Source organism: Janthinobacterium sp. ROICE36 (assembly GCF_002869965.1).
In the GTDB taxonomy this organism is placed as follows: Bacteria; Pseudomonadota; Gammaproteobacteria; order Burkholderiales; family Burkholderiaceae_D; genus Janthinobacterium.
Genome location: NZ_PEBS01000010.1, coordinates 56,923 through 107,763, shown reverse-complemented (window position 1 = coordinate 107,763; position 50,841 = coordinate 56,923). Strand labels below are relative to the sequence as shown.

47 protein-coding genes, 1 tRNA gene and 3 pseudogenes (1 of these 51 only partly in view) are annotated in these 50,841 nt (G+C 62.0%); 23 read left to right on the top strand and 28 right to left on the bottom strand.

The features are described 5' to 3' along the window. A pseudogene (locus tag CSZ94_RS28510) lies at nt 1-148 on the bottom strand (IS5/IS1182 family transposase); the annotation flags it as partial. A gap of 164 nt (nt 149-312) precedes the next feature. On the opposite strand from CSZ94_RS28510, the gene CSZ94_RS06540 reads away from it, so the two are divergent. The 5 genes from CSZ94_RS06540 (at nt 313) to CSZ94_RS06520 (ending at nt 3,671) form a co-directional block, all read left to right on the top strand. Then, nucleotides 313-1,344 carry a helix-turn-helix transcriptional regulator gene (locus CSZ94_RS06540; protein ID WP_146009751.1) on the top strand — a complete coding sequence of 344 codons (1,032 nt, stop codon included), beginning with the start codon at nt 313-315 and terminating at the stop codon, nt 1,342-1,344. A gap of 111 nt (nt 1,345-1,455) precedes the next feature. Continuing rightward, on the top strand, nt 1,456-1,932 hold the full coding sequence (locus tag CSZ94_RS06535) for a GNAT family N-acetyltransferase (protein ID WP_102120765.1): 477 nt from the start codon (nt 1,456-1,458) through the stop codon (nt 1,930-1,932). Between the two features lie 88 nt (nt 1,933-2,020). Continuing rightward, nucleotides 2,021-2,308 (top strand): putative quinol monooxygenase, encoded by a 288-nt coding sequence (locus CSZ94_RS06530; RefSeq protein WP_102120764.1) that lies wholly within the window; start codon nt 2,021-2,023, stop codon nt 2,306-2,308. A gap of 65 nt (nt 2,309-2,373) precedes the next feature. After that, nucleotides 2,374-2,940 (top strand): hypothetical protein, encoded by a 567-nt coding sequence (locus CSZ94_RS06525; protein WP_102120774.1) that lies wholly within the window; start codon nt 2,374-2,376, stop codon nt 2,938-2,940. Continuing rightward, entirely contained in the window at nt 2,937-3,671 is a 735-nt protein-coding gene (locus tag CSZ94_RS06520; RefSeq protein ID WP_146009750.1) for a hypothetical protein, read from the top strand. Before CSZ94_RS06525 ends, CSZ94_RS06520 begins: the two co-directional genes overlap by 4 nt. A gap of 27 nt (nt 3,672-3,698) precedes the next feature. On the opposite strand, the gene CSZ94_RS06515 is transcribed toward CSZ94_RS06520, so the two are convergent. From CSZ94_RS06515 to alkB, 7 genes and pseudogenes are all read right to left on the bottom strand, one after another. Beyond that, nucleotides 3,699-5,240, bottom strand: coding sequence for a cryptochrome/photolyase family protein (locus tag CSZ94_RS06515; protein ID WP_102120762.1), 1,542 nt, complete (start codon nt 5,238-5,240; stop codon nt 3,699-3,701). Between the two features lie 43 nt (nt 5,241-5,283). Continuing rightward, nucleotides 5,284-7,755 (bottom strand): penicillin-binding protein 1A, encoded by a 2,472-nt coding sequence (locus tag CSZ94_RS06510; protein WP_102120761.1) that lies wholly within the window; start codon nt 7,753-7,755, stop codon nt 5,284-5,286. A gap of 74 nt (nt 7,756-7,829) precedes the next feature. Beyond that, nucleotides 7,830-8,225, bottom strand: coding sequence for a hypothetical protein (locus tag CSZ94_RS06505; protein ID WP_102120760.1), 396 nt, complete (start codon nt 8,223-8,225; stop codon nt 7,830-7,832). Continuing rightward, nucleotides 8,222-9,040, bottom strand: a complete 819-nt coding sequence (gene blaOXA, locus CSZ94_RS06500; protein WP_102120759.1) for a class D beta-lactamase — start codon at nt 9,038-9,040, stop codon at nt 8,222-8,224. The genes CSZ94_RS06505 and blaOXA overlap by 4 nt, the downstream gene beginning before the upstream one ends. 125 nt (nt 9,041-9,165) lie before the next feature. Then, complete coding sequence (locus tag CSZ94_RS27945) at nt 9,166-9,333, bottom strand: hypothetical protein (RefSeq protein ID WP_180977381.1); 168 nt, start codon at nt 9,331-9,333, stop codon at nt 9,166-9,168. Nucleotides 9,334-9,366: 33 nt separating this feature from the next. Continuing rightward, a pseudogene (locus CSZ94_RS06495) lies at nt 9,367-9,540 on the bottom strand (GTP cyclohydrolase, FolE2/MptA family); the annotation flags it as partial. Nucleotides 9,541-9,769: 229 nt separating this feature from the next. After that, the gene (alkB, locus tag CSZ94_RS06490) at nt 9,770-10,432 is read right to left on the bottom strand and encodes a DNA oxidative demethylase AlkB (protein WP_102120758.1); all 663 of its coding nucleotides are present in this window, start codon (nt 10,430-10,432) and stop codon (nt 9,770-9,772) included. A gap of 94 nt (nt 10,433-10,526) precedes the next feature. Between alkB and CSZ94_RS06485 the strand changes: the two genes are divergently transcribed. Next, entirely contained in the window at nt 10,527-10,997 is a 471-nt protein-coding gene (locus CSZ94_RS06485) for a heme-degrading domain-containing protein (protein ID WP_102120757.1), read from the top strand. Nucleotides 10,998-11,052: 55 nt separating this feature from the next. On the opposite strand, the pseudogene CSZ94_RS06480 reads toward CSZ94_RS06485, so the two are convergent. From CSZ94_RS06480 to CSZ94_RS06470, 3 genes and pseudogenes are all read right to left on the bottom strand, one after another. Next, nucleotides 11,053-11,283: pseudogene (locus tag CSZ94_RS06480) on the bottom strand (aspartate racemase); the annotation flags it as partial. Between the two features lie 5 nt (nt 11,284-11,288). Continuing rightward, nucleotides 11,289-12,026: an SDR family NAD(P)-dependent oxidoreductase gene (locus CSZ94_RS06475; RefSeq protein WP_102120756.1), complete on the bottom strand. Its 738-nt coding sequence runs from the start codon at nt 12,024-12,026 to the stop codon at nt 11,289-11,291. After that, nucleotides 12,019-12,735, bottom strand: coding sequence for a GntR family transcriptional regulator (locus CSZ94_RS06470; protein ID WP_102120755.1), 717 nt, complete (start codon nt 12,733-12,735; stop codon nt 12,019-12,021). Before CSZ94_RS06470 ends, CSZ94_RS06475 begins: the two co-directional genes overlap by 8 nt. A gap of 135 nt (nt 12,736-12,870) precedes the next feature. On the opposite strand from CSZ94_RS06470, the gene CSZ94_RS06465 reads away from it, so the two are divergent. Beyond that, the gene (locus CSZ94_RS06465) at nt 12,871-13,323 is read left to right on the top strand and encodes an acyl-CoA thioesterase (RefSeq protein ID WP_219725977.1); all 453 of its coding nucleotides are present in this window, start codon (nt 12,871-12,873) and stop codon (nt 13,321-13,323) included. Here CSZ94_RS06465 and CSZ94_RS06460 read toward each other — a convergent pair. Then, nucleotides 13,320-13,643 carry a DUF1275 family protein gene (locus CSZ94_RS06460; RefSeq protein WP_374703562.1) on the bottom strand — a complete coding sequence of 108 codons (324 nt, stop codon included), beginning with the start codon at nt 13,641-13,643 and terminating at the stop codon, nt 13,320-13,322. The two genes, CSZ94_RS06465 and CSZ94_RS06460, sit on opposite strands and share 4 nt — an antisense overlap. Nucleotides 13,644-13,805: 162 nt before the next feature. Between CSZ94_RS06460 and CSZ94_RS06455 the strand changes: the two genes are divergently transcribed. Next, nucleotides 13,806-15,164: an amino acid permease gene (locus tag CSZ94_RS06455; protein ID WP_102120753.1), complete on the top strand. Its 1,359-nt coding sequence runs from the start codon at nt 13,806-13,808 to the stop codon at nt 15,162-15,164. An 82-nt stretch (nt 15,165-15,246) separates the two neighbouring features. On the opposite strand, the gene CSZ94_RS06450 is transcribed toward CSZ94_RS06455, so the two are convergent. Further along, entirely contained in the window at nt 15,247-16,854 is a 1,608-nt protein-coding gene (locus CSZ94_RS06450) for a hypothetical protein (RefSeq protein WP_146009749.1), read from the bottom strand. Between the two features lie 423 nt (nt 16,855-17,277). On the opposite strand from CSZ94_RS06450, the gene CSZ94_RS06445 reads away from it, so the two are divergent. The 6 genes from CSZ94_RS06445 (at nt 17,278) to CSZ94_RS06420 (ending at nt 23,224) form a co-directional block, all read left to right on the top strand. Then, the gene (locus CSZ94_RS06445; RefSeq protein ID WP_180977380.1) at nt 17,278-18,987 is read left to right on the top strand and encodes a methyl-accepting chemotaxis protein; all 1,710 of its coding nucleotides are present in this window, start codon (nt 17,278-17,280) and stop codon (nt 18,985-18,987) included. Nucleotides 18,988-19,008: 21 nt separating this feature from the next. After that, nucleotides 19,009-19,638, top strand: coding sequence for an adenylyl-sulfate kinase (gene cysC / locus CSZ94_RS06440; protein ID WP_102120751.1), 630 nt, complete (start codon nt 19,009-19,011; stop codon nt 19,636-19,638). 33 nt (nt 19,639-19,671) lie between these two features. Continuing rightward, a complete protein-coding gene (locus tag CSZ94_RS06435) occupies nt 19,672-20,790 on the top strand; it encodes a sulfotransferase family protein (RefSeq protein ID WP_102120750.1) in 1,119 nt (372 codons plus the stop codon). A 196-nt stretch (nt 20,791-20,986) separates the two neighbouring features. Beyond that, on the top strand, nt 20,987-22,327 hold the full coding sequence (locus CSZ94_RS06430) for a sensor domain-containing protein (protein WP_102120749.1): 1,341 nt from the start codon (nt 20,987-20,989) through the stop codon (nt 22,325-22,327). Nucleotides 22,328-22,375: 48 nt separating this feature from the next. Continuing rightward, on the top strand, nt 22,376-22,723 hold the full coding sequence (locus CSZ94_RS06425) for a hypothetical protein (RefSeq protein WP_146009748.1): 348 nt from the start codon (nt 22,376-22,378) through the stop codon (nt 22,721-22,723). A 57-nt stretch (nt 22,724-22,780) separates the two neighbouring features. Continuing rightward, nucleotides 22,781-23,224, top strand: a complete 444-nt coding sequence (locus CSZ94_RS06420) for a DUF411 domain-containing protein (protein WP_102120747.1) — start codon at nt 22,781-22,783, stop codon at nt 23,222-23,224. Nucleotides 23,225-23,315: 91 nt separating this feature from the next. On the opposite strand, the gene CSZ94_RS06415 is transcribed toward CSZ94_RS06420, so the two are convergent. The 7 genes from CSZ94_RS06415 to CSZ94_RS06385 all read right to left on the bottom strand — a co-directional run bounded on the left by CSZ94_RS06415 (nt 23,316) and on the right by CSZ94_RS06385 (nt 28,940). Continuing rightward, nucleotides 23,316-25,547: an NADP-dependent isocitrate dehydrogenase gene (locus CSZ94_RS06415; RefSeq protein ID WP_102120771.1), complete on the bottom strand. Its 2,232-nt coding sequence runs from the start codon at nt 25,545-25,547 to the stop codon at nt 23,316-23,318. 2 nt (nt 25,548-25,549) lie between these two features. Continuing rightward, complete coding sequence (locus CSZ94_RS06410; protein WP_102120746.1) at nt 25,550-25,762, bottom strand: hypothetical protein; 213 nt, start codon at nt 25,760-25,762, stop codon at nt 25,550-25,552. A 92-nt stretch (nt 25,763-25,854) separates the two neighbouring features. Next, nucleotides 25,855-26,055 (bottom strand): hypothetical protein, encoded by a 201-nt coding sequence (locus tag CSZ94_RS06405; protein WP_102120745.1) that lies wholly within the window; start codon nt 26,053-26,055, stop codon nt 25,855-25,857. A gap of 717 nt (nt 26,056-26,772) precedes the next feature. Further along, a tRNA-Val gene (locus CSZ94_RS06400) sits at nt 26,773-26,847 on the bottom strand. A gap of 82 nt (nt 26,848-26,929) precedes the next feature. Beyond that, nucleotides 26,930-27,646 carry a DNA polymerase III subunit epsilon gene (gene dnaQ / locus CSZ94_RS06395; protein ID WP_102120744.1) on the bottom strand — a complete coding sequence of 239 codons (717 nt, stop codon included), beginning with the start codon at nt 27,644-27,646 and terminating at the stop codon, nt 26,930-26,932. Nucleotides 27,647-27,733: 87 nt separating this feature from the next. Next, nucleotides 27,734-28,171, bottom strand: coding sequence for a ribonuclease HI (gene rnhA / locus CSZ94_RS06390; RefSeq protein WP_102120743.1), 438 nt, complete (start codon nt 28,169-28,171; stop codon nt 27,734-27,736). After that, nucleotides 28,164-28,940 (bottom strand): class I SAM-dependent methyltransferase, encoded by a 777-nt coding sequence (locus tag CSZ94_RS06385; protein ID WP_102120742.1) that lies wholly within the window; start codon nt 28,938-28,940, stop codon nt 28,164-28,166. The genes rnhA and CSZ94_RS06385 overlap by 8 nt, the downstream gene beginning before the upstream one ends. A gap of 19 nt (nt 28,941-28,959) precedes the next feature. Between CSZ94_RS06385 and gloB the strand changes: the two genes are divergently transcribed. Beyond that, complete coding sequence (gloB, locus tag CSZ94_RS06380; RefSeq protein ID WP_102120741.1) at nt 28,960-29,769, top strand: hydroxyacylglutathione hydrolase; 810 nt, start codon at nt 28,960-28,962, stop codon at nt 29,767-29,769. A gap of 198 nt (nt 29,770-29,967) precedes the next feature. On the opposite strand, the gene aceB is transcribed toward gloB, so the two are convergent. Next, nucleotides 29,968-31,566, bottom strand: a complete 1,599-nt coding sequence (gene aceB / locus CSZ94_RS06375; protein ID WP_102120770.1) for a malate synthase A — start codon at nt 31,564-31,566, stop codon at nt 29,968-29,970. 216 nt (nt 31,567-31,782) lie between these two features. Between aceB and CSZ94_RS06370 the strand changes: the two genes are divergently transcribed. Continuing rightward, on the top strand, nt 31,783-32,694 hold the full coding sequence (locus tag CSZ94_RS06370; protein ID WP_102120740.1) for a LysR family transcriptional regulator: 912 nt from the start codon (nt 31,783-31,785) through the stop codon (nt 32,692-32,694). A gap of 175 nt (nt 32,695-32,869) precedes the next feature. On the opposite strand, the gene CSZ94_RS06365 is transcribed toward CSZ94_RS06370, so the two are convergent. The 4 genes from CSZ94_RS06365 to CSZ94_RS06350 form a co-directional block, all read right to left on the bottom strand. Further along, nucleotides 32,870-33,073, bottom strand: a complete 204-nt coding sequence (locus CSZ94_RS06365; protein ID WP_010398811.1) for a cold-shock protein — start codon at nt 33,071-33,073, stop codon at nt 32,870-32,872. Between the two features lie 298 nt (nt 33,074-33,371). Then, the gene (locus tag CSZ94_RS06360) at nt 33,372-33,734 is read right to left on the bottom strand and encodes an Hpt domain-containing protein (protein ID WP_102120769.1); all 363 of its coding nucleotides are present in this window, start codon (nt 33,732-33,734) and stop codon (nt 33,372-33,374) included. A 22-nt stretch (nt 33,735-33,756) separates the two neighbouring features. Beyond that, nucleotides 33,757-34,407, bottom strand: coding sequence for a uracil phosphoribosyltransferase (upp, locus tag CSZ94_RS06355; protein WP_102120739.1), 651 nt, complete (start codon nt 34,405-34,407; stop codon nt 33,757-33,759). 145 nt (nt 34,408-34,552) lie between these two features. Continuing rightward, nucleotides 34,553-36,235, bottom strand: a complete 1,683-nt coding sequence (locus tag CSZ94_RS06350; protein WP_102120738.1) for an isovaleryl-CoA dehydrogenase — start codon at nt 36,233-36,235, stop codon at nt 34,553-34,555. 395 nt (nt 36,236-36,630) lie between these two features. Here CSZ94_RS06350 and CSZ94_RS06345 point away from each other — a divergent pair, with 395 nt between their 5' ends. Both CSZ94_RS06345 and CSZ94_RS06340 read left to right on the top strand, forming a co-directional pair. Beyond that, a complete protein-coding gene (locus CSZ94_RS06345) occupies nt 36,631-38,370 on the top strand; it encodes a putative bifunctional diguanylate cyclase/phosphodiesterase (RefSeq protein WP_102120737.1) in 1,740 nt (579 codons plus the stop codon). Then, entirely contained in the window at nt 38,367-39,863 is a 1,497-nt protein-coding gene (locus tag CSZ94_RS06340) for an HDOD domain-containing protein (protein ID WP_102120736.1), read from the top strand. The genes CSZ94_RS06345 and CSZ94_RS06340 overlap by 4 nt, the downstream gene beginning before the upstream one ends. A 208-nt stretch (nt 39,864-40,071) precedes the next feature. Here the strand turns inward: CSZ94_RS06340 and aroC are convergent, their stop codons facing one another. Beyond that, nucleotides 40,072-41,166, bottom strand: coding sequence for a chorismate synthase (gene aroC / locus CSZ94_RS06335; RefSeq protein ID WP_102120735.1), 1,095 nt, complete (start codon nt 41,164-41,166; stop codon nt 40,072-40,074). Nucleotides 41,167-41,594: 428 nt separating this feature from the next. Here aroC and CSZ94_RS06330 point away from each other — a divergent pair, with 428 nt between their 5' ends. Then, on the top strand, nt 41,595-43,856 hold the full coding sequence (locus tag CSZ94_RS06330) for a putative bifunctional diguanylate cyclase/phosphodiesterase (RefSeq protein ID WP_102120734.1): 2,262 nt from the start codon (nt 41,595-41,597) through the stop codon (nt 43,854-43,856). A 70-nt stretch (nt 43,857-43,926) separates the two neighbouring features. On the opposite strand, the gene CSZ94_RS06325 is transcribed toward CSZ94_RS06330, so the two are convergent. Both CSZ94_RS06325 and CSZ94_RS06320 read right to left on the bottom strand, forming a co-directional pair. Next, nucleotides 43,927-44,373 (bottom strand): CBS domain-containing protein, encoded by a 447-nt coding sequence (locus CSZ94_RS06325; RefSeq protein WP_010398828.1) that lies wholly within the window; start codon nt 44,371-44,373, stop codon nt 43,927-43,929. A 129-nt stretch (nt 44,374-44,502) separates the two neighbouring features. Next, entirely contained in the window at nt 44,503-45,126 is a 624-nt protein-coding gene (locus tag CSZ94_RS06320) for a 2OG-Fe(II) oxygenase (RefSeq protein ID WP_102120733.1), read from the bottom strand. A 281-nt stretch (nt 45,127-45,407) separates the two neighbouring features. Here CSZ94_RS06320 and CSZ94_RS06315 point away from each other — a divergent pair, with 281 nt between their 5' ends. The 4 genes in view from CSZ94_RS06315 to CSZ94_RS06300 are tightly spaced (at most 34 nt apart) and all read left to right on the top strand, a layout consistent with a single transcriptional unit that may run on beyond the window. Next, nucleotides 45,408-46,718, top strand: coding sequence for an O-acetylhomoserine aminocarboxypropyltransferase (locus CSZ94_RS06315; RefSeq protein WP_102120732.1), 1,311 nt, complete (start codon nt 45,408-45,410; stop codon nt 46,716-46,718). Nucleotide 46,719: 1 nt separating this feature from the next. Further along, complete coding sequence (locus CSZ94_RS06310) at nt 46,720-47,532, top strand: alpha/beta fold hydrolase (protein ID WP_102120731.1); 813 nt, start codon at nt 46,720-46,722, stop codon at nt 47,530-47,532. A gap of 34 nt (nt 47,533-47,566) precedes the next feature. After that, entirely contained in the window at nt 47,567-48,973 is a 1,407-nt protein-coding gene (locus CSZ94_RS06305) for a PoNe immunity protein domain-containing protein (protein WP_102120730.1), read from the top strand. A 29-nt stretch (nt 48,974-49,002) separates the two neighbouring features. Further along, a protein-coding gene (locus tag CSZ94_RS06300; protein WP_102120729.1) for a DUF6630 family protein crosses the window boundary here: on the top strand, nt 49,003-50,841 show its 5' portion. 150 nt of this gene lie beyond the right edge of the window; 1,839 of the gene's 1,989 nt are visible here — the first part of the coding sequence; it begins with the start codon at nt 49,003-49,005; its stop codon lies beyond the right edge, outside the window.

Below are 50,841 nucleotides of genomic sequence, written 5' to 3'. Positions count from 1 at the left end.
AATACAGCGCCTGGAAATCATCGTTCATGTTGGCCAGGATGGCATCGACCAGTACTCGCAATTTGCGCAAGGGATGCGCATCCGGGATGCGTTCCTCCAACGAGCGGTAACTGTACAGAGAGTGCTGGGTGACGTCGGTCTTGCGCATGATGGCGGTGGGAAAGTGGGGCTGATGAAACAACGTTTACCGGCCCGTGATGGTTGACGGGCACGGCGATTAATTCGACACCCTGTTAAACGGCATGACAAGCAATAATCTCCTACAAAGTGCTAATATTTGTGAAAAATTACTACAACGAGCAGGAGACACCCTTGCACAAACCCGATACGCGCACGGTTTCTAACCGCATCGCGCAGCAATGCGCGCACGCCATGCAGGCCGATGGCCACGACCCGGCCGACTTCTTCCGCCACACGGGCATCACACCGGCGCAACTCACGGAACCTGGAGGGCGCATCAACGCCGAGCGGCACCGCCGCATGACGGTCTACGCCCAGCAACTGCCGCAGCACCGCAGCCTGCTTGATCTCGACGTGACGCACTGGTTCGCGCATTACTCCGGCATTGCCCACGTCTGCTTCAACCGCCCCACCCTGCGCAGCGCGCTGCACGAGCTGCTGCACTTGCGGGGCCTGATCGGCGAATTCGACTTCATGCTGATGAGCGAGAATGGCACGCGCATCGAAATCGAATACCTGTCCGAGTTCTGCCCATTAGGCGGCGCCATGCAGGCGCTGGCCAATTTCCGCATGTTGTCGCTGGTCGCGCGCGCCTATGATGATGGCGCGGCCACCGCCTTCCACGCCAGTTTCCAGGGCAAGGCGCCGTGGTTCGCGCCCGCCATTGCCGAGTGCTTCGGCGCCGCAGCCACCTTTGGCCAGTCGCGCAACACGCTGACGTTCGACGCGCCGGCGCTGGACCGGCCCTTTGCCCAGTTCAACGCCATGCTGGCGCCGCACGCGCTGCGGCACGCGCAGGGACAATTGCAGCAGTTGCAGGGCGCGCAGCTGTTTTCGGCACGCGTGGAGCAAGCCATCATCGATTTGCTGGGCCAACAGGCCGACGCCGACGGCGCCTCGCTGCTGCCGGCCCTGTGCGACGGCCTGGCGATGAACCGCTGGACCTTGCAGCGCCAGTTGCAGCAGGAACAGACCTCGTTCCGCGCGCTGGAATTGCGCGCCAAGAGCCGCGAATCGCGCCGTTTACTGCGCGAAACGCGCATGAGCGTGGCGGACATCAGCGAGCGCCTGGGCTTTTCCTCGCAAAGCGCATTCACCCGCTTCTTCAAGACCCAGTTCGCGTTGCCGCCGGCGCGCTACCGACAGGATGCGGTCGGACTCTAGACAGGCATATGCATCATGCGGCGGCGGAAGGCGGGGGGGGGCGGAACAGCGTTGACTATTGAATAATTTTTACGCATACTGCCAGGCCCGACCTTTTCATTGCCTTCCACTATGTCTATCAGCCTGCGCCCCGTCACCGTCGACAATTTTGACATCATCAGCGACTTGCCCTTGCTGCCCCAGCAGCGCGACTATCTGGCCAGCAACGACTATTCCATCGCGCAGGCCAGCTTTTACCCCGCCACCATGCATACGCGCGCCGTGTATTGCGCTGAGGAAGTCATTGGTTTCCTGATGTTCGTCTCGCCCGATGCCGAAGACCCGCCCGGCCACTACCAGATCTGGCGTTTCATGATCGATCACCGGCGCCAGGGGCACGGACATGGCCGCGCCGCCCTCGCCCTGGCGCTGGCGGAGATCCGCGCCCGCCCGGACGCGCGCAGCATCGAAATTTGCTACAAGCCCGGAAATGCCAATGCGAAAAATTTCTATGCCAGCATGGGATTCGTGGAAAAAGACATGGATGCCGATGGCAATGACATGCTGGCCGTGATCAAGCTCGTAGCGCAGACCAGCAATGCACTGTGATGCCGGTACGGCAAAGACGCGCAAGATACGATAAGCTGATGCCGCTTACACGGCTAACGCCGCTCACTTATTTCAAACAAGGACCACCATGACCCTGATCGTCGTCGCCACCATCGATGCCCAAGCTGACCATATCGACGCCGTGCGCGCCGCCCTGGAAGCCGTCGTAGCGCCCAGCCGCGCAGAAAGCGCCTGCCTGCGCTACGAGCTGCACCTCGACAACAAGATTCCCACCCGCTTCATCATGCTGGAAGAATGGACCGACCAGGTCGCGCTGACGGCGCATTACGCGACGCCCCACTTCAAGGCGCTGGTGGCCGCCGTGGGCGACAAGACCGTCAAGATCGACGTGGCGGAACTGAGCAAGCTGATGTAAGGTAAAACGCGTGGCCATCTTTGAAAGTTGCCATCTATAATAGGGCAACTTTTTTTATGGCCATCATGACAGCATTTTCCAAGATACGCGGTGCCGTAGCGGTAGCCGCCCTGACACTCTGCGCCGGCGCCGCCGCGCAAGCGCCCAAGCCCAAGCTCGTGGGCGAATACAACTTGCTCTCGTCGACAACCGTGCCGCCCAGCACCTGGGGCTATTCCAAGGCCCGTGTGTCAATCAAGCAACTCGATGACCATCACCTGCTGATCCTGCTCGCCTGCGAATGGAAGCGCGAACCGAAGGCCGTCTGCGGCGACTATTTCTATGCCCAGTGGCGCGACGATGGCCTGTATCTGCAGGATATGAACACGTTTGCCATGCGCCTGTACTTCGATCCCGCCACGCGCAAGCTCACCATCATTTCGCGCGGCGCGGACCCCAAGCAGAGCGTGCGCCACGAAGTCTTCGACACGACGACGGCGCCACTGGTCGACACCGCCCTCGTGCGGCGCATGAAGCGCGAGCAATCGAATGCCGACAGCAAGGAAAACCGGCGCGTGTTCGGCCCCTACACCAAGTGGGACTACCGGGAAAACCGCATCGAATTCCAGCGTCAAGACTTGACGGCACCATGATGTCGCACCTGATCCACCCCATGCGGCGCCAGTTGCTGCGCCTGGCAGGCGCGCTGCTGTGCTCGCCCGTGCTCGCGCGCGCGGCCGACGGCGGCCTGCCCCGCGCCGTGCACCAGCGCATCCTGGCCACCCTCGACGCGCCGCTGCCCAAGGTGCTCAATGTGCAGCACCTGGCGCTGATACGGCGTTTCAACATCGGCTGGTCGCCCGTGGAAAGCGGCGCGCCCATGCTCAATCCGGCCTACCCGCTGGGCAAGGGCGATACCCTGGCACTGGCCATGCAAGCCATCGCCAGCAAGGATGCGGCACTGGCCGCGCAGCGCCTGATGGAAGCGTCGTTGCTGCTGCCCCACTTCGTGCAGATGGCCGACCTGAAACCGGACAGCTATGACAATGGCAAGGCGCCGTTCACCTTGACTGCCCGGCATCTGACCCTGCTGCGGCAACAATCGTGGATGACGCTGGAAATGCTGGGCATGGGTGCGGAAGACTACCTGGCCGAAGGCTACTGGCCCACGCCGTCCGTCGACGGCAAGCGCCCGTATGGCGACTTCACGAATTACCCGGTGGAAATGGCGCAAGCGCTGGGCCTGCCCGTGCGCCAGCAAGCGGACGGCAGCCTGGCCATCACGCCCGCGCTGAGAACGGAACTGAAAGCGCTACACCAGCAAACCATGCCAGCGCTGCAAGTGTTCGTGCGGGAAGCGGGCTTGCGGCGCAATACCCTCTAAGCGCGTGCCGGGCGAGATTACCCTGTGTTACAGGGAGTCGAGCCGGGACAGCATCGTGGCTGCCTGCTGCCGGAAATCCGCGATCGCCGCCGCGTCCATCTTCTCCAGCTGGCGGTACGCCATGCCGATGCGGGGATTGCGTTCCAGTGTGTCCGCGTTGCGATGGAAAAAATCCCAATACAGGGCATTGAAGGGGCAGGCGCGCTCGCCGATGCGCGCCTTCTTGTCGTAATGGCAGCCTTTGCAATAATCGCCCATGCGGTCGATATACGCGGCGCTGGACACATACGGCTTGGTGGCCAGCAGCCCGCCATCGGCGAACTGGCTCATGCCGACGGTATTGGGCAACTCCACCCATTCGAAAGCATCGATATAAATACCCAGGTACCAGCCATGCACCCTGGCAGGATCCAGGCCGGCAAGCAGCGCGAAATTGCCGATCACCATCAGGCGCTGGATATGATGCGCGTGCGCCTGCTCCAGTGACTGGGTGATCGCCTGCGACAGGCAATGCATCTTCGTTTTGCCATCCCAAAACCATGAAGGCAGCGGGCGCGTGTGGCCAAAAAAGTTTTTCTCCGCATAACCGGGCATCTGCGCCCAATAAACACCGCGCACATATTCGCGCCAGCCCAGTATCTGGCGGATGAATCCCTCGACCGCGGCCAGGGGAGCATGGCCGGCGTGATAAGCCGCTTGCGCCCTGGCGACGACTTCGCGCGGATTGAGCATTTTCACATTCAGCGCAAACGACAGCAGGGAATGAAACAAGCGCCATGCCTTGCTGCTCATCGCATCCTGGAAATCGCCAAAATGCGGCAAGGCCCGCTCGATGAAGGCGTCGAGCTGCTGCAGCGCCTCATCCCGGTTCAGCGCCCATGCCAGCCGGTCGGCATGCGGCGCGCCGAAGCTTTTCACGCCGGCAGCGACGATGGATTGCCATAATTGCCCATGATTGTGCAGCGTGCGCGGGTCTTGCGGCTCGACGGGCGTACCGCGCCAGGGCTTGCGGTTATCGTGATCGAAGTTCCATTGGCCGCCAACGGGCTTTTTCGCGTCCTCCATCAGCACCTGATGCTTGCTGCGCATCTGGCGGTAGAAAAACTCCATCAGCCATTGCTTTCGTCCGGCGAAAATATCGGCAGCCTCATGGCGAGCCGTATAGAAATGCTCGCTGTCGACCATCCGCCAGGGGATGGCCGAGCGTCGCCCGGCCTGGTAAAGCTGCTGGTCGAGGCGCCACTCGTCGGGTGCCTGGTATTCGAAGGCGCAAGCGTCATAGTGGCGAATCAGCGCTTCGATATTGTCAGGTATCGAGCGCGTGCTTTCCACGTCGTCGATGGCGATGTAATGCACGCTGTGGCCGATCAGGCGCAGCTGGCGCGCCAGTTCACGCATGGCAGCGAAGATCGCCAGGATTTTCTGCGCATGGTGTAGCACATAATCGGTTTCTTGCCGCACTTCCATCAAGACATAGATGGTGGCGTCATCGACTTCGGTGAACCAGCGATGCTGCGCATTGAGCTGGTCGCCGAGTATCAGGCGCAGTGTGGGCTTGCGTAAGGTCATGATTATTCATTTGTAATGATTGAATTCGCCATGGCGGCGGCGCTTATCCTTGAGGCAACGGTTGCGACGCCGGTTGCGGCAGCGGCTGCGACACAGGTGCTGGCGCCGCCTCCGGCACCGCCTTGCCATGCGTTTCCTGCCCGTCCTCGCCTTCGGCCGGCATGGCCAGCGGCGCAGGCGGCGCGCCTTCCTGCAGCAAGTCGCCCGGCTCTTCCACCGGTTCGTCCTGTGGCGCCTCGACCGGTTCCACGTGGCGCAGCGGTGGTGGCGGCTTGCCACCGGGGAAGATGGCGTCGCGCGACAGCTTGCCCGTGTCCAGCGCCGTCTTGAAGAAGTCGCCCACCAGCAGCACGGCGTTGTGGCCACCCTGGCCCCAGTAATTGCTGCGCATGGTGACGCGCGCGTCATTAAAACCGACCCAGGCGCCGCCCACCAGTTCCGGGTGCATCAAAATAAACCAGCCGTCCGCATTGTTTTGCGTGGTGCCGCTCTTGCCGGCCACGTCGGAGCGGATGCCGAAGCGGCTGCGGATGGCCGTGCCCGTGCCGCGGTCGATCACGCCACGCATCATGTCGGTCAGGGTAGCCGCCGATTCTTCTTTCATGGCGCGCTGGGGCTTGTCTTCGCCGAAACGGGCGATGACCTTGCCTTCGCGGTCGGTGATGTGCGTGACGACGAATGGCAGGCGCGCTGCGCCCTGGGCCGCGATGCTGGCGTAGGCGTTGACCATTTCCAGCAGGGTAACGGGACTGGTGCCCAGCGCCAGCGACGGCACTTTTTCCAGCTTGCTGTCGCGGATGCCCAGTGCGCGCGCCAGCTTGATGATCGGAGGCAAGCCCACGTCCTGCATCACTTGCGCCGTGATGGTGTTTTTCGAGTACACGAGGCCGTCGCGCATGGTCATGTCGCGGCCCGTGGTGCCGCTCATGTCCGTCGGGCGCCATATGGTGCCGTCGGCCGCCTTGATATCCATCACGGCATCGCGATACACATGCTCGGGACTGAGTCCCTTTTCCAGCGCCGCGCCATACACGATGGGCTTGAAGGTGGAGCCAGGCTGGCGCGCCGCCTGTGACACGTGGTCAAATTGCTCGCGCGCAAAATCGCGGCTGCCCACCCAGGCGCGCACGGCGCCCGTGGCCGGGTCCATGGCCGCAAAGCCCGCTTCCAGCCGCGTCTTCGACTTGCGCAGGGCGGCCATGAAGGCACGGTCGCCCTTCAATTTTTCCAGTGCCTCGTCGGGCGTGCTGCCGGCGGCCGTCAGCTTGCGGTAGTCGCGCGACTCGCGCACGAAAGCATCGAGCAAGCCCGGATGCGATTTCCAGAAGTATTCGAACGCCGCGCTGCCTGCCTGCATGCCCGCGTACACGCCCGTCGAGGTGGACGACGGCACGCCCGCGCGGCTCCATTCCACATCGGCGATCACTTGCAGGGCATTCGCCTGGCGTTCGACGGCGCGCTCGGCCGCCTGCTGCAGATCGTGGTCGAGCGTGGTATGCACCACCAGGCCATCGCGCTCCAGGTTGTAGTCATTTTCGTCGGCCCAGTCGATCAGCCATTTGCGCACATAGGCGGTGAAATGACTGTCTGACTGCGCCCGTTCACTCTGGCGCTCGAAATGCAGGCGTAGCGGACGCTTGATTAACTGTTTGTAGCGCGCCTCGTCGATGACGTCATGCTTGCGCATCTGGCCCAGCACCACGTTGCGCCGCTGCAGCGAGCGTTCCGGGTTGCCGACGGGGTTGTAGTAATTTGTGCCCTTGAGCATGCCGACCAGGGTGGCGCTTTCCAGGATGTCGAGGCGCGACGCAGGCTTGTCGAAGTAGGTGCGGGCCGCCATTTCGATGCCGTAGGTGTTGTACAGGAAGGGTACGGTGTTCAGGTAGGCTTCCAGGATTTCCGTCTTGCTGTAAGTAGCCTCGATCTTCAGGGCCGTGATCAGCTCCTTCAGCTTGCGGTTCAGGTTGCGCGAGCGGCCTATTTCCTCTGGGAACATATTGCGCGCCAGCTGCTGCGTGATGGTGGAACCGCCCTGGGGATTGCCCCCGACCGTGTGCAAGATGGCGCCAGCCGTGCGCGTGAAGTCGATGCCGTGGTGTTCGTAGAAACGGTGGTCTTCCGTCGAGATCAAGGCGCTGATCACGTTCGGCGAAATCTGTGTCAAGGTGACCCGTTCCTGCAAGCCCTGGTCGAAGCGCACCAGTTCCTTGCCATCGGCGCTGACCATGGTGCTCGGCGCGGCGGCGCGCGCCTGGCGCAAGTCGTGGATGCTGGGCGTCAAGGGTATCAGCAGCAGCATGTATAACACCACCAGCGCCAGCAAGGCCAGGAAAGACCACAGGCCCAGCACCAGCGTGCGCCGCACGGGCGGCAAGGTCATCAAGTGCGCATGGCCGCGCCGGTACAGGGCCACCGCCTTGACCGACGCCAGCCCCGCTACACGAACGACCTGCGCGCGCGCCTGTATCAACGCCTGCCGTGCTTTTACCTGAAACTGCTCCATGCCTGATGCCATGCTTGTAACCTTGTCTGATGCCGGATGATCCGTTTCAGCAAGTATATAGGGCGGGCAACAAAGCGGGCTGGATTTTACGCCAGGCAAGCATCGAGCCGCGCCAGCGTGACGCCGACATACGCCCCCACGCAGCGCGCATCGCGCGTGTGGAACGCGTCTTCCACTTGCAGCAGGCCACAGTCGCAGATGACAGGGTCAACCTGGGTCACGACGCCCAGCGCCAGATAGCGCCAGCCTTCGAGCCGCAGCAGGCGCTTTTCGCGGCCAGGATTGGCGCTGAAAATGGCATCCCAGTCATCGATCTCGCTGGCCACAGGCCACAGTTCCGCCTGGAACTGCGTGCCGGCGGCCAGTTGCGCGCCACCAAACTCGTCCATCACGTGCAGGCGCTGGCCGCCCACCTCGATGACGGCTTCCAGGTACTCTCCCTCGGAAGCGATGAAGGTGGCCGCGACGATGCTGGCCGTCACTTCTGCGTCTGCTCCAGCAGGGCCGGCAATTCTTTCAGCATGGCCTCACGCGTGCGCAGGCCCGCCGATGGCAGGCCTTTCTGCTCGTCCTGCACCAGGCGCGCAAACACGATGCTGCGCTCACCCTTGCTGGCCCAGCCCACGAACCAGCCATAGCCATGCGCTTCGTCAAAGCTGCCGTCGGCCTTGCGCGGGAAGGCTGCGCCCGTCTTGCCATGCACTTGCCAGCCATCCACGTCCGCCAGGCGCGTCAGGCGCTGCGTTTCCTGCATCGCCTGTTTCGTCACGGGCAGCTGATAATTGACCAGTTTGCGCAAGAAGCCCAGCTGTTCCAACGGTGAAATTTTCAGCGAAGAACTGATCCACGAGCGCTCCAGGCTGTTGTCCTTGCCCGGGTCGCCCGAGACGTCCGCATTGCCATAGCGCAAAGCCTTGGCGTATTTCTGGAAGCGATCGGCACCCAGCGCCTGCGTGATCTGCTGCGAATACCAGACCACGGAATACTGCATCCAGCACGACGGGTCCGTCTCCTGGCGCCAGGCGTCGCCGCCCCAGTCCACATAACCATGGCGGTACGGCAGGCTCGGCGTGTGCTCATCCTTGAGGAAACCGGCGTCGTAGCCCATCAGGCTGAGCGCAATCTTGAAGGTGGATGCGGGGGTGACTCTGTCGAAGCAATTACCCTCTTGCAACAAGACGGCGCCCGTTTTGGCGTCGGCCATGGCAGTGCAGATGGTGGCGGAATGGGCTTGCGAGGCGCCCAGAGTGGCGCCTGTCAGGCAGAGGATGAACGGGAAGAATGCACGATATTTCATGGGCCTCCGGGGCTGGGGGAGAAGGACAAAGCGAAATTGTACCGGGCAGCGCGGCACGATGCCAGCGCTGATATATGACATTGAATCGGCACATTGACTCGGCACATTGACTCAGCGCCTTGACGTTAGTGGCGTGCCGGCATGCCCGGCTGGCGATCCCGCTTCAAGCGCTCTTCTTCCAGCTCGTCCATGCCCAGCTTTTCCTCGTCGATCAGCGCATGTTCGCGCCGTTCGCGCTCCAGTTCCTCTTCCAGGCTGCCTTCGCCAGGCTCCTGCGCGATTTTCTCCGGCATGCTGTCTTCCTCCAGGGTCGATGACTGAAAAACTCAGGCAAGCTGGCCTGCCTGCGCCACGGCATCGTGCGGATGCAGGCTTTCCATATGCAGTACGCTAACACGCGCCTGCGCATAATGTGACGCCAGTGGCGCCAGCGCCGCCTGCACGCGACGGGCCGCGCCTTCCACATCCATCAGATTAGCACCATTGAGGCGTGCACTTGCTGCGCCTGCCCTCCCTCTTCCAGTCACTAGGGCAAGGCGATGCCCTGGATGCCGACCCAGTCCAGCGGCATGGGGCTGCCCAGATGGGGGGCTGGCCGCCACGTCGGGCAGCGGTGTGGAAAGGGCATCGCGCTTCCTGGTCAAGGCTCCATATGCAAACAAGTTGCATATCATGTGGAAAACACGTAGATTTGCAAGTGCCTTGCATTAATGAACGGGTATCGACAGATCAGCTGGCCTTGCGAAACGTCAGATTCATGCGCTGGCTGCCCAGCACTGCGTGTTCGCCCTCTTTCAGGGGCGCCACGCCATGGAAGCGCAGGCGATCAGCGCCGCCCCACACCACCACGTCGCCATGCAACAAGGTGATGCGCGCCGCCCTGTCGGCCCGCTCGGACCCGCCGAACAGGAAGATGGCGGGCAAGCCCAGCGAGACGGAAACGATGGGCGCATTAAAATCGCACTCATCGCGGTCTTGGTGCAGGGCCATGCGCGCGCCGGGCGCATAGCGATTGACCAGGCAGGCGTCGGGCGTGAAGCGCGGATAGCCGGCCGCCAGCGCCGCCTGCTGCGCCAGACGCAGGAACACGGGTGGCATCGTCGGCCAGGGACGGCCGCTGGACGGATCGAGCCGCGCATAGCGGTAGCCGCGCCCATCCGTGACCCAGCCCAGAGTACCGCAATTGCTCATGGCAACGGACATGCGCAAGCCGCCCGGCGTGGCCATGTGGCGCAGGGGCGCCGCCAGCACGATGGCGTCCAATGCCGGCAGCACCTCGTCCAGATACGGCAGCGCAAAACCGCGCAGCAGGACCGATGCAGACGAGCCGGGCACCAGGGGCGCAGGGTCGAGCGGGGCATAATCTTCATCGGCAAACAGGGACAGGTTCATGCCGCCTATTGTAGGCGCAGCACGGAAAAAGCGCGCGCGGCTGCCGCATGGTGCGCTACAGTAGCGCTTCCAGCCACTACCACCCGCCTCCACGATGGATCATTACGCCGATTTGCTGCACACCCTCGCGCAACAGGAAGAATCCCTGCAATTCGAACGCTTCGACAACGATACGGCGCTGGCCGTGGGCCTGTGGATCGTCGAAGAAGTGCGCAAGCGGGGCAAGGCCGTCACCGTCAACATCACGCGCAATGGCCAGGTGCTGTTCCATCACGCCATGACGGGCGCCACGGCAGACCAGGCGGACTGGATACGCCGCAAGAACAACACGGTGCAGCGCTTCTGCCGCAGTTCCTACTACATGGGCATTTCCCATAAAAGCCGTGGCAGCAGCTTCGAAGACGTGAAATACCTCGATGACATCGAGTACGCGGGCCACGGCGGCGCTTTCCCCCTGCTGATACGCGGCGTGGGACTGGTCGGCACGGTCACCGTTTCCGGCCTGGCGCAGGCAGACGACCATGCGCTGGTGGTGGCCGCGCTGCAGGCGCAGCTGGACAAATAGTCAGGCGGCCAGCGCCCGGCGCAAGGCGGCGCGCGCCAGCAGGCGCGTGGAGTCAAGCGCCGGCAGCGGCCAGCTTGTGCGCCGACGCCAGCATCAGTTCTGCCACGCCGGCCAGGTCGCCCCCGTTCAGGCAATCCACATAGCGTGCCAACGAAGGCGTATGCAGCGTCACTTCCGGATGTTCATACGCTCCCAGCGCATGCGCGCCCTCTTCGCAGATGGTGCGGTAGCACACGGCCGCGCCTTCGGCCGAACAGCCGACGATGCCGATATGGTGAGTCGTGATTTTCCTTAAATGCGCTGGCCGCCGTCGATGGGAATTTCCGCGCCCGTGATGTACGAGGCGCGCTCGCTGCACAGGAATTCCACCAGGTCGGCCACTTCGGCCGTCGTGCCCAGGCGGCGCAGGGGAATTTGCGTGTCGACGATGTGCGAGGTGCCGGGCGACAAAATCGCCGTATCGATCTCGCCCGGTGCGATGGCGTTGACGCGCACATTCAGCGGCGCCATGTCGTTGGCCATTTCGCGCGTCAGCGATGCCAGCGCCGCCTTCGAACTGGCGTAGGCGGAGCCGGCGAACGGGTGCACGCGGTAGCCGGCGATCGAACACAGGTTCACGACGGAGCCGTGCGCGTTCGACAATTCCTGCGCAAAGCCCCGCGTCAGGGCCAGCGGCGCAAAGAAATTCGTGTTGTACATTTCCTGCCAGGTCTGCATGTCGGTGGTCAGGGAATTGACGCGCGAACCGCCCGGCCCCTTCGGCGACACGCCCGCATTGTTCACCAGCGCGTGCAGCTTCGAGTCGCCTAGCATGGGACGCAGGGTATCGACCATCTGTCCGATCTGGCTCAGGTCCGACAAATCCATGCAAAAGTGCGTGTTGTGCTCCTGGCTGCGCGGGCAGCCACCGGGAATCGGGCTGCGCGAAACGGTGATGACGCGCCAGCCCAGGCTGCGGAAGCGTTCGGCCACGGCGTGACCGATGCCGCGGCTGGCGCCCGTGACGATGGCCGTTTTTTGTTCAGTCATGTTCTTCCTTGTCCTGTTCTTGTTCGGTTTTGCCGGCGTGGATGCGCTCCTGGCGCATGACATAGGCCAGCATCTGCGTCCCGCCGTCGAGAATATCCTGTTCGATGGCGCGCCGCGCGGCCGCGCTGTCGCGCTGGCGCAGCGCGCTGATGATGGCGTGGTGGTGGCCGACCCGCATGTCGGGCGAAAAACTGGCGTAGCCGGCGGCGATCAGGGGCGCCGTCTGCATCCACAAGTGGTCGACGAAGCGTTTCAATGTCGGCATGCCGGCAGCCTGCGCCAGGCCCAGATGAAACGCCTGGTTGCATTGCAGGGCCGCCGCCAGGTCGTGCCGCGCGATGGCGTCTTCATTCGCTTGCAGCAGGCGTTCCAGGTCGGCCAGGGTGGCGTCGTCGATGCGCTGCGCCGCTTCAAACGCGCCCAGCCCTTCCAGTTCCAGGCGCAGCGCGCGGATTTCCAGGTAGCGCGCAACGCTCAGCACGGGCACGCGGAAGTCGCGCGGCGAGCGCAGCACCAGCGCCTCTTCCTGCACCAGTTGCAGCATGGCGTCGCGCACGGGGGTGACGCTGGTGCCCAGTTGCAGCGCCAGCTCGCGGATGCGCAGCCGGTCATTCGGCTGGAAGCGCCCGGCCGCCAGCGCGTCGCGCAGCGTCGCGTACACGGATTTGCCCAGGTTGACGTGTGCCAGGCTGTCCAGGGGATCGGTCATCGGCATTTTCAGATCTGTTAGGTTATGATGCATCATACATCAACACAAAAAACAGCGTTTTTCCCCGCCTGCGCCGCAGACAAAAAACACGCGCAGCAAGTACAATCAGCCGCCACCGCCTTGAAAGGATCGCACTTGAACTGGGATTATCCACACGCCTGTACCCTGCCCGTCACGCCAGAAGCGGGTGACATCGACGGCTTGCAGCATACGAACAACGCCGTGTATGTGCGCTGGTGCGAGCATATCGCCTGGCACCACTCGGCCACCCTGGGGCTGGACCTGGACGATTACCGGCGCCTGGACCGGGCCATGGCGATCCGCCGCGGCGAGTATGATTATTTACTGCCCACGCGCGAAAACGAGGCCTTGACCCTGGCCACCTGGCTGTGCGCCAGCGACGGCCGCTCCAGCATGGAACGACGCTTCCAGCTGATCCGCGACAGCGATGGCGCCACCGTCGTGCGCGGGCGCTGGAACTTGATCTGCATCGAATTGAGCAGCGGCCGCGCGCGCCGCCTGCCGCCCGAGTTTCTGGCCGTATACGAACCGGCCATCGTCGCGGCGCGCCAGAACGCGCAGGATTAAGCTGGCAAGCGTGCCGGCTGCAGCGCAATCAGCACCAGCAGAATGACCAGCGGCACGGCCAGCGCGGCAAAGCCCACGGCCAGGTAGGCAAAGGTGGCCAGGATGGCGCCCACGGCAAAACCCGGCAGGGGCCAGAAGAATTTGATACAGCGCTCACGCGTGGCGCCGTCGGCCGCGCCGCGCAGCACGTCGACCGTATCGATCACCAATTGTGTCACATTGCCCGTCATCATGGACGTGGGCGTCAGGTGCGCCAGCAGCAGACGGCTGATGGCGCTATGCGTGCCCATGGCCGCCGCGCCGAACAGGCCGGCCGCCATGGCCAGCGCGCCCGTCGCGGGCGCCAGCGGTTTAGCCAGCGGTTGGGCGAAGATGCAAGGCTTTTCTTGCGACCCCGCAGTGCAACATGCATTTCGCTCCTGCTTTGCGCATCCATGCTTTAGAATCAGCGACCTCAGCCCCGTAAAAACAGGATAAAACATATGACGGCAGTCGGGAATACCGAACCACAAGAGCTCAAGCGCGGCCTGAAAAGCCGCCACATCCAGCTCATCGCCCTGGGCGGCGCCATCGGCACCGGCCTGTTTCTGGGCATCGCGCAAACCATCAAGATGGCCGGCCCTTCGGTGCTGCTGGGCTATGGCATCGCCGGCGTGATCGCCTTTCTGATCATGCGCCAGCTGGGCGAGATGGTGGTCGACGAACCCGTCGCCGGTTCTTTCAGCTACTTCGCCGACAAATACTGCGGCCACCTGCCCGGCTTTTTGTCGGGCTGGAATTACTGGGTGCTGTATGTGCTGGTCAGCATGGCCGAACTGACGGCCGTCGGCATCTATGTGCAGTACTGGTGGCCAGGCGTGCCTACCTGGGTCTCGGCGCTGATCTTCTTTTGCGCCATCAACGCCATCAGTTTGTTGAATGTCAAAGCCTTCGGCGAAATGGAATTCTGGTTCGCCCTCATCAAGGTTGTCGCCATCATCGGCATGATCATCTTTGGCGCGTACCTGCTCGCCTCCGGCGATGCGGGCCCGCAAGCGTCGGTGGCCAACCTGTGGCAGCACGGCGGCTTCTTTCCGAATGGCTGGCAGGGCCTGGTGATGGCCATGGCCGTCATCATGTTCTCGTTCGGCGGCCTGGAACTGGTGGGCATCACGGCGGCCGAGGCGGACGACCCAAGCACCACGATTCCGCGCGCCACCAACCAGGCCATCTACCGCATCCTGATCTTTTACATTGGCGCCCTGGGCATTTTGCTGTCGCTGTACCCGTGGCAGAAGGTCGTCACCGGCGGCAGCCCCTTCGTGCTGATCTTCCATGCACTCGACAGCAACCTGGTGGCCACGGCCCTGAACGTCGTGGTGCTGACTGCCGCCCTGTCCGTGTACAACAGCGGCGTGTACTGCAACACACGCATGCTGTTCGGCCTGGCCAAACAAGGCAATGCGCCGCGCGCGCTGCTACGCCTGAACCGCCGCGGCGTGCCTTTGGCGGCGCTGGGCGTGTCGGCCCTGGCCACGGGTGCCTGCGTGGTGGTCAATTACTTCATGCCGGGAGAAGCGTTCGAAGTACTGATGGGCCTGGTGGTTTCGGCGCTGATCATCAACTGGGCCATGATCAGCTGGATACACCTGCGCTTCCGCGCACAAAAGAAATTGCAAGGAAAAACGACGCTGTTTCAGAGCCTGGGCTACCCGTTCACCAACTACCTGTGCCTGGTTTTCCTGGCCGGCATCCTGGTGATCATGTACCTGACACCGGGCTTGCGCATCTCCGTCTACCTGATTCCCGTGTGGCTGGCTGCGCTGGGCGTCGGTTACTGGATCAGGCAAAGCAAGGCCTAGGCAGCCTGCGCCGTATCAGGAAATAAGCAATGCAAAAAGCCCCTCTTCGCAGACGGGCTTTTTGCATTGTGCACGGTCGAGTCTAAACGGCGGCGGCCTCGCCCTGCTCCGCAGGCACATCGGCTTGCCACAGGCTGATGCTCAGGCCCGCATACGATTGCAGCAGCACGTCGTCGCTCAAGGTCAGCAGCGCTTGCTTGCGCTGCTCCATGCGCGCCTCGGGCGACATGTCCTTCTCGCCCGTCTTGTACGGCCCCAGCGCGGGCAGCAGGTCGCGCAACACGGAATAATTGCCCGGCGTGGTCTGGTCCGATTCCAGCTTGCCCAGGAAATACTTCATGACATGCTCGGACTGGCGGCTCTCCTGCTGCAAGCTTGCCTTCACCATCTTGCCATCCTTGTAGGCCACTTGCGCGTCGCTGCTGGCCGTATCTTCGATCTGGTGGTAAGTATAATTCTGCGAGTCTGTGCTGGCCGTCAGGCGCAGCGGCACGCCGGGAACGAGCGTCTCATGGTAGCTGGCGCTCAGCTTTGATTGCTGCTGCTGCCGGATCGAACGCGCATCCTGGCTGGCACCGGCCTGCGTCGTCTTCTGCGACACTGCATAATTGAAGCCATCCTTTTCCGCGCTGCGCATGGGATTGCTGAATGCCACGGCTTGCGACACGGAGGCGCTGAAATCGGCCAGTCCCGTCAGGATGGACTTGTCCTCGGCCGCCAGGCGCCACCTGCCCGTTTCGGGGCTGTCCGTGGCCAACTGCGGCGCGGCGGCATTGCTGTGCAAGGCCGTAAAACTGTCCTTGAGCATGGCCACCAGGCCAGCATCGCCATGACCGCGTGACGCCGCCTGGTCGAACTGCTTCATGTAGCTGCCCAGCGCCTTGGCTTGCCGTTCCTTGCTGCCCAGGGTGTTGCGTTGGCTGGCATCGACCTTCAGGTCCAGGCTGCCGGCCTCGCCACTGAAGCTGACCTTGCGCTGCGCGCCGTCAGCCTGGAAATCCAGGGTTTGCACGCTTTGCGGCTCGCCGCGCACCTTCACTTCCGCATGCAGTTTCACCGAGGCCAACACTTGCTGGTCGAACTGCATCAAGCCCTCCAGCTTGATTTTCGGCGTGCTCTGCCCCATGCCATCAATGGCTTCCTGAAAACCTTTTGCCAGGTCGCCCAACGCACTGGCTTCAGCGTCGCTGAGGTCGCCGCTCGTCGTCATGTTCACGGCCAGTCCGTCGCCCTGGCTGTCGAGTGTCAGCTTGACTTCCACACCGCTTTTCGTCGTGATGCTGAGGGCAACCCGGTCTTCGCCATTACCGTGCAGGCTACCCGGCGCGATGCCGGACGCCGCATAGACATTCGGCGTGGTGCTCGGCGGCGGCTGGCGCATCGCCTGCGAGAAATTGTAGTTGCCGAGCTTGGCCTGACCCAGCATGGCCGCGCCCAGGCCGCTGAAGCGACCGCCAAACGCATACGAAGAGAAGCTTTTCGTCATCGCCTCGCTCACCTTGTCGCGCGATGCGCTTTCCCACACCATCGGCGAAGGCACGAGAGATGCCAAGGCCGGCGGGCCGCCGAAGGCGACGATGGCGGAAGGGGTAGACGCCGGGGATGAGGGCGTGTCCGCCCTGCTTGCCGTAGCGGCAGGCGCGCGGGACGGACTTGGATTCCAGCTCGGGATCGGGGAGACGGAGGTCATGGTCGTTATGCCTTGCTAAACGCGTAGTGGTGTATGGCTGAGATATTCATAACTTTCAGTTTTTGATAACAATCAACCGTCAAGCTAGCCCACTTTCAGCCAGACGTGGGATACACGCCGCTTCAGGTGCCAGGCAGACACAGCTATAGCGACGTGAAATGTGAAATCATGAGCACAATGTGGCATGAAAAATTTTCATTCTTGATACAAGTCACGCTCCACCCCAGCCGCGGCGCCAGCGAGGGCGCGTTATTTAACTCAAATTGGAACTGTTGCCGCAAGTAATTTTATACTGTTGCTCAAATGATGAAAGTGACTATGTGTGACTTTTCACCTACCAGCAATCACTATGATCGCTGGGTGCTTCGTGATAAATCCGCATTTGCTTATTCGGAACAGGAAGCATGGCCTTAAGGAGGCAGTATGAAATTTATGAAGTTAACCATCGCCAAGCGGCTCAGTCTGGGCTTTGGCCTGGTCGCCATGTTCCTGTTGCTGGTCATCACGCTGGGGCTGACCAGCATGCGTCAAATCCAGGACCGCATGGATGAAACCACCAAGGTCAACAACGTCGAAACCAGCCTGGCTCAAACCATGGATTTGACGGTCACCGAACGGGCGCTGGCCATGCGCAATCTGATTTTGCTGAAAGAGGACAAGGAAATCCAGATCGAAGTCACGCGCATCGCGGCGCAGGAAAAAAAATACGATGCCGCCCAACAAAAGCTGGGAAAAATGTTCGCCAATCGGGAAGGCACTTCTAACGAAGAAAGAAACCTGCTTGAACAAATCCGCAGACAAAGCGAGCTGGCGGCCCCCTTTATTCAGCGGGCCGCCGTGCTGGCGCTGAACCAGAAGCAAGACGATGCCTACAAACTGTTGCGCTATGAATTCCGCCCCGTGCAAAAGCGCTGGTGGGAATTGCTGCGCACCTTGATCGCCGTCGAGGAAAAGCAGAATAACGAAGCGTCTGTTAATGCCGAGGCTGCCTACAGCCAGGCGCGCCTGGTGATGCTGAGCATCGGCTCGCTGGCCCTGATCACCAGCCTGTTGGCCGCCGTGCTGATCACGCGCGGGGTGACGCGTCAGCTCGGTTGCGAGCCCGACGAAGCGGCGGCGATCGCTGGGCAAATTGCCAGCGGCAACCTGGCAGTGCCCATCCATACCCGCGCCGGCGATACGCACAGCCTGCTGTATGCCATGCAGTCGATGCGCGACAGCCTGGCGCAAATCGTCCAGCAAGTTCACGCCAGCACCGAGACCATCGCCACGGCGGCAGGACAAATCGCCATGGGCAACCTGGACCTGTCTTCGCGCACGGAACAGCAGGCCAGCACGCTGGAGCAAACCGCTTCGTCCATGGAAGAACTGACGAGCACCGTGCGCATCAACACCGACCATGCGCGCCAGGCCAACGGACTGGCCGAATCGGCCTCCGATGTCGCCACCAAGGGCGGCGCCGTGGTGGCGCAGGTGGTCGACACCATGGCGGCCATCGATGTCTCGGCGCGCAAGATCGTCGACATCATCGCCGTCATCGACGGCATCGCCTTCCAGACGAATATCCTGGCGCTGAACGCGGCGGTCGAGGCGGCCCGTGCCGGGGAACAGGGGCGCGGCTTTGCCGTGGTGGCCACCGAGGTGCGCAATCTGGCGCAGCGCTCGGCCGCGGCCGCCAAGGAAATCAAGGACTTGATCGGCGATTCGGTCGACAAGGTGCAAGCCGGCAACCGCCTGGTCGAACAGGCCGGGTCGACCATGCACGAAGTGGTCGCCAGCGTCAGGCGCGTCACCGGCATCATGGCCGAAATGATGTCCGCCAGCCAGGAGCAGTCGGCAGGCATCGAGCAAATCAATATGGCCGTGACGCAAATGGACAATGTCACGCAGCAAAACGCGGCCTTGGTCGAGGAAGCGGCCGCCGCCGCGCAAGCGATGCAGGAACAGGTCAACAGCCTGAACGAGGTGGTCAGCGTCTTCCGTGTGGGCAACATCGCTGGCGGCCGCGATGCGGGATTGCGCGTGGTCAGCCGTCCGCCGCCGCCCGTGGCAGTGCGGCAGCCGCCCGCCAAGGCAAAGCCGGCCCGTCCGGCCGTGGCCAAGCCCAGCGAAATCGAGTGGGAACAGTTTTGAGCCGGCACGGGGGAGTGGCACATGGGTAAATTGGAACAGATCGCCGCCGCTGGCGACGTGGTGGCGACGCACATTTTCCCGCATGCGGGCCATATCAGCAAGGAACAGCGGGGGCCGCTGGCCGGCCAGCAGGCCGCGACCTTGTGGCTGACCGGCCTGAGCGGCGCAGGCAAGTCGACGCTGGCGTACGCGCTGGAAAGGCAGCTGCTGGCGGCGGGTCGCCTGAGCTGCGTGCTCGACGGCGACAATATGCGGCACCACCTCAATGGCGACCTGGGTTTCTCTCCCCGCGACCGCCAGGAAAACATCCGCCGCGGCGCCGTCGTGGCCAGGCTGATGAACGACGCCGGCATGATGGTCATCTGCGCCTTCATCTCGCCGCTGCGCAGCGACCGCGAAATGGCGCGCCAGATCATCGGCAACGACAATTTTATCGAAGCCTACATCAGCACGCCGAGCGCGCTATGCGAAGCACGCGACCCCAAGGGGCTGTACAAAAAAGCGCGGGCCGGACTGATCCCCGCATTTACGGGCGTCTCCGCGCCCTACGAGGCACCGCTGGCGCCGGCGCTGATGCTGGACACGGGCGTGCTATCGCTGGAACAGGCCTGCGAGCGCCTGTTCCAGCAACTGTGCCCGCGCTTCATCTGATGCCGCGCGGCCACCTTTTCGAGGAATGATGAGATGAGCAACAGCCACCATCCCGGCGACGGCGCGCGCCCGCGCCCTGTCATGATGATCCCCCTGCGCCGCTGCGGCAGCCATGCCCTGCGCCTGCGCCTGAACCTGTCGCCGCAGTTTTATTCACCGTATCCGCTGCACCTGGTCGATATGATGCCGCTACTACCCCTGTACGGCGACTTGCGCGACGACCGCGCCTACTTTCGCCTGGTGGTCGATGTGGTGGGCCTGGCGGCGGCCAGCATGGTCAAGTGGCCGGGCGTCGTCTTCGATCCGGTGGAAGTGTTCGAGACGCTGCGCGGCCAGCCGCGCAGCATCCACCGCGTGGCATGGGAGCTGCTGTTGCGCGCAGGCGAACGCCGCCACGCGCAGGTGGTGATGGACAAGTCGCTCGACAGCGTGCACTACGCCGACGACATCGTGAAACTGTATCCGGACATGCTATTCCTCAACGTGGTGCGCGATCCGCGCGCGCAAGTGGCGTCGATGAACCGCGCCATCATCCACGATTTCGACACGCTGCTCAATGCCAGGACCTGGCTGGCCGCCCATGCGGCAGCCGACCATGTCGTGCAACGCTATCCCCAGCGCGTGCTGACCATACGCTATGAAGATTTCCTGTCGCGGCAACAAGAGACGCTGGAAACGGTATGTGACTTTCTCGGCATTGCCTTCCTGCCGCAGATGCTGGACGTGGCCGCGTCGGCGGAAGCGCGGCAAATCGCGCAGTTGTCGTCGCTCTGGTCGGCCAACTGCTATGCGCCGATCGCGGCCAACATCGACAAATTCAGGCAGCAACTGTCGGACGATGACATCAACCTCATCGAAACGCTCACCGGCCCGTATATGGACCGCTACGGCTACACGCGCCTGAGCCCCGGTGACGCCAGCATCACGCCCGCGCTGATCGAGCTGGCCGGCATACGCTCGGCGCAAGGACGCGAACGCGCCTGGCGCGCCCTGGAACATGACAACTTCCGCGACTACGTGCTGCGCCGCTGCCGCGCCGACTATCTGGCCCAGCTGCATGCACGGCTCAGCCAGAGCAGCGGCGCGCCGGGCAGCGGCACCATCGTTACGCTGGATCAACTCGACCCGGGCGCGTTTGTCGTCAGTGATTAAGCGCCCGGCCAGCACCTGTTCCAGGCTGCGTTCCTGCGTCTGGAAGACAACTTTTTGACGGGACGCCTGCTCCGCAGTGACAAGCATGCGCATGCTGCCGGCGTTGCCGGACGGGCACGCCCCGCTCCATGGTTCCTTTTCCCTAAAAACAACAATTTCAATATCCATCGGCAATGTCCACTAGAATAGTGGGCATATGAAACATATGATTAGCGCGCCGGTCGCCAGTTTCACCGATTTATTGCTCGACGCCGTGTGCATGGTCGATGTGGAGGGGCGCTTCGTGTTCGTCAGTGCAGCCTGCGAACGCATCTTCGGCTACACGCAGCAGGAAATGGTCGGCAAGTTCATGCTCGATCTGGTCGCCCCCGCCGACCGCGCCCGCACCCAGGCGGCCGCGCGTTCCATCATGGATGGCCATGCCCAGACGCACTTTGAAAACCGCTACTTGCGCAAGGACGGCCGGCTGGCGCACATCATGTGGTCCGCCCGCTGGTCCGCCGCCGACCAGCTGCGCGTGGCGGTGGCGCGCGACATCACCCTGCTGAAACAGGCGCAGGCAAAGCAGGCCGCGCTGTACGCCATCTCCGAAGCCATGCAGGCGACGCAAGACTTGCCCGCCTTGCTGCACCGTATCCAGCACATCATCGGCGACCAGTTGCCAGCGCGCAGCCTGACACTGTCCCTGCAGGACGGAGACGACGCGCAGCCCCTCATGACTTGCCAGGCCGACGACAACGCGCCGCAGCCAACGTCGTCCCTGGCCAGCCTGCTGTGCGACGAAGTCCTGCGCAGCGGCCGCCCCTTGCTGCTGCAGCCGGGACAACTGGCCAGCCTGCCCGTGGCGCTGCAAACGGCGGCCCTCGCGCTGTCCTCCTGCTGGCTGGCCGTGCCGCTGTATTCTTCCATGGGCAGCATCGGCGTGCTGGCTTTGCAAGGCGTCCAGGACGCCGTCATCGGCACGGAGCAAGACCAAGATTTGCTGCAATTTGTCGCCAAACAGCTGGCCACCGCCATCGAGCGCCGGCAGTTGCAGACGCAAATGCAGTTCATGGCCATGCACGATGAGCTGACCCGCCTGCCGAACCGCCGCCTGTTCCACGACCGCCTGCGCACGGCGTTCGCGCGCGCGCACCGCCAGGAAGGCCGGCTGTCGCTGCTGTTCCTGGATCTGAACAACTTCAAGCGGGTCAACGACGACCACGGCCATGCCTGTGGCGACCTGCTGCTGCAGGCGGTGGCGAGCCGCCTGCGAGATTGCATGCGCGAAACAGACACCCTGGCCAGGATGGGCGGCGATGAATTCGTCGTGCTTCTGGAAAGCAATGCCACACCGGCGAACGTCAGCCTGATCGAGCAAAAAATCCATGCGGCCCTGGCCGCGCCGCTGCACCTGGGCAACGGCCAACCATTACACATCGCCGTCAGCATCGGCGTGGCCCACTATCCGGACGACGGCGATAGCATGCAGCTGCTGCTGCGCCATGCGGACCGGGCCATGTACGCATGGAAGGCGCGCGCCACCGCCGCGCGCTAGCGGTTGCCTGCTTCTGGCGACATTGCCCACATGCTATACTTTCCGCCGATGCTAAGACTCTTCACAACATGGCTGATCCTGCTGTTGATCACGGCGGTGTCGCTGAAAGCGGGGGCTGCAGGCGCCATGATGGCGGCGGGCTGCCAGCATCACGCTGCGCAGTCATCCGCCGCCGCCCACAGCGCCGGCACGCAAGCAGAAAACAAGACCCCCGCCAAGCACCCAGCGTGCGGCGCCTGTTCCAGCTTTTGCCTGGGCGAACTGATGCCGCCCTGCCTGGCCCTTCCTGCCGCAGCCTGCTCCGGCGCACAACAAGTCACCATCGCCACGGCCACCTTGCTGACGGGATTCATTCCCGACGGCCCGCGCCGGCCGCCGCGACCACTTTCCGCTTAAATACCAAGCAGGCCACCAAGGTGGCCACGATAGACCTTATCCGCCTGAAAGCAACATATGATCAAACATTTTTTCTTGCGCGGCACCTTCGCCGCCATGCTGGGCCTGCCCACGTTCGCCATCGCGGCCCTGCCCGTCATTGAAGTCTACAAGAGCGCCTCGTGCGGCTGCTGTTCCGAATGGATCAAGCATCTGGAAACGAACGGTTTTACGGTACGCGCGAAAAATGTCGAGATGCCGGCGCAATACCGCAAGCTGGCTGGCATTCCGGACGCGCTCGGTTCCTGCCACACGGGCCTCGTCAACGGCTACACCATCGAAGGCCATGTACCTGCCAGCGAGATCAAGCAGTTGTTGCGCGAGAAACCCAAGGCCAGAGGCCTGGCCGTGCCGGCAATGCCGATGGGTTCGCCAGGCATGGAAGGGCCGCGCAAGGATGCGTATGACGTCTTGCTGGTCAATAACAATGGCAGCACCAATGTCTACAAGCACTACCAATAATACTGAAGGGCGATGAAAAACGCCGCCGGAATCGCTTCCGGCGGCGTTTTTTTATCAGGCAATAAAGAACTTATTGCCTGTCAGAACTGCATCAGATGCTGTCCAGCACCGCATTCAGACTGGCGCTAGGACGCATGACCGCTTCCGTCTTCGCCGGATCGGGCAGATAGTAGCCGCCGATGTCCGCTTCCTTGCCTTGCACTGCTTTCAGCTCGGCGACGATCTTCTCTTCATTTTCGGCCAGGGCTTTGGCCAATGGCGCGAAATGCGCTGCCAGTTCCGCATCGTCCTTCTGCGCTACCAGGGCTTGCGCCCAGTACATGGCCAGGTAGAAATGGCTGCCGCGGTTGTCGAGTTCGCCGGTGCGTGGCGATGGCGACTTGTTGTTGTCCAGCAGCTTGCCGGTGGCTTCGTCCAGGGTTTTCGCGAGGATTTTGGCCTTCGCATTGCCCGTCTTGATGCCCATGTCTTCCAGCGACACGGCCAGGGCCAGGAACTCGCCCAGCGAATCCCAGCGCAAATGGTTTTCTTCCACCAGTTGCTTGACGTGTTTCGGTGCCGAACCGCCGGCGCCCGTTTCGTACATGCCACCACCGGCCATCAGCGGCACGATGGACAGCATCTTGGCGCTGGTGCCCAGTTCCAGGATCGGGAACAAATCGGTCAGGTAATCGCGCAGGATGTTGCCGGTCACCGAGATAGTGTCCAGGCCGCGGAAGGCGCGTTCCAGCGTGTAGCGCATGGCGCGCGTTTGCGACATGATCTGGATTTCCAGGCCGCTCGTGTCGTGCTCCTTCAGGTACACCTGTACCTTCTTGATGACTTCGTTCTCGTGCGGACGGTAGGAATCGAGCCAGAACACGGCAGGCATGCCCGAGTTGCGCGCGCGGGTGACCGCCAGCTTGACCCAGTCGCGGATCGGCGCATCCTTGACCTGGCACATGCGCCAGATATCGCCCTTTTCGACCGTTTGCGTCAGCAGCACTTCGCCCGTTTCCAGGTCGGTGATGTTGGCGGTGCCACCTTCCGGCACTTCAAAGGTCTTGTCGTGCGAACCGTATTCTTCCGCTTGCTGCGCCATCAGGCCCACGTTCGGCACGGTGCCCATGGTCTTCGGATCGAAGTTGCCATGCCATTTGCAGAAACCGATCATTTCCTGGTAGATGCGCGCGAAAGTCGATTCCGGCATGACTGCCTTGACGTCTTTCGGACGGCCATCGGCGCCCCACATCTTGCCGCCGATACGGATCATGGCGGGCATGGACGCGTCGACGATGATGTCGTTCGGCGAATGGAAGTTGGTGATGCCCTTGGCCGAATCGACCATGGCCAGTTCCGGACGATTCGCGTGACAAGCGTGCAAATCTTTCAACACTTCCTCTTTTTGCGACGCTGGCAGGGTCTCAATCTTGTCGTACAGATTGCTCATGCCATTGTTGACATTCACGCCCAGCTTGTCGAACAGTTCGGCGTGCTTGGCGAACGCGTCCTTGTAGAAAATACGCACGCAGTGACCGAAGACGATCGGGTGCGAGACCTTCATCATGGTCGCCTTGACGTGCAGCGAGAACATCACGCCCGTCTTGAAGGCGTCGTCGATTTCCTTCTCGTAGAACTCCAGCAACGCTTTCTTGCTCATGAACATGCTGTCGATGATTTCGCCCGCTTTCAGCGTAACCTTCGGTTTCAGCACGATGGTCTTGCCCGAGGCGGTGACCAGTTCCATCTTGACATCGCGGGCCTTTTCCAGGGTCAGCGATTTTTCGCCATGGTAGAAGTCGCCATGATGCATGTGCGAGACGTGGGTTTGCGACGCCTGGCTCCACTCGCCCATCGAATGCGGGTGCTTGCGTGCATACTCTTTGACAGCCTTCGGTGCGCGGCGGTCGGAATTGCCTTCACGCAGGACCGGATTGACCGAGCTGCCGATGCACTTGCCGTAACGGGCCTTCAAGGCTTTTTCTTCTTCTGTCTTCGCGTCTTCCGGATAGTCCGGCAGCTTGTAGCCACGGCCTTGCAATTCGCGCACGCAGGAAATCAATTGACCTTGGGAAGCGCTGACGTTCGGCAATTTGATGATGTTGGTGTCTGGATTCTGGGTCAGCTTGCCCAGTTCAGCCAGGGTATTCGGGACTTTTTGCGCGTCCGTCAGGAATTCGGGAAATTCGGCCAGTACACGCGACGCCACCGAAATATCAGTGGCGACCACGTCCACGCCAGCCGGCGCGGTGAATTTTTTGATAATTGGCAGCAGGGAATACGTCGCGAGCAGCGGCGCCTCGTCAGTCAGCGTGTAGATGATTTTGGATTTTTGTGTTGCCATGTTCATTCCCTTGTATGCGGTGATGCCTGGTGGTTAACTTTCTTCATTCCAAATACAGGACGGTTAGCCTTGCTTTGGACGGCTAGTGTGCCGGCGGTGACGCCGTGCTTGCCCACCACGTATTTTAGACTGTCCTGCCGCTGTTTGTGTATCCGATGGCGACGAATCTTATATAAGACAGCAAATATCTGAAGCTGCCGGGCCAGAACGGCCATTTTCCTCCTTGGAATGGGCGCAGGACAATAGCAGGGCATGTATGCGGCCATGAATAATCATTCAATATTGATAATATTCAAGTGGGACGATGTCACGCCCGCTCGTTCTTGACGATGCCGCGCACAGGCGTCAGCGCCAGGCAAACGTTTAGCACGATCAAGGCCCAGGCTTCATCTGGCCAGCCGCAGCAAACCCACAGCGCATTGCAGACCAAGAAAACCCAAAACCCGGCAAAGCGCCGGGCGTCCGTGCGCGAGCCCAGCAGCCAGGCCGCCAGCAGCGAAGCTGCCATGGTAATAGTTCGAGGATGTAGGACATGCGCCTCCTGTATGGCGCGAGCTTAGCCGACTTGCCATGACATCAGCGCGCGCCTGCACAGCGATGCGCGAGCGCCGCGCATGTCGCAGCGGGTTCGTCGTAAAGATCAGAGTGGTTTGCTCATTGTATAATCGGCAAGGTCTTGCTCTCCGAAAAAGCGCGGCTATACAGCTGATGCCCATCGCGATAGCAAGCGCTCAGCCAGGCGGAACGCATCCCAGCCGATGGCCGGGCCGCTACTGACGAGACCCAGCTTCTTGGGAGAATTTGGCTGCTGGCCGCGTGGCTTCGTGTAATACTTGATTGCTTCGACAATATCGGCAGGCAGGCCCGCAAGACTTGATGGAGCAGCGCTGCGCGACCCCGCGCCTGCCCACCCACGGCGAGCTGTTCGCATGGCTATTCACGAAAGAAAAAGATCATCGCTGTTGCTGGACGAGCCAGTATTCAACGCTTGAGTGCTTCCCCCGCCGATACTGTGTCGGCGGGCAGGACATCGTTCTTTTGAAAGGGATACTGAAGCTGCTTTCAGACGCCTATCCGTGGCCGAAAATGAACATGATCTTGCGCACTGGACAACGTCAAAGCCAGCGCAACAGATCAAAACAGTTTTCCGTACGTCACTTCTTGCAGACCCAACAAAAAAGGCCTACACCTCATCAGTGTAAGCCTTTGATATCAAACTAATTCTTGGTGGGAAGTGCAAGTTTCGAACTTGCGACCCCTGCAGTGTGAATGCAGTGCTCTACCCCTGAGCTAACCTCCCGAAGCGAGGCGAATTATCGCATAGGTGTTGCGGCATCTGCAAGGGCTGGCAACAGGAAATTTAGCATGTCCCGCTTTTTTTCTCAGGCGGCCGCTGGTGGCGCCAGGACGGCGGTCCAGATGCACTGGCCTTTGGCGGCCTTGTCGAGCCCGGCGATGGTGGCTTCGTGGGCGGCAAGCTCGTCGGCCGTGGCGTTCTGGAAAAGGACTTCCGCCAGGGGCACGATTTCCAGCACGGCGCCGTCGGCAGCCACTTCCACTTCTTCTTCCATGCTCAGGCTGTTTTGCCCCCGCGTCATGGCCAAGTAGACGTCGGCCAGCAATTCGGAGTCGAGCAGCGCGCCGTGCAGCTTGCGGTGGGCGTTCGACACGCCGTAACGGTCGCACAGGGCATCGAGCGAGTTGCGCTTGCCCGGATGCATTTCCTTCGCCTGCACCAGGGTATCGATCACGCCATGCACTTGCTCATGCACGGGCGGCAGGTTCAGGCGCTTGAATTCCGCGTTGAGGAAACCGATATCGAACGGGGCGTTGTGGATGATCAGTTCGGCGCCGGCGATAAACGTGCGGAATTCTTCCGCGATCTCCGCGAATTTCGGCTTGTCGCTGAGGAATTCCGTCGTCAATCCGTGGACGGCCAGCGCGCCCTCTTCCGAATCGCGCTCGGGATTGATGTAATGGTGAAAATTATTTCCCGTCAACATGCGATTGTTCAGTTCGACCGCCCCGATCTCCAGGATGCGGTCGCCCGTGCGCGGGTTCAGGCCGGTGGTTTCAGTATCGAGAACAATTTGACGCATGGCAGATTCCGTCGTAAAAGCAAAAAGCGAAGGGCACAGTATAGCAAACCTGTGCCCTTCGATGACAACTCGCGACGCCGGGCAGGCTTACGCGCGCACGGTGTCCACGCCCATATTGGCCAGCTCATCGGCCCGCTCATTGCCCGGATGGCCATTGTGGCCGCGCACCCAGCGCCATTCCACCTCATGGACGGCCTGGGCCGTATCGAGGGCTTGCCACAAGTCGACGTTCTTGACGGGCGCCTTGGCCGCCGTTTTCCAGCCGCGCGCCTTCCAGCCGTGGATCCATTCGCTGATGCCCTTCTGGACATACTGGCTATCTGTATACAACACTACCTGGCAAGGACGTTTGAGCGCCGTCAAGGCTTCGATCACGGCCTTCAATTCCATGCGGTTATTCGTCGTATTGAGTTCTCCGCCGTAAATTTCTTTCTTGGCGCCATCGGCCACCATCAGCGCGCCCCAGCCGCCCGTGCCGGGATTGCCCTTGCATGCGCCATCGGCATAAATCTCAACCTTATCCATCTTGCTGTTCCCGCCTTTTATTCGTGACCGGTGCGCCTGCCGGCACCGTCGCCGGTTTCTTGGTCCACGCCGGACCGATCAAACGCATCCCTTTGACGCGCTTGATCGCCTGCACTATATACACTGCGCCCAGATATGGCCACCAGCGCGCACCGGCCTTATCCATGAAGGCGTTACGGCGCAGCCATTTTTCTGTCCTGCAAGCAGGTGCGTAGCAGCCGAAGTGGCTTTGGCTGACGCCCATGTTCAGCAATTTTAACCAGTCTTTCATGCGCGGCATAGAGATCAGCTCGCCTGCCTGCGGCAGGTAATGGCGCCCCGTAACCCGCCCCAGGCCCTGGCGCATGCCCCACAGGCTGGCCGGATTGAAGCCGCAGACGATGACGCGCCCCTCCGGTATCAGCACACGCTCGACTTCGCGCAAGACCTGGTGCGGCTCGGCGGCAAATTCGAGTACGTGCGGCAAGACCACCAGGTCCAGGCTTTGCGAGTCGAACGGCAGCTCGTCGAAGGCGGCCACCAGGGTCAAACGGCTCTCTTGCGGCGCAAGCAAAGGCAGGCGCGAATCGAGCAGCCATTTGTTCGGCATGCGGCTGGCGGCCAGCGCGTCGAGCTGGGGCAAGCCGATCTGCACGGCGTTGTAACCGAAGATGTCGACGGTCAGGTTGTCGAGGCATTGCTGCTCCCAGGCACGTACGTACACACCGGCCGGTGTCTGCAGCCAGCCGTCAAGCGCTATAATGGATTTTTCGGATGCCACACTGTCCATTCAGTTTTCTCTTTTGCTCATGACACATTCCCCTGAACACGCTTTATCGGTACTTGCCGTGCCCGCCTTTGCCGACAATTACTTGTGGCTGATCCATGACGGCCGCCACGCCGCCGTGGTCGACCCCGGCGATGCGATGGTCATCCTCGATGCGCTGCAAGCCCATCAGTTGACCTTGTCCGCCATTTTACTCACGCACCACCACGCCGACCACACGGGTGGCGTGCCTGAATTGTTGCAGCATTTCGCCGTGCCCGTCTTCGGCCCGCGCAATGAGGCTATCACAGCCATCACGCAAGCGCTTGCCGAAGGCGATGTTGCCTATGTGGCCGAGCTGGGCTTGCAGATGACGGTCATCGACGTGCCCGGCCACACGAAGGGGCATATCGCCTATGTGCGCCAGCGCGACGAGCGCAGCGGCGCACCATGGCTGTTTTCCGGCGACACCCTGTTTGCCGGCGGCTGCGGCCGCCTGTTCGAAGGCACGCCGGGCCAGATGGCCGACTCGCTGGGCAAGCTGGCCGCCCTGCCCGACGATACGCAGGTATTTTGCGCGCATGAGTACACCTTGTCCAATCTGCGCTTCGCCAACGCCGTCGAACCGGGTAACCTGGCCTTGCAGGAACGCATCGCCATCGACACGGAAAAGCGCCAGCAAGGTTTATCCACCGTGCCGTCGACCATTGCCCTTGAGAAGGCCACCAACCCCTTCCTGCGCTACCGCGAACCGGCCATCCTGAACAGCCTGAAGGTGGAAGGCAAGCTGGCCAGCGACGCTTCGCCCGTGGAAGCATTTGCCGCACTACGCATGTGGAAAAATAACTTCTGAGGACACCTGACCAAACCTACTGCGCGTCGGCATAGGCGGCCTGCGATGCTCACTGTACTGACAGTACAGTTCCGCCTCTCGACCACCTATCCCTTCCGCTCGCTACGGTTTTGTCAGGCGCGGCAGACTTCAATACAAAAATCCCGGTAGTGCCATGAAGCATCTACCGGGATTTTTTATGGATTTAGTTGATCAGGATCAGATTTCTTCGTACAGCGGCAAGGTCAGGAATTCAGCGAACGATTCCGACGTCGACATTTCCTCGAAAATTTGGCCGGCACGCACATAGGTCGGACCGTTGCCGCCTGGCGCATCGCGCTGCACCTTGGCCAGCTCTTCCGGAATCATGGCGCGCACCATATCAGCCGTGACCTTGCGGCCATCTTCCAGCACACCCTTGCTGGAACGAATCCACTGCCACACTTGCGAGCGGCTGATCTCGGCCGTGGCCGCATCTTCCATCAGGTTATGGATAGGCACGCAACCGTTGCCGGCCAGCCAGCTGCCCAGGTAGTGGATACCCACGTTGATGTTGTAGCGCAAGCCCGCTTCCGTGATCGGCGCTTCCGGCTGGAAATTCAGCAAGTCCGACGCTTTCACATCGATGTCGGGACGCTGCTTCTCGATCTGGTTCGGCTTGTCGCCCAGCACTTTCGTGAATTCGCCCATGGCCAGCTCCACCAGGCCCGGATGGGCCACCCAGCCGCCGTCGTAGCCATCGGTGGCATCGCGCGCCTTGTCGGTGCGCACGCCGCCCATGGCGATATCATTCTTTTCCGGATCGTTCTTGATCGGGATCAAGGCTGCCATGCCGCCTATCGCTGGTGCGCCGCGTTGATGACACGTTTTCAGCAACAGCAAGGCGTAGGCGCGCATGAATGGCGCCGTCATCGTGACTTTGGCGCGGTCTGCCAGGCAGAAATCCTTGTCCAGCTTGAATTTCTTGATGCACGAGAAGATGTAATCCCAGCGGCCCGCGTTCAGGCCCGAGCTGTGTTCTTTCAGTTCATACAGGATTTCATCCATTTCAAACGCCGCCAAAATGGTTTCGATCAGGACAGTCGCCTTGATCGTGCCCTGTGGCAAACCCAATTCGTTTTGCGTCATGACGAAAATATCGTTCCACAGGCGCGCTTCCAGGTGCGATTCCATCTTCGGCAGGTAGAAATACGGGCCGGCGCCGCGCGCCAATTGTTCCTTGGCGTTATGGAACATGAACAGGGCGAAATCGAAAATACCACCGGAAATGCGCTTGCCATCGACCAGCACGTGCTTTTCATCGAGGTGCCAGCCGCGCGGACGCACGACGAGGGTGGCGATCTTGTCGTTCAGCTTGTACGACTTGCCATTTTGCTCCAGCGAAATCGTCTTGCGCACGGCATCGAACATATTGATCTGGCCCGTCAACTGGTTATCCCAGTTCGGCGTGTTCGAATCCTCGAAGTCCGTCATGTAGCTGTCCGCGCCGGAATTGAAGGCGTTGATGACCATCTTGCGCTCGACGGGACCGGTGATTTCCACGCGGCGGCATTCGAGCGCCTTCGGGATCGGCGCGATCTTCCAGTCGCCGTCGCGAATGTGCGCGGTTTCTGGCAGGAAATCAGGACGCTCGCCCGCGTCGAGGCGCTTGGCGCGTTCCACGCGCACGGCCAGCAATTGCTGGCGGCGCGGCTCGAAAGCGCGCGTCAGCTTGGCCACCAACGCCAGCGCTGCCGGCGTGAGGATCTGCTCGTAGCCGGGCTGGATATCACCCGTGATTTGCATGCCTTCTGGAAGTGCGATCGTGTTCTGCGTCATGAAGTTCTCCGGTTTTTGATCAATATAAGCAAAGGTAATCTGGTGATCCAAGTATAAGCTGAATGACTGCGCGGACAAGCCGGACAAAGGCGCAAAAACACTCTGCCGGGCGGCGCATTTGTTCTATAGTATTGCACTATAAGGCATGGAAACGAGATTAAAAATCACTTCATCTATGCGTTTTTATCACAAGTGATGCCATAACGAGAGCACAGCATGGGCCAGTTCAGACAAATATCGACCTTCGTGGAAGTGGTCGCCAAGGGCAGCCTGTCGGCCGCCGCGCGCGCGGAAGGCATTGCCCCGGCCATGATCGGCCGCCGCCTCGACGCGCTGGAGCAGCGCCTGGGCGTCAAATTGCTGCAGCGCACGACGCGCAAGCTAGCCTTGACGAATGAAGGCGCCGCCTTCCTGGAAGACTGTCAGCGCATCCTGAGCAAGCTGGAAGAGGCGGAAGCGGCCGTGGCCGAGCGCAGCGTGAAGGCCAGCGGCCATTTGCTCATTTCCGCGCCGGCCGGCTTCGGGCGTCAGCACGTGGCGCCCTTGATCCCCTCGTTCGTGGCCGAGCACCGCGACGTGACGGTATCGCTGAACCTGAACGACCGCCTGGTCGACCTGATCGGCGAAGGCATCGACGTGGCTATCCGCATCGCCAGCCTGTCCGATTCCTCGCTGGTAAGCACCAAGCTGGCAGACAACCAGCGCGTGCTGGTCGGTTCGCCCGCCTACCTGAAGCGGGCGGGCACGCCGCGCATCCCGGCCGACCTGGCGAAACATAATTGTCTGGCGATCAGCAGCGAAGGCAGCCAGCGGGGCTGGACCTTCCGCGAAAACGGCAAGAATGTGATTTTAAAGGTGGCGGGCAATATGGTGTGCAACGATGGCGAAGTACTGCACGACTGGGCCCTGGCCGGCAAGGGGCTGGCATGGCGCTCGATGTGGGAAGTGGGCGCCGAAATCGCCTCGGGCCAGCTGGTAACGGTACTGGACCAGTTTGCCGCGCCGGGCAACGATATTTATGCCGTGTTCGCCCAGCGCCGCCATTTGCCGCTGCGCATACGGGCGTTCGTGGATTTTTTGAGGCATAGCTATTCGCAAGCAGATTACTGGCGTGAACGGGCAATCTGAGGATGCCCAAACAAGACTCACCCGCGACCTACGCTGAATCAAAGCGCGCAGAACAAGGGCCATGCCAGCTACAAACCACACGCATAAGGCAGGCAAAACCCATACTTCACGAAAATTCAGGCGAAAAAAAATCCTCGGAGACCGAGGATTTCTTTATTTCGTTTGATCCAGCGTATTAGATTGGCTGAATGTTCGAAGCTTGCTTGCCTTTAGGGCCAGCGGTCACTTCAAAAGAAACGCGTTGGTTCTCTTGCAGGGACTTGAAGCCGTTCGACTGGATAGCCGAGAAGTGAGCGAACAGATCTTCGCCGCCTTCGTCAGGGGTAATAAAGCCGAAACCCTTCGAATCATTGAACCATTTTACGATGCCAGTTGCCATTACAATTTCCTATTTCAGTTAAGTTGGGCTTGCGCCCGTTATATCGTTTGAAGCAAGAAAGAAATGACAGACAAACTGCACTACTACCTCGAATCCAACGATGCCCAATTATACCAACAAAACTGAGAAAAACCATTCTTTCGCAAAATAAACTTGCAAACACTACTTTAATAGCCAAATCCCCGTCTTGCGGCGCCCTGTACCAGCGGCATGGACACACTATATCCTAATCTGCGACGCGAGTGCTTTGCGTTGTATCAAATGAATCATTGCAACCACAATACTGTGGCACTGCAACTCACACACTGAAGTGGGTAGCGGCCGCATCGCGCTCCGCCCAGAGCAGCAGTGCTTCCACTTGCACCCGCACGGCGGGCCATTCCGCCACCGCTTGTGCAGGGGCATTGAGCATGGCGCGTACCAGCTGTTCGATACGCCGGCATTCCTGGCCCAGCGCAGCAAAGCCGAAGGTGGCGGCCGAACCGGCTACCGCGTGCAGCGCACGGTGCAGTTCCGTCAACGGCTCCAGACGGGGGCCTACACTATCGCAGCGGACGCTTGCCTGCGTAATCGTTTGCATCAGGGCTGGCACGCCAGCCGCATATTTGTCATTCAGGACGCGCAAGCGCGCGCGAAAATCCGGGTCGATCAAGGTTGCCATCGTCATACTCGCCTGAAGTGACTTACTTGGTGCCGAAGATGCGGTCGCCGGCATCACCGAGGCCCGGCACGATGTAAGCGTGGTCATCCAGGTGCGAATCGAGCGAGGCGCAGAACATCTTGACGTTCGGGTGCGCGTTCTGGAATACGGTCACACCTTCCGGTGCGGCCACCAGCGCCAGGAAGATGATCTGCTCGTCCGTCACGCCCCGCTTCTTCAGCACGTCGACGGCATACACGGCCGAATTGCCGGTGGCCACCATCGGGTCGCACAGGATGAAAGTGCGTTCATTCAAGTCCGGCAGGCGCACCAGGTATTCCACGGGCATGTGGGTGGTGGGATCGCGGTACACGCCGATGTGGCCCACGCGCGCCGATGGCACCAGGTTCAGCAAGCCATCGCTCATGCCGATGCCGGCGCGCAGGATGGGGACGATGGCCAGTTTCTTGCCGGCAATGACGGGCGCGTCGATGGTCACCAGCGGGGTCGTGATTTGGCGCGTAGTCAGCGGCAAGTCGCGCGTGATTTCATAGCCCATCAGCAAGGTGATTTCCTTCAGCAATTCGCGAAAGGTGCGCGTCGACGTATCGTGCTCGCGCATGTGGCTCAGCTTGTGCTGGATCAAAGGGTGATCGGTAATGAACAAATTCGGAAAGCGTGGATCTTGTTTCATATTGTTGTACTTTCTCTGCTCTCTGGCGCGGCGGCAAGCATGGCCGCAGGCGCGCTGTGTGTCGTTAAAATGAAGGATTGCCACATTATCCCCGCCCACAGCCCGCCTGTGGCCTGAATTTTCGAATTAATCGGATTTATCGGGGTCAATACTCGCGCAGCGCGCGCGCCAGGATGGCCGCGCAATCGGTGCCCGCCGGCAAGCGGCCATACGCGCCGCCCGGCGCTTGCACCAGCCGCGATTGCAGGAATGCCTGCGCGATGAAGGGCGGTGCATGGCGCAGTAGCAACGCCGCCTGCACGGCCAGCACGATGCGCTCGGATAATTGCCTGGCGCCGAATTCATCCGTCTGCGGCCCGTCCAGTTCGCTCAGCAAGCGCGTCCGGTACTCGGCAAAGGCGGCGTCGGCATCGCCGGCCAGCGCCAGCTCGGCCGCCAGGGCGTCGCGCGCGGCCGGCGACTTGCCGAAGGCGCGCAACACGTCGAGGCACATGACGTTGCCCGAACCTTCCCAGATCGAGTTGACGGGCAGTTCGCGGTACAGGCGCGCCAGCGGCGCATCCTCGACATAACCGGTGCCGCCCAGCACTTCCATGGCTTCCGCGCCGAAACCGGGGCCACGCTTGCAAATCCAGTACTTGCCGGCCGGCGTCAGCACGCGCGCCAGCATGGCTTGCTGCGGATCTTCCTTTTCATCGAAGCAGCGGGCCAGGCGCAGCGCAAAGGCCGTGGCGGCTTCCGATTCCAGCGCCAGGTCGGCCAGCACGTTTTGCATCAAGGGCTGTTCGGCCAGCGGCTTGCCGAACACGGCCCGCTGGCGCGCATGGTGCAGCGCTTGCGTCAGGGCGGCGCGCAGGATGGCGGTGCTGCCCAGCACGCAATCGAGGCGCGTGTGGCTGGCCATTTCCAGGATGGTGGGTATGCCCCGTCCCGGCTGCCCCACGAGCCAGCCGTAGGCGTTGGTAAATTCCACTTCCGACGAGGCATTCGAGCGGTTACCCAGCTTATCTTTCAGGCGCTGCACGCGAATGGCATTGCGGCTGCCGTCGGGCAGGTAGCGGGGCAGGAAGAAGCACGACAATCCGCCCTCCTCCGCCTGCGCCAGGATCAGATGGGCATCGCATTGGGGCGCTGAAAAAAACCATTTGTGGCCGACGATGCGCCAGGCGCCGCCAGCCTCGTCGCCGAACAGGGCGCGTGCCTCGTCAGGCGGCACGGGCACGGCGCGCGTGGTGTTGCTGCGCACGTCCGAGCCGCCCTGCTTTTCCGTCATGCCCATGCCAACCAGGGCGCCGCGTTTCTGTTCCACCGGCAAGGAGCGGGGATCGTATGTGCGCGACAGGATCTTCGGCAACCAGCGGGCGGCGATTTGCGGCAGCTCAAGGGCCTGGCGCAAAGCCGGCACCGAGGCATACGTCATCGTCACGGGACACTGCGTGCCGTTTTCCACCTGTCCCACTAATAGATAGGCGGCCGCGCGCGCCACCTGGGCACCAGGACCGGGCGACGCCCAGGGCGACGCGTGCGCACCGGCGCCCACGAGGATATCCATCAGGGCATGCCAGGCCGGATGGAACAGCACTTCGTCGATGCGGCGCCCGGCCCGGTCGAACTGCTGCAGTTCAGGCGTGTGGATATTGGCCAGGCGCGCCAGCGCGTAGGTCTCGGCACGGCCCAGCTTTTCGCCCAGCGCGTCGAGCTCCTGCAGCGCCGCGCCGCCGCCCTCGCGCAGCAGCGCTTCGATCAGCGCCGGGTCGCAGGCAAACAGATTGACGTTTTCAAAGGGCGTGGCCTGGTTGAAAACGTCATGCGTGTCAAAGGCATTCATGGGGTCTCCTGCGATTTGTTATCATGGCGCCCTTGCCGTCGTTGGCGCACCGTCAACACCGTCTGCCAGCCAGACTAGCGCAAAGCGCATGACACGGCAAGCGCGCCTATGCAAGCAAGTGCAGATAAATGTTTCCATGCGAAATGAAAATGCCTGCGTATGTCGCACGCGATGATTTTCTTCATGGAAGGCAGGAATATTTGCAAAACCTGAAGCAATGTTGCTCTATTTCATGTAATAGGGGGCTTTTCAATGATACATTTCGTGTGGATCGCGTTCCGATAGTTGCCCTCCGGCCCGCTATGCCGCACGTAGCGCATGATGCAGTCTTTCCGTTGGCGCCCTGCCCTGCAGCGAGCGCCGGCACTGATAATAAAAAGGTAAAAGCCAGCACGATGTTTTCCAGTACCCCATCCGCCGCCCATCGCGAGGCACGCCACGAGTTGGACAACCTCATGGAAGAGGCAGGCGACGTCGTGTTCCGGCTCGATACGGACGGCCTGATTCTGTTCGCCAGCAAGCGCGCAGCCGCCCTTTTCGGCGCGCCATCGGGCCTGGCCGGCCACTTGCTGCTGCCGCTGGCGGCCGAAGCGTCGCGCGCGGCGCTGCAGGCGGCGCTGGAAGATTCCCTGGCCGAACCGGGCCGCCTGGAAGTGCGCCTGCAAACGCCAGACCAGGAGATCTGGTTCGAGCTGCGCCTGTCTTCTTATATGAACGGGGACGGCATCGCCGAATTACTGGTGGTCGGGCGCGACACCTCGGCCCAGCACAACACGGAAGACCGCTTGCGCCACATGGCCACGCACGATGCGCTGACGGGGCTGCCGAACCGCCTGCTGCTGTCGGACCGCATCCGCATGGTCATCGCCCAGGCGGCGCGTTCGGGCCAGGGCTTTTCCGTGGCCACCATCGGCCTCGATGGCTTTAAAAAGGTCAACGATGGCCTGGGCCACCCCGTCGGCGACGCCGTGCTGCGCCTGGCCGCCGCGCGCCTGCGCAAAACCCTGCGCGACAGCGACACTCTGGCGCGCGTGGGCGGCGATGAATTCGTCGCCGTGCTGCCAGGCAGCGCCACCGATGCGCAAATCAAGCTGGTAACGGGCCGCCTGCTGGCGACCCTGCAAGCGCCGTTCGAAGTCGATGGCCATACGATTTACGTGGGGGCGTCTGTGGGCGTGGCTATCTACCCGCTGCACGCGGAAGATGAAGTGCGCCTGGTGGCGCTGGCCGATGCGGCCATGTCGCGCGCCAAGGAAACGGGCAAGGCCCGCTGCCTGGTCTACAGCCCGCGCCTGAATGGCCCGTCGGAACACGATATCTCGCTGGAAGCGGCCATGTTCCAAGCCGTGCGCGAAGGCGAATTCCTGCTGTTCTACCAGCCCATCGTCGATGCGCACACGCGGCAAATCCAGGGTTTCGAAACCCTGATGCGCTGGAAGCACCCGACCCTGGGACTGGTGCCGCCCGTGCGCTTTATCCCGATCGCCGAAGCCAATGGCCTGATCAACCTGCTGGGCGCCTGGGCGCTGAAGGCAGCCTGCGTGCAGCTCAAGCAGTTCCAGGAAGTGGCCAAGCGGCCGCTGTACATCTCCGTCAACATCAGTCCGCGCCAGTTCCGCAACGACAAATTCCTCGACGTGCTCGATGACGCCATCGCGTTTTCGGGACTCTCCGGCGAACACCTGGTGCTGGAAATTACGGAAGGCACCCTGATGATCGACCCCGTGCACGCGGAAACCATCCTCGTCAAGATGACGGAGCGCCGCGCGCGCATTGCCATCGACGATTTCGGCACCGGCTATTCCTCGCTGGCGTATCTGAAGCGCTTCCCCATTTCCGTACTCAAGATCGACCGCACCTTCATCAAGGACCTGCCCGAATCGAGCAAGGATGCGGCCATCTGCAACACCATTCTCGATCTGGCCAAGCACTTGAATTTGTCCGTGGTGGCCGAAGGCGTGGAAACGGAGGAGCAGATGCATTTCATGGAGTCGCGCGGCTGCCAGTATGTGCAAGGCTATTTGACAGGCAAACCGATGCCGGCCCATGCCGCGTTATCGGCCTTGAGCGAAAAAACCTATGCGGCGCTGGTGCCCACGCCGTCTGCCAATGAACAGCGCGGAGGGGTGCAATGAATCAAGCTCCTTTCACGGTGCCGACACAGCTCGGCAAAAATACCCTGGACCTGTTGTGGGCGCGCACGCGCCAGCAGGGCGACATGCCCGGCTTCGCCAAAGCCATCAGCGCCATCCTGGGCGCCATGCGCGGCGAGGATGACCACGAATTCGACATCACGCAAACGGTGCTGTCGGACCCTGTCCTCACGCACAAGGTACTCAGACTGGCCAACAGCGGCATGTACTCGGCCTTCGGCCAGAGGGTCAACACGGTCTCGAAGGCCGTGCTGGTGCTGGGCATCGACGCCATCGGCCATCTGGCGCTGGGACTGAAACTGATCGAGGAGCTGTCACAGGCGTCGCCCGACTCCGTCAGCGCCCACGTGGAAATGGAAAAGGCCTTGCTGGCCGGGATGGTGGCGCAGCAGGTGGCCACCAGCGCCGGCAGCCTGCAAGCAGAGCAAGCTGTCGTCTGCTCCATGCTGCACACGCTGGGCCGCATGATGGTGACGTTCTACATGACGGACTTCTGGGCCCGCATGCAGGCGCACGCGGGGCCGGGCAACGAGGCGGCCGCCGCGCGCGAAATCCTCGGCCTGTCGCTGCCGGAAGTGGGCTATGCCACGGCCGCCCACTGGGGCTTGCCGCAGCATCTGATCAACGGCATGCGTCCGATGGAGCCGTCGCCCGACAACGTGCCCGTCAGCGGCGCCGACTGGATGGCGGGCCTGTCGACCATGGCGGCGCGCTGCGCCGACTCGCTGTGGCATGACGATGCGGCCGGTGCGGCACAGGTGCATGCACTGATCGACAACTATGCGGGCACCCTGGGCATCACGGCCACCGACCTGGTGGTGGCGGTAGACAAGGCCAAGGCGATGGCGGCGGCCGACCTGTCGATCGCGCCGCTGTCAAAACCGGCCGAACGGCGCGCGCGCCAGCTGGCCTCGACGCGCATGCGCGCCGAGGGCAATCGTGTCCTGATCAGCGGCCTGGCCGACCTGCGCGGCGCCATCGGCAGCGCCAACCCGGGCCAGATGGTCTCGATGGCGCTCGAAACGCTGCACCAGGGCTTTGATTTTTCGCGCTCGGTGGCGTTCGTGCGCAACCACAGGGATCATTTGTACTCGGCGCGCATCAGCATGGGCGAAGGCATGGCCGACCTGCAGGACCTGATGGTGTTTGGCGATGCGTATGAGCCGAACGTATTCCACGCGGCCCTCAATAGCGACCGCGTGATCTTCATCGACAATGCGCGCGACCCGAAATTTGCCGCCAAGCTGCCACAATGGTGGAAAGCCACCCTGTCGGAAGCGCGCAGCTTCGTCGTGCTGCCGCTGTCGGCCAACGGCCACCCGACGGGCTTCCTGTACGGCGACTGGGACGACAGCTTCCCGCCGATTCAATTAAACCAGACGGAATTCAACCTGATCAACGATATCCGGGCGTTACTGGTGCAGTCGGTGGAGATGCGGCAACAACTCGAATTGGTGGCGAACAAGGTTGCATGAGAACACCTGACCAAACCTACTGCGCGTCGGTATAGGCGGCCTGCGATGCTCACCGTACCTTCGTACGGTTGCGCTTCTCAGCCACCTCTCCCTTCCGCTCGCTACGGTTTTGTCAGGTGTCGCAAGCGTCGTTGTTAAACGAGAATACGACCATCATGGGTCGTAGGTCGGATTAGGGCCGCAGGCCCGTAATCCGACAACATTCAGCTTACTTCAACTTCGGCGTACTCACACTGACATTGCCGCATTGCGCGCGGTGCATCAGGGCGTGGTCGATCAGCACCAGCGCCAGCATGGCTTCGGCGATCGGCGTGGCGCGGATGCCCACGCAGGGGTCGTGGCGGCCGAAGGTTTCCACCATCACGGGATTGCCCTCTTTATCGATCGAACGACGCGGCGTGCGGATCGACGACGTCGGCTTGATGGCGATCGAGACACTGATATCCTGCCCCGTCGAGATGCCACCGAGTACGCCACCGGCGTTATTGCCGATAAAACCTTCCGGCGTCAGTTCGTCGCCGTGCTCGGAACCCTTTTGCGCCACAGAGTCGAAACCGGCGCCGATTTCCACGCCCTTGACGGCATTGATGCCCATCATGGCGTAGGCGATGTCGGCGTCGAGCTTGTCGTAGATAGGCTGGCCCAGTCCCACCGGCACGTTTTGCGCAATCACGTCGATGCGCGCACCGATGGAATCGCCGTCGCGGCGCAATTGATCCATGGCCTCTTCCATGCGCGCGATCAGGTCCGCGTCGCCGCTGGCGGCAAAGAACGGATTCGCATGCACGTGTTCCCAGGACTGGAATGGCACGGGAATGTCACCCAGCTGGCTCATGCAGCCCTTGAAGGTGGTGCCGTACTGTTGCAGCAGCCACTTCTTGGCGATGGCCGCCGCGCCCACCACGGGCGCCGTCAGGCGCGCCGAGGAACGTCCGCCGCCGCGCGGGTCGCGCACGCCGTATTTATGCCAATAGGTGTAGTCGGCGTGGCCAGGGCGGAAGCTTTCAGCGATATTGCCGTAATCCTTGCTGCGCTGGTCTTCATTGCGGATCAGCAGCGCGATGGGCGTACCCGTCGTCATGCCCTGATACACGCCGGAAAGAATTTCCACCGTATCCGATTCCTGGCGTTGCGTCACGTGGCGCGAAGTGCCCGGTTTGCGGCGGTCAAGCTCGGGCTGAATATCGGCTTCCGACAGGATCAACCCTGGAGGACAGCCGTCGATCACGCAGCCGATGGCCGGGCCATGCGATTCGCCGAAAGTGGTAACAGTAAACAGTTTGCCAAAAGAATTGCCGGACATAGTAGAAAGTGTGAAAGACTGGAAAACTCAATTCTACCAGCCTGCGGGGCAGGCCATGCCGCTAATGCCACGAGCAGGTCTGATATTGCCACGCATTATCAGCATTTTTAAATCCCATGTTTTTTTTCATATAAAAAACACCAAATATAGGTTGCAATCATGCAATACAGGAAATATTGCACTCCACGGTAGACTTAAAAAAACATTTTGCTTATTAAATAGCTATATACTTGAATCAAAGCGCGCCCACAATATCCGATGCCAATGCGGGTTTGTGTTGCGCCCAGAGCACGTCACAAAATGCCCAGGGCTAGGCGTCGTTGCCGAAGACAGTACGCAAGTACAAGTACGGTAAGGGCAACGCAACAACGCCATGGGCTTTTTTGACGCGCTCGTAAAAACATCGAGTCATCTTGGAGAAGCTATACATGCCCGCACCGATCTTCCCCCTTGACGCAAACAAGGACGATCACGACGACCTGGTATTCCTCGATGAGCAACCAGCGGCGTCGCTGTCCGTCGCACCGCGCAGCGTCTGGCGGGTGATGATCATCGACGACGATGAAGACGTCCACTCCACCACCACTTTCGCCCTGGGCAACCTGGAAATGCAGCACCGCCCGCTGGAATTCGTGCATGCGTATTCGGCCGGCCAGGCGCGCGAACTGCTCAAACATGAAGACGACATCGCCGTCATCCTGCTCGACGTGGTGATGGAACAGGACGACGCGGGCCTGCACCTGGTGCGCTACATCCGCGAAACCTTGAAGATGACGGATGTGCGCATCATCCTGCGCACGGGCCAGCCAGGCTATGCGCCTGAAATCGACGCCATCCGCGATTTCGACATCAACGATTACAAGACCAAGTCCGAACTGACGCGCATCAAGCTGTTTACCACGGTGACGGCAGCCATCCGTTCATACGAGCAGATACGTTCGATCAGCAACAGCCGGCGCGGCCTGGACCGTATCGTCCACGCCAGCACGCAGCTGATGGCGCTGCACGGCGTGCAAAACTTCTCGGCCGGCGTGCTGGCGCAAATCGCCGACCTGCTGGGCATCCGCGCCGACGGCGTGCTGTGCGTGCAGGACTTGCAGGACAACGGCGCCAGGGAGCTGCTCGTCTCGGCCTGCACGGGCAGTTTTTCCAGCTTGCCGCACAGCGCCCTGTGCGGCCTGCAAAACCCGCGCGTGATGGCGGCCATCGAGCACACGCTGGCGCAGCGGCGCAATGTCTACGCGCACGACTACGCCACCCTGTACTTCGCGGGCAAGGCCAGCCGCGACGCGGCCGCCTACCTGGTCCTGCCACGCCCCCTCACCGCCATCGATGAAAGCCTGCTGGAAGTGTTTTGCAGCAACGTCGCCGTGGGCCTGGACAATGTCGAGCTGGTATCGCACCTGCACAATGCCGCCTTTTACGACCAGTTGTCGAAGCTGCCGAACCGCACGCGCCTGGTGGAAATCCTCGACGCCACCCTGGCCGGCCCCGCGCGCGACGACGCCACCCTGGCGCTGGTCGACCTCGACCACTTTGCCGAGACCAACGACGCGCTGGGGCACCAGTTCGGAGACACCCTGCTGGTCGCCGTGGCGGGCCGCCTGCTAACCCAGCTGGGGGCGCAGCTGACGGTGGCACGCCTGGGCGGCGACATCTTTTGCGTGCTGGGCGACTCTTCGCAAGTCAATCCGGCCAATATCCTGGCCCTGTTCCAGCCGCCCTTCAGCATCGATGGCCAGGATGTGCAACTGTCCGCCACACTGGGCCTGGTGCGGCTGGGCGAACATGCGGGCACGGGTGCCGATGCACTGAAGGATGCCGATATCGCCTTGAAACGGGCAAAAAGCCAGCAGCGCGCCGGACACTTCTATTTCTCGCGCAGCATGGGCATTGAAATCCGCGAACGGGTGCGCATGATGCACGCGCTACGCACCGCCTTCAACCAGGACCAGCTGTTTGTCGTCTACCAGCCGCAGATCGACCTGACCACGCGCCGGCCCGTGGGCGCCGAAGCGCTGCTGCGCTGGCAAACGCCGGACGGCAAGTTCATCTCGCCCGACCGCTTCATCCCGATTGCCGAATATTCGGGCATCATCATCGACCTGGGCGAATGGGTGCTGCGCACGGCTTGCCGCGAACTGGTGCTGCTGCGCGAGCAGGGCCACCGCAACTTCGTCATGTCCGTCAACGTGTCGCAAGTACAGTTCCGCCATCCGCTGTTTTTGGAAATGCTGCGCGTGGCGCTGGAAGAGACGCAGGCGCCGCCCGAGTTCATCGAACTGGAAATCACGGAATCGATGGCCATGGAAGAACCGGACATGCTGATCAAGATGTTGTGGCAGATCAAGCAGACGGGCGTGAGCATCGCCATCGACGACTTCGGCACGGGTTTTTCCTCGCTATCGTATTTGCAGCGCCTGCAGGTCGACCGCCTGAAAATCGACCGTGCCTTCGTCACCGAGATCACGGGCTCGGCGCGCGGCAGCAGCATCGCCGAAATGGTCATCCAGCTGGGCCGCAACCTGGGCCTGGCCGTGATCGCCGAAGGGGTGGAAGATGAGCGCCAGGCGCAGATACTGCAGGCGCTGGGCTGCCCGATGGCGCAAGGTTTCCTGTTCGCCCGTCCCATGACGGCCACGGCGCTGGGTGCCTGGCTGAACAAAGAGGCGCTGCAGGGCGCTGCATAGGCGGCGCCACGCGCTTCTGCATTGCAAAACGCCGGCAGTGCCGGCGTTGTTATTACTGCATTGCGATTACTTAGTCAGTCGTTTCAGCCGGCCAATCGCGAATGTAAGCTTTCAGCATTTGATTTTCAAAGCTTTGCGCTTCGAGCACGGCGCGTGCCACGTCGTAGAAGGAGATGACGCCCAGCAAAGTCTTCGCATTCATGACGGGCAGGTAGCGCGCATGTTTTTCCAGCATGATGCGGCGCACTTCATTGACCTCCGTATCGGGCGTAACCGTGATCGGGTGGTCATCCATGTGCTTGCGCACGGTGCCGCCACCGATCTGGCCCGCGTTTTCATGCAGCGCGTTCAACACTTCGCGGAAGGTCAGCATGCCGACCAGGTCGCCAAATTCCATGACCACCAGCGAACCGATGTCTTTTTCGGCCATGGTATTGGCCGCGTCAAGCAAGGGTTGGTCAGGCGTGACCGTGTAGAGGATATTGCCCTTGACTTGGAGAATTTCAGATACTTTCATATTGGCCGTCCTGTCCGCGTGATTGGTACTTTAGTTATTCTAGCCCTTACTGCGACTGTAGCCTATGCCTGCGGAAAAATCCAGCCTTGCGCGCAATCAAATCGAGGGCGATTGTCGGGCAACGTTTCATCATGCGCGGCGGCGGAACCAGCCGGCGATAGACAGGCGTTCACGCGCCGTCGGCAGCACCTCGTGCAGCATTTCGTCCGACAGGAACATGGCCATGCGCCCTGCTTCGGGCGCGATATCCACGCTGGGGCCGCCATCGGGCTGCAAACGCAGCGCGCCGCCGTATTCGGGCAGCCAGTCGTCGTTCAGGTACAGCACGACGGACACGGTGCGCTTGTCGTCGTCGCGGAACCGATCCAGATGGGCCCGGTAAAAGGCGCCCGGCGCATACAGGGCGAAATGGCTTTCGTACTCGTCCAGCCCCAGGAACAGCTCACGGTTGAGTACCTGGCGCAATGCTTCCATGTGTGCCAGATAGCGGTCGCAAGCCTCTGAACGGCCCGCCTCCAGCCATGCGATATGGTCGCCGCGGATATCCGGCTGCAGCAGGGGCGCATGGCCGCTGCCCACGCCGGCGCCTTTCATCTTGCCGCTGAGCAAGGACTGCACGCATTCGGCGGCCAGCTGGCGGCTGAGTTCATGGGAAATAAAATGTTCCTGCATGAGCCAGCCTGCGCGGCACAGGCCGTCGACGATAGATGGTCCGGGCACGGCAAGAGAGCCGTCGAACGATATTGCGGGCATAGAATCTTTCCTGGTGGACATGCATGGGAGTGCGCCTGAAGCCCAGGATTTCGTTCGTTTGCAGCTGCTTCCTGGCGGTGCGGCGCACGCGCGAAGGTCGAACAGCCCGAATATCACTGACACGGCATCCTACCACCGCCACGCGGAGCCGGTCGTTTTTTTCGACTTCAAGTGATACGCGCCGCCCGCCAGCACGGCATCATGCGCCCTGCACGCGAGCCCTTTTACTCAGCGGCAAATCAGGTTACGATCTTGCCACTATAAAACTTGGCGGAGACACCATGAGCGGCCCGAAATACCCCGGTTTCGATACTTTATCCCTGCATGCGGGCGCGGCGCCCGACCCGGCTACGGGCGCGCGCGCCACGCCCATCCATTTCACGTCCTCGTTTGCCTTCAAGAGTTCGGAACATGCGGCCTCGCTGTTCAACATGGAACGGGCCGGCCACGTATATACACGCATCTCGAATCCCACCAACGCCGTACTGGAAGAGCGCATCGCCGCGCTGGAAGGTGGCGTGGCCGGCATCGCGACGGCCAGCGGCCAGGCCGCCATGCACCTTGGCTTATGTACCATCGCCGGCGCCGGCTCGCACATCGTCGCCTCGCACGCCCTGTACGGCGGCTCGCACAATCTGCTGGCCTACACATTAAAACGCTACGGCATAGCCACCACCTTTGTCGACCCGCGCGACGTGGACGCCTGGCGCGCCGCCATCCGCCCAAATACGAAAGTGCTGTTTGCCGAAACCCTGGGCAATCCCGGCCTCGACGTGCTCGATGTCCCGACGCTTGCCGCCCTGGCGCACGAACACCATCTGCCGCTGATGCTCGATTCGACGTTGACCACGCCGTATTTGCTGCGCCCCTTCGAGCACGGCGCCGACCTGGTGTTCCACTCGGCCACCAAGTTTTTATGCGGCCACGGCACGGCCATCGGCGGCTTGCTGGTCGATGGCGGCACCTTCGACTGGCAAACGGCGTACGACAAGACGGGCCGTTTCGCCGAGCTGTGCGAACCGTATGAGGGCTTTCACGGCATGGTCTTCGCCGAGGAATCGACGGTGGCGCCTTTCGCCCTGCGCGCGCGGCGCGAAGGCTTGCGCGATTTCGGTGCCGTCATGAGCCCGCACAATGCCTTCGCCATCCTGCAGGGCATCGAAACCCTGGGCTTGCGCATGGACCGCCACGTGGCCAACACGCGCAAGGTGATCGACTTCCTGCTGGCCAATCCGGCAGTCGAATCCGTGTCCTACCCCGAACTGCCGTCGCACCCCGACTACGCACTGGCGAAAACCCTGCTGCCGAAAGGCGCGGGCGGCGTGTTCACCTTCCGCCTGCGCGGCGACCGCGCGGCGGGCCAGCGCTTTGTCGACAGCCTCAGGATATTCTCGCACCTGGCCAATGTGGGCGACGCCAAGTCGCTCGTCATCCACCCCGCCTCCACCACGCATTTCCGCGTGCCTGACGAGCAACTGGCGCAGGCAGGCATCACGCAGGGCACCATGCGCTTATCGGTGGGCCTGGAAGACGCGGACGATTTGATCGAAGACCTGGCCCGTGGCTTGAAACTGTCGCAGAAAGGCGCCTGAGATGTTATTCACCATCGAGAACACCACCGCCTACTGCTACACGGGCGGCAAACCATACAACCCGGATCAGCCGACGGCCGTCTTCATCCACGGCGCGCAGAACGACCATTGCGTGTGGGCCCTGCAAACGCGTTATTTTGCCCATCACGGCTGGAACGTGCTGGCCGTCGACTTGCCGGGCCACGGGCGCAGCCTGGGTAGGGCGAGGGATAATGTCGCAGAGCTGGCGCACTGGATACTCGCCGTGCTGGATGCAGCTGGCGCGGCCAAGGCCATGCTGATCGGCCACAGCATGGGGTCATTGATCGCGCTGGAAGCGGCATTCCTGGCGCCCGGGAGGATCAGCCACCTGGCCATGCTGGGTTGGACCTACCCGATGAAAGTCTCGCCCGCGCTGCTGGAAACGTCGTTGCACGATGAACAGGCGGCCATCGACATGGTCAATATCTGGTCGCACTCGTCGATCGCGCAAAAACCGTCGTTTCCCGGCCCCGGCTTTTATGCCATGGGCGGCGCGCGGCGCTTGAAACAGCGCATCGCCGCCCTTAATCCCGATCACGTGTTTCATACGGATTTTTATGCCTGCAATGCCTACGCGAACGGCGAAATCGCCGCCGCCTCGGTACACTGCCCCACTTTATTCATTTTCGGCGCGCGCGACATGATGACGCCGCCCAAATCGACCAGGCTGCTGACGTCCAGCATTGCGCATGGCACGGTGGTGCAGGTCGACAGCGGACACGAATTGATGGCCGAGCAGCCCGACGCCGTGCTCGACGCGCTGTTTGCGTTTGCACAAAGCAGCCCGGCATGAGGCCATGGCGCGCACACTTTTTTAGGATAGACGGATGATGTTGTTGAATACCCTGCTCGATGAATTGACTGGCCGCAGCAGCGGCACGGAAGCGGAGCGGCACGAACGCTATAAATGGCTGGAACAGCTGCGCTTCACTAACCCGCTGGCGGACGAAAACGGCCCCATGGCGGGCATTCCGTACTACCAATGGTGCAGGCTGCCGCAGGCGCTCGTCGTGGCGGGCCAGCACACGGACCTGCTGGTCGGCACCACGAGTTCCCAGTACCTGGTCTTCGAGGGCCGCCATGCGGCAGCCTTCGCGGCCGAACTGGGCTTGCAATACGATGCCAACAACCGCATCGACCGCCCCGGTGGCCTCGACGAGTTGCTCGATGCCTACGAAGAGCAGGCGGACGGCAGCTGGACCACCCTGCCGGATGAACCGCCAGCGCCACCGCTGGCCGGCTGGGACGACGTGTACTTCCGCGTGCGCGATCTGAGCGACGGCAGGACCATCCAGAGCGTGACCACCATCGCCTACGAGAGCAGCCGTTTCCCTGGCTACACCCTGCTGGGCACGACCATGGTGGGCGTCGGCGCCATCGTCCACGACGACGAAACGGCGCAGCATTTGCAGCAAATCTTCGCCGACTGGGCCATCCAGCGCGATTGCGCCGATGCCTGTCTGCCAGCATCCGCACCCTGGCCCTGCACGCCGCGCCAGGTGCCGCCCATGCCGCTCGGCACCCCGTTCGATTTCGCCCGCAACCTGACTTACCTGGACTCGCTGCTCGCTGCCTACGGACGCGCGCAGGCGCAGGCACAAATCGACGGTGGCGATAGCGCCTACTGGGCTTGCGCCGCTGCCAGCACGGCCTACCAGGCATTCTCGCTGCGCTACACGGCAGGCTTACCCTTGCCTGACGTGGAAACGGCGCTGGAAACGGCCATCGCCGCCTGCGAAACGGCGCGCGCAGCCCTGGCCGCAGCCTACGATGATGAGGACTTGCCCGCCTTTGATTTCGAACAATTGACGGACTATGCGCGCACCTTGCAGTTGCTGGGCGCGACCCTGCTATTCGGCCGCCACGACCTGGCGGCCCGCCTGGCCGCCCTGCAAACGGCCTTCGATGGCGAAGATGGCGTGTATGAGGCGCTGCTGTCGACCATCGATCCGCAGCGTCCCATGGTCGACGAATGGTATTTCGCCGAACCCTACTCGGCCCTGTTCGACTGCCTGGACGAAGACGATCGCGCGCAGCAGCTCGAGCACCTGCGGCACTACCTGGCCACCTGGCATGGCGCGCTGGTGCAGGAAGACTGGTTCAACGGCCATTTGCGCGCGCAAGGCCTGGGCGGCTACTACGGCCTGTGGGCCTTCGAGGCGGCCGCCGTGGCCAAACACCTGGGACTGGAGCGCAGCACGCTGGCCCATTGGGTCATGCCGCCAGCGCCCTGAATCCCCCGTTCACTTTTAGCTAAATATCCATGATCAATACCGCAGCCCTGTTCAGCACCGCCTTCCTGCCCGGCCAGGCCGGCTTCGACACCGAGACGATTACCGGCCTGGCCGAATGGCGCCTGGACACGCCCATGCTGTTCAAGCTGCTCATCGGCGCCGACACGCAAGCCGTCGCCTGGCCCATCTACGGCGATGGCGAAGACTGCGCCTGCGTGCTGGCCGCGCCGATGGCGCAGGCGCAGGCCAGTTGGCAAGCCCTATGCAGCCTGATGGACAAGCCGCGCGACGCGGCCGCCATCGTCGCGCGCGCCGGCATCAGCACCCTGCTGACGGGCGGCCAGGCGTGGCTGATCCTCGATTGCGTGCAGCTGATCGCGCACGATATCGACACGCCTGAATACGCCGCAGGGCTCGATGCCCTGCGCGCGGAAACGCAAGCCCTGCACCTTGCCCTGCTGCGTGGCGACAAGCAAGCGCTGGCGCCCCTGCTGGCCACCGGTGCTGCATCGCCGGCCACCGGCTACTGGTCCGCCACGGCTGACGCGCAGCTGTCCGATGTCGAAGAACTCGCTACGCAAGATGTAGCGTTCCTGCAAGGCCTTGAAGTACGCGCCTGGGTGGAGGACGCCCTGTGTTATGAAGCAAGCAAGGCCGGACAGCCCGATATCCTGGGCCTGGTTACGCCGTATGGGCGCTGGATCGTGCCGCTGTCGCTGAACGTGGTTGACCTGGACAGCAGCGACGCGGGCTATGGCTGGATCACCTTTGCCACGGCGGGCACGCCAGATGCACACGGCATGCTCGACCTGAACGGCACGGTGGTGCTGCCGCCCGCCCCCGGCGCCCTGTACGTGATCAGCCCCCACCTGGTGCAGCAATACGATCCGGACGGCGCCAGCCGTTTGCTGCGCCTGCCCGACGGCGCCTTGCTGATGGACGGCGTGCACCACATCGGCCAGCGCGAAGACGGCTATATCGACATCGAGCGTCAGACGCACGATGACGAGCGCAATGTCTGCGGCGTGATCGACGCCACAGGCAAGGTGGTACTGCCGATTGCCTACAGCTCCGTGCAGGATTTCGGCAAGAAAAATAAGATCGCCATCGTCAGCCAGCGCATCGCCGGACGTTCCTTGTTCGGCCTGGTCAATAGCCAGGGCGAGTTGCTGGCGCCATGCCAGTACGAAGCCATCGATAGCGCCACCACCTCGTCGCCGCCCAGGCTGCGCAAGAACCTGATCTTCGCCATCGATGCGCAAGGCCTGGCCTGCATGCTGACCCTCAATGGCAAGCAGGCGTTTACGCCGCTGTACCCGCCCGCCCACCATTTGCGCGGCGTGGCCGTGCAAAGCGACTTTTTATATGTCGTCAAGGAGGGCATGGCCTGGAGCATGGATTTCACGGGCCAGCTGCTGGAGCAGCTCGACACCGTGGAGAACTTCAAGGCGGCCATCACGGCCCAATTGAGCGAGGCCATGGGACTGGGCAAGAAGAAAGCGGTGCCGCGCAACAGCTTTACGCCGGCGCAGATCCTGGCACAGGCCGACCGCGAACAGTTGCGCGTCATGGCCGCCCTGCTCTTTCTGGGCGATGCGGAACTGGCCGGGCGCTGCGTGGACATCACGCTGGAAGAACTGGCGCAGGATGACCCGGAAGAAGAATACGAAGGCGATACGCCTGCGGCGGCCTGCTTCTTCCTGCTCTGGTGCACCGCCGCCGATGTGCTGGGCCACGGAGCCACCCTGGACTGGAAATCGGTCGATGAAGTGCCGCGCATCGCCCAGCATATCGAACTGCCCGCGCTGCGGGACTTCCGCTGGGCGGACCGCGAAGACGGCGACGCCATGGCCGAGGGCCTGGCCGCC

What these genes read in the sequence shown, in the direction of transcription:
- CSZ94_RS06535 (WP_102120765.1), top strand. Translation starts at nt 1,456, where the DNA reads ATGTCTATCAGCCTGCGCCCCGTCACCGTCGACAATTTTGACATCATC.
- CSZ94_RS06530 (WP_102120764.1), top strand. Translation starts at nt 2,021, where the DNA reads ATGACCCTGATCGTCGTCGCCACCATCGATGCCCAAGCTGACCATATC.
- CSZ94_RS06525 (WP_102120774.1), top strand. Translation starts at nt 2,374, where the DNA reads ATGACAGCATTTTCCAAGATACGCGGTGCCGTAGCGGTAGCCGCCCTG.
- CSZ94_RS06520 (WP_146009750.1), top strand. Translation starts at nt 2,937, where the DNA reads ATGATGTCGCACCTGATCCACCCCATGCGGCGCCAGTTGCTGCGCCTG.
- CSZ94_RS06515 (WP_102120762.1), bottom strand. Translation starts at nt 5,240, where the DNA reads ATGACCTTACGCAAGCCCACACTGCGCCTGATACTCGGCGACCAGCTC.
- CSZ94_RS06510 (WP_102120761.1), bottom strand. Translation starts at nt 7,755, where the DNA reads ATGGCATCAGGCATGGAGCAGTTTCAGGTAAAAGCACGGCAGGCGTTG.
- blaOXA (WP_102120759.1), bottom strand. Translation starts at nt 9,040, where the DNA reads ATGAAATATCGTGCATTCTTCCCGTTCATCCTCTGCCTGACAGGCGCC.
- CSZ94_RS27945 (WP_180977381.1), bottom strand. Translation starts at nt 9,333, where the DNA reads ATGCCGGAGAAAATCGCGCAGGAGCCTGGCGAAGGCAGCCTGGAAGAG.
- alkB (WP_102120758.1), bottom strand. Translation starts at nt 10,432, where the DNA reads ATGAACCTGTCCCTGTTTGCCGATGAAGATTATGCCCCGCTCGACCCT.
- CSZ94_RS06485 (WP_102120757.1), top strand. Translation starts at nt 10,527, where the DNA reads ATGGATCATTACGCCGATTTGCTGCACACCCTCGCGCAACAGGAAGAA.
- CSZ94_RS06475 (WP_102120756.1), bottom strand. Translation starts at nt 12,026, where the DNA reads ATGACTGAACAAAAAACGGCCATCGTCACGGGCGCCAGCCGCGGCATC.
- CSZ94_RS06470 (WP_102120755.1), bottom strand. Translation starts at nt 12,735, where the DNA reads ATGACCGATCCCCTGGACAGCCTGGCACACGTCAACCTGGGCAAATCC.
- CSZ94_RS06460 (WP_374703562.1), bottom strand. Translation starts at nt 13,643, where the DNA reads ATGGCGGCCGGCCTGTTCGGCGCGGCGGCCATGGGCACGCATAGCGCC.
- CSZ94_RS06455 (WP_102120753.1), top strand. Translation starts at nt 13,806, where the DNA reads ATGACGGCAGTCGGGAATACCGAACCACAAGAGCTCAAGCGCGGCCTG.
- CSZ94_RS06450 (WP_146009749.1), bottom strand. Translation starts at nt 16,854, where the DNA reads ATGACCTCCGTCTCCCCGATCCCGAGCTGGAATCCAAGTCCGTCCCGC.
- CSZ94_RS06445 (WP_180977380.1), top strand. Translation starts at nt 17,278, where the DNA reads ATGAAATTTATGAAGTTAACCATCGCCAAGCGGCTCAGTCTGGGCTTT.
- cysC (WP_102120751.1), top strand. Translation starts at nt 19,009, where the DNA reads ATGGGTAAATTGGAACAGATCGCCGCCGCTGGCGACGTGGTGGCGACG.
- CSZ94_RS06435 (WP_102120750.1), top strand. Translation starts at nt 19,672, where the DNA reads ATGAGCAACAGCCACCATCCCGGCGACGGCGCGCGCCCGCGCCCTGTC.
- CSZ94_RS06430 (WP_102120749.1), top strand. Translation starts at nt 20,987, where the DNA reads ATGAAACATATGATTAGCGCGCCGGTCGCCAGTTTCACCGATTTATTG.
- CSZ94_RS06425 (WP_146009748.1), top strand. Translation starts at nt 22,376, where the DNA reads ATGCTAAGACTCTTCACAACATGGCTGATCCTGCTGTTGATCACGGCG.
- CSZ94_RS06420 (WP_102120747.1), top strand. Translation starts at nt 22,781, where the DNA reads ATGATCAAACATTTTTTCTTGCGCGGCACCTTCGCCGCCATGCTGGGC.
- CSZ94_RS06415 (WP_102120771.1), bottom strand. Translation starts at nt 25,547, where the DNA reads ATGGCAACACAAAAATCCAAAATCATCTACACGCTGACTGACGAGGCG.
- CSZ94_RS06410 (WP_102120746.1), bottom strand. Translation starts at nt 25,762, where the DNA reads ATGGCCGTTCTGGCCCGGCAGCTTCAGATATTTGCTGTCTTATATAAG.
- CSZ94_RS06405 (WP_102120745.1), bottom strand. Translation starts at nt 26,055, where the DNA reads ATGGCAGCTTCGCTGCTGGCGGCCTGGCTGCTGGGCTCGCGCACGGAC.
- dnaQ (WP_102120744.1), bottom strand. Translation starts at nt 27,646, where the DNA reads ATGCGTCAAATTGTTCTCGATACTGAAACCACCGGCCTGAACCCGCGC.
- rnhA (WP_102120743.1), bottom strand. Translation starts at nt 28,171, where the DNA reads ATGGATAAGGTTGAGATTTATGCCGATGGCGCATGCAAGGGCAATCCC.
- CSZ94_RS06385 (WP_102120742.1), bottom strand. Translation starts at nt 28,940, where the DNA reads ATGGACAGTGTGGCATCCGAAAAATCCATTATAGCGCTTGACGGCTGG.
- gloB (WP_102120741.1), top strand. Translation starts at nt 28,960, where the DNA reads ATGACACATTCCCCTGAACACGCTTTATCGGTACTTGCCGTGCCCGCC.
- aceB (WP_102120770.1), bottom strand. Translation starts at nt 31,566, where the DNA reads ATGACGCAGAACACGATCGCACTTCCAGAAGGCATGCAAATCACGGGT.
- CSZ94_RS06370 (WP_102120740.1), top strand. Translation starts at nt 31,783, where the DNA reads ATGGGCCAGTTCAGACAAATATCGACCTTCGTGGAAGTGGTCGCCAAG.
- CSZ94_RS06365 (WP_010398811.1), bottom strand. Translation starts at nt 33,073, where the DNA reads ATGGCAACTGGCATCGTAAAATGGTTCAATGATTCGAAGGGTTTCGGC.
- CSZ94_RS06360 (WP_102120769.1), bottom strand. Translation starts at nt 33,734, where the DNA reads ATGGCAACCTTGATCGACCCGGATTTTCGCGCGCGCTTGCGCGTCCTG.
- upp (WP_102120739.1), bottom strand. Translation starts at nt 34,407, where the DNA reads ATGAAACAAGATCCACGCTTTCCGAATTTGTTCATTACCGATCACCCT.
- CSZ94_RS06350 (WP_102120738.1), bottom strand. Translation starts at nt 36,235, where the DNA reads ATGAATGCCTTTGACACGCATGACGTTTTCAACCAGGCCACGCCCTTT.
- CSZ94_RS06345 (WP_102120737.1), top strand. Translation starts at nt 36,631, where the DNA reads ATGTTTTCCAGTACCCCATCCGCCGCCCATCGCGAGGCACGCCACGAG.
- CSZ94_RS06340 (WP_102120736.1), top strand. Translation starts at nt 38,367, where the DNA reads ATGAATCAAGCTCCTTTCACGGTGCCGACACAGCTCGGCAAAAATACC.
- aroC (WP_102120735.1), bottom strand. Translation starts at nt 41,166, where the DNA reads ATGTCCGGCAATTCTTTTGGCAAACTGTTTACTGTTACCACTTTCGGC.
- CSZ94_RS06330 (WP_102120734.1), top strand. Translation starts at nt 41,595, where the DNA reads ATGCCCGCACCGATCTTCCCCCTTGACGCAAACAAGGACGATCACGAC.
- CSZ94_RS06325 (WP_010398828.1), bottom strand. Translation starts at nt 44,373, where the DNA reads ATGAAAGTATCTGAAATTCTCCAAGTCAAGGGCAATATCCTCTACACG.
- CSZ94_RS06320 (WP_102120733.1), bottom strand. Translation starts at nt 45,126, where the DNA reads ATGCCCGCAATATCGTTCGACGGCTCTCTTGCCGTGCCCGGACCATCT.
- CSZ94_RS06315 (WP_102120732.1), top strand. Translation starts at nt 45,408, where the DNA reads ATGAGCGGCCCGAAATACCCCGGTTTCGATACTTTATCCCTGCATGCG.
- CSZ94_RS06310 (WP_102120731.1), top strand. Translation starts at nt 46,720, where the DNA reads ATGTTATTCACCATCGAGAACACCACCGCCTACTGCTACACGGGCGGC.
- CSZ94_RS06305 (WP_102120730.1), top strand. Translation starts at nt 47,567, where the DNA reads ATGATGTTGTTGAATACCCTGCTCGATGAATTGACTGGCCGCAGCAGC.